53 protein-coding genes and 5 pseudogenes are annotated in these 57,061 nt (G+C 60.3%); 30 read left to right on the top strand and 28 right to left on the bottom strand.

Features of this window, described 5'->3' with window-relative positions; genetic code table 11:
• The 6 genes and pseudogenes from B1C78_RS14330 to B1C78_RS18100 form a co-directional block, all read right to left on the bottom strand.
• Positions 1 to 350, bottom strand: a 350-nt coding sequence (locus B1C78_RS14330) for an MFS transporter (RefSeq protein ID WP_139349955.1), incomplete at its 3' end; no start/stop codon positions are given.
• Positions 351 to 730: 380 nt separating this feature from the next.
• Positions 731 to 1,000 (bottom strand): annotated as a pseudogene (locus tag B1C78_RS17475) (transposase); the annotation flags it as partial.
• Between the two features lie 30 nt (positions 1,001 to 1,030).
• A complete protein-coding gene (locus B1C78_RS14335; protein ID WP_077279857.1) occupies positions 1,031 to 1,729 on the bottom strand; it encodes an RNA polymerase sigma factor in 699 nt (232 codons plus the stop codon).
• Between the two features lie 2 nt (positions 1,730 to 1,731).
• Positions 1,732 to 2,256, bottom strand: a complete 525-nt coding sequence (locus B1C78_RS14340) for a cupredoxin domain-containing protein (protein WP_077279858.1) — start codon at positions 2,254 to 2,256, stop codon at positions 1,732 to 1,734.
• Positions 2,253 to 2,702, bottom strand: a complete 450-nt coding sequence (locus tag B1C78_RS14345; protein WP_139349956.1) for a hypothetical protein — start codon at positions 2,700 to 2,702, stop codon at positions 2,253 to 2,255. Before B1C78_RS14345 ends, B1C78_RS14340 begins: the two co-directional genes overlap by 4 nt.
• Before the next feature lie 1,321 nt (positions 2,703 to 4,023).
• Positions 4,024 to 4,569: a transposase gene (locus tag B1C78_RS18100; protein WP_175628320.1), complete on the bottom strand. Its 546-nt coding sequence runs from the start codon at positions 4,567 to 4,569 to the stop codon at positions 4,024 to 4,026.
• A gap of 76 nt (positions 4,570 to 4,645) precedes the next feature.
• On the opposite strand from B1C78_RS18100, the gene dsrA reads away from it, so the two are divergent.
• The 5 genes from dsrA to B1C78_RS14380 all read left to right on the top strand — a co-directional run bounded on the left by dsrA (position 4,646) and on the right by B1C78_RS14380 (position 10,277).
• Entirely contained in the window at positions 4,646 to 5,878 is a 1,233-nt protein-coding gene (gene dsrA, locus B1C78_RS14360) for a dissimilatory-type sulfite reductase subunit alpha (RefSeq protein WP_077279861.1), read from the top strand.
• A 56-nt stretch (positions 5,879 to 5,934) separates the two neighbouring features.
• A complete protein-coding gene (dsrB, locus tag B1C78_RS14365; RefSeq protein ID WP_077279862.1) occupies positions 5,935 to 7,011 on the top strand; it encodes a dissimilatory-type sulfite reductase subunit beta in 1,077 nt (358 codons plus the stop codon).
• A gap of 102 nt (positions 7,012 to 7,113) precedes the next feature.
• Positions 7,114 to 7,257, top strand: coding sequence for a hypothetical protein (locus tag B1C78_RS14370; RefSeq protein ID WP_245795443.1), 144 nt, complete (start codon positions 7,114 to 7,116; stop codon positions 7,255 to 7,257).
• A 110-nt stretch (positions 7,258 to 7,367) separates the two neighbouring features.
• Positions 7,368 to 9,314 (top strand): NAD(P)-binding protein, encoded by a 1,947-nt coding sequence (locus B1C78_RS14375; protein WP_077279863.1) that lies wholly within the window; start codon positions 7,368 to 7,370, stop codon positions 9,312 to 9,314.
• A 327-nt stretch (positions 9,315 to 9,641) separates the two neighbouring features.
• Positions 9,642 to 10,277, top strand: coding sequence for a CBS domain-containing protein (locus B1C78_RS14380; protein ID WP_077279864.1), 636 nt, complete (start codon positions 9,642 to 9,644; stop codon positions 10,275 to 10,277).
• Between the two features lie 277 nt (positions 10,278 to 10,554).
• Here the strand turns inward: B1C78_RS14380 and fdxA are convergent, their stop codons facing one another.
• The 5 genes from fdxA to B1C78_RS14405 all read right to left on the bottom strand — a co-directional run bounded on the left by fdxA (position 10,555) and on the right by B1C78_RS14405 (position 14,507).
• Positions 10,555 to 10,911 (bottom strand): ferredoxin FdxA, encoded by a 357-nt coding sequence (fdxA, locus tag B1C78_RS14385; RefSeq protein ID WP_077279865.1) that lies wholly within the window; start codon positions 10,909 to 10,911, stop codon positions 10,555 to 10,557.
• A 487-nt stretch (positions 10,912 to 11,398) separates the two neighbouring features.
• Positions 11,399 to 12,418, bottom strand: a complete 1,020-nt coding sequence (locus B1C78_RS14390) for a multicopper oxidase domain-containing protein (RefSeq protein WP_077279866.1) — start codon at positions 12,416 to 12,418, stop codon at positions 11,399 to 11,401.
• Positions 12,419 to 12,468: 50 nt separating this feature from the next.
• Entirely contained in the window at positions 12,469 to 12,795 is a 327-nt protein-coding gene (locus B1C78_RS14395) for a c-type cytochrome (RefSeq protein ID WP_217698043.1), read from the bottom strand.
• A 17-nt stretch (positions 12,796 to 12,812) separates the two neighbouring features.
• Complete coding sequence (locus B1C78_RS14400; protein WP_175628321.1) at positions 12,813 to 13,532, bottom strand: c-type cytochrome; 720 nt, start codon at positions 13,530 to 13,532, stop codon at positions 12,813 to 12,815.
• Positions 13,533 to 13,565: 33 nt separating this feature from the next.
• On the bottom strand, positions 13,566 to 14,507 hold the full coding sequence (locus B1C78_RS14405) for a multicopper oxidase domain-containing protein (RefSeq protein WP_077279869.1): 942 nt from the start codon (positions 14,505 to 14,507) through the stop codon (positions 13,566 to 13,568).
• Positions 14,508 to 14,836: 329 nt separating this feature from the next.
• On the opposite strand from B1C78_RS14405, the gene B1C78_RS14410 reads away from it, so the two are divergent.
• From B1C78_RS14410 to B1C78_RS14420, 4 genes and pseudogenes are all read left to right on the top strand, one after another.
• Positions 14,837 to 15,274 carry an RrF2 family transcriptional regulator gene (locus tag B1C78_RS14410; RefSeq protein ID WP_077279870.1) on the top strand — a complete coding sequence of 146 codons (438 nt, stop codon included), beginning with the start codon at positions 14,837 to 14,839 and terminating at the stop codon, positions 15,272 to 15,274.
• Between the two features lie 98 nt (positions 15,275 to 15,372).
• A pseudogene (locus B1C78_RS18105) lies at positions 15,373 to 15,576 on the top strand (GntR family transcriptional regulator); the annotation flags it as partial.
• 171 nt (positions 15,577 to 15,747) lie between these two features.
• The gene (locus B1C78_RS14415; RefSeq protein WP_245795444.1) at positions 15,748 to 16,746 is read left to right on the top strand and encodes an aminotransferase-like domain-containing protein; all 999 of its coding nucleotides are present in this window, start codon (positions 15,748 to 15,750) and stop codon (positions 16,744 to 16,746) included.
• A 76-nt stretch (positions 16,747 to 16,822) separates the two neighbouring features.
• Positions 16,823 to 17,056: pseudogene (locus tag B1C78_RS14420) on the top strand (integrase core domain-containing protein); the annotation flags it as partial.
• 65 nt (positions 17,057 to 17,121) lie between these two features.
• Here B1C78_RS14420 and B1C78_RS14425 read toward each other — a convergent pair.
• The 5 genes from B1C78_RS14425 to B1C78_RS14445 all read right to left on the bottom strand — a co-directional run bounded on the left by B1C78_RS14425 (position 17,122) and on the right by B1C78_RS14445 (position 20,172).
• A complete protein-coding gene (locus tag B1C78_RS14425; protein WP_077279872.1) occupies positions 17,122 to 17,640 on the bottom strand; it encodes a PaaI family thioesterase in 519 nt (172 codons plus the stop codon).
• Complete coding sequence (locus B1C78_RS14430) at positions 17,637 to 18,182, bottom strand: DinB family protein (RefSeq protein WP_077279873.1); 546 nt, start codon at positions 18,180 to 18,182, stop codon at positions 17,637 to 17,639. Before B1C78_RS14430 ends, B1C78_RS14425 begins: the two co-directional genes overlap by 4 nt.
• A 346-nt stretch (positions 18,183 to 18,528) precedes the next feature.
• On the bottom strand, positions 18,529 to 19,125 hold the full coding sequence (locus B1C78_RS14435) for a LysE family translocator (protein WP_077279874.1): 597 nt from the start codon (positions 19,123 to 19,125) through the stop codon (positions 18,529 to 18,531).
• A gap of 10 nt (positions 19,126 to 19,135) precedes the next feature.
• A complete protein-coding gene (locus B1C78_RS14440; protein WP_077279875.1) occupies positions 19,136 to 19,747 on the bottom strand; it encodes a hypothetical protein in 612 nt (203 codons plus the stop codon).
• A gap of 14 nt (positions 19,748 to 19,761) precedes the next feature.
• Positions 19,762 to 20,172, bottom strand: a complete 411-nt coding sequence (locus tag B1C78_RS14445; protein WP_139349957.1) for a nuclear transport factor 2 family protein — start codon at positions 20,170 to 20,172, stop codon at positions 19,762 to 19,764.
• A gap of 97 nt (positions 20,173 to 20,269) precedes the next feature.
• Here B1C78_RS14445 and B1C78_RS14450 point away from each other — a divergent pair, with 97 nt between their 5' ends.
• Entirely contained in the window at positions 20,270 to 21,673 is a 1,404-nt protein-coding gene (locus tag B1C78_RS14450) for an aminotransferase-like domain-containing protein (RefSeq protein WP_077279877.1), read from the top strand.
• A 278-nt stretch (positions 21,674 to 21,951) separates the two neighbouring features.
• Here the strand turns inward: B1C78_RS14450 and B1C78_RS14455 are convergent, their stop codons facing one another.
• Entirely contained in the window at positions 21,952 to 22,947 is a 996-nt protein-coding gene (locus B1C78_RS14455) for a LysR family transcriptional regulator (RefSeq protein ID WP_175628322.1), read from the bottom strand.
• A 67-nt stretch (positions 22,948 to 23,014) separates the two neighbouring features.
• Between B1C78_RS14455 and B1C78_RS14460 the strand changes: the two genes are divergently transcribed.
• The 9 genes and pseudogenes from B1C78_RS14460 to B1C78_RS17890 all read left to right on the top strand — a co-directional run bounded on the left by B1C78_RS14460 (position 23,015) and on the right by B1C78_RS17890 (position 30,637).
• Positions 23,015 to 24,430: a YbfB/YjiJ family MFS transporter gene (locus B1C78_RS14460; RefSeq protein WP_077279878.1), complete on the top strand. Its 1,416-nt coding sequence runs from the start codon at positions 23,015 to 23,017 to the stop codon at positions 24,428 to 24,430.
• Positions 24,431 to 24,497: 67 nt separating this feature from the next.
• Complete coding sequence (locus tag B1C78_RS14465; protein ID WP_217698044.1) at positions 24,498 to 25,028, top strand: carboxymuconolactone decarboxylase family protein; 531 nt, start codon at positions 24,498 to 24,500, stop codon at positions 25,026 to 25,028.
• Between the two features lie 190 nt (positions 25,029 to 25,218).
• Complete coding sequence (locus B1C78_RS14470) at positions 25,219 to 26,169, top strand: LysR substrate-binding domain-containing protein (RefSeq protein ID WP_077279880.1); 951 nt, start codon at positions 25,219 to 25,221, stop codon at positions 26,167 to 26,169.
• Positions 26,170 to 26,305: 136 nt separating this feature from the next.
• Positions 26,306 to 27,193: a CmcJ/NvfI family oxidoreductase gene (locus B1C78_RS14475; RefSeq protein ID WP_217698045.1), complete on the top strand. Its 888-nt coding sequence runs from the start codon at positions 26,306 to 26,308 to the stop codon at positions 27,191 to 27,193.
• A 19-nt stretch (positions 27,194 to 27,212) separates the two neighbouring features.
• Complete coding sequence (locus tag B1C78_RS14480) at positions 27,213 to 27,854, top strand: 2-hydroxychromene-2-carboxylate isomerase (protein ID WP_217698046.1); 642 nt, start codon at positions 27,213 to 27,215, stop codon at positions 27,852 to 27,854.
• 182 nt (positions 27,855 to 28,036) lie between these two features.
• On the top strand, positions 28,037 to 28,672 hold the full coding sequence (locus tag B1C78_RS14485; RefSeq protein WP_281250612.1) for an FMN-binding negative transcriptional regulator: 636 nt from the start codon (positions 28,037 to 28,039) through the stop codon (positions 28,670 to 28,672).
• 1,011 nt (positions 28,673 to 29,683) lie between these two features.
• Positions 29,684 to 30,076: a LysR family transcriptional regulator gene (locus tag B1C78_RS17880; protein ID WP_245795445.1), complete on the top strand. Its 393-nt coding sequence runs from the start codon at positions 29,684 to 29,686 to the stop codon at positions 30,074 to 30,076.
• A pseudogene (locus B1C78_RS17885) lies at positions 30,036 to 30,365 on the top strand (LysR substrate-binding domain-containing protein); the annotation flags it as partial. The gene B1C78_RS17880 and the pseudogene B1C78_RS17885, both read left to right, overlap by 41 nt.
• An 86-nt stretch (positions 30,366 to 30,451) precedes the next feature.
• Entirely contained in the window at positions 30,452 to 30,637 is a 186-nt protein-coding gene (locus B1C78_RS17890; RefSeq protein WP_245795446.1) for a type 2 periplasmic-binding domain-containing protein, read from the top strand.
• 52 nt (positions 30,638 to 30,689) lie between these two features.
• On the opposite strand, the gene B1C78_RS14500 is transcribed toward B1C78_RS17890, so the two are convergent.
• Both B1C78_RS14500 and B1C78_RS14510 read right to left on the bottom strand, forming a co-directional pair.
• The gene (locus B1C78_RS14500; RefSeq protein WP_077279883.1) at positions 30,690 to 31,109 is read right to left on the bottom strand and encodes a CBS domain-containing protein; all 420 of its coding nucleotides are present in this window, start codon (positions 31,107 to 31,109) and stop codon (positions 30,690 to 30,692) included.
• Positions 31,110 to 32,211: 1,102 nt separating this feature from the next.
• A complete protein-coding gene (locus B1C78_RS14510; RefSeq protein ID WP_077279884.1) occupies positions 32,212 to 33,921 on the bottom strand; it encodes an HAD family hydrolase in 1,710 nt (569 codons plus the stop codon).
• Positions 33,922 to 33,988: 67 nt separating this feature from the next.
• On the opposite strand from B1C78_RS14510, the gene B1C78_RS17665 reads away from it, so the two are divergent.
• Positions 33,989 to 34,150, top strand: coding sequence for a hypothetical protein (locus B1C78_RS17665; RefSeq protein ID WP_175628323.1), 162 nt, complete (start codon positions 33,989 to 33,991; stop codon positions 34,148 to 34,150).
• Positions 34,151 to 34,592: 442 nt separating this feature from the next.
• On the opposite strand, the gene B1C78_RS14515 is transcribed toward B1C78_RS17665, so the two are convergent.
• Positions 34,593 to 35,192, bottom strand: a complete 600-nt coding sequence (locus B1C78_RS14515; RefSeq protein WP_175628324.1) for a S24 family peptidase — start codon at positions 35,190 to 35,192, stop codon at positions 34,593 to 34,595.
• Positions 35,193 to 35,963: 771 nt separating this feature from the next.
• Here B1C78_RS14515 and B1C78_RS14520 point away from each other — a divergent pair.
• Positions 35,964 to 36,146 (top strand): hypothetical protein, encoded by a 183-nt coding sequence (locus B1C78_RS14520; RefSeq protein ID WP_077279886.1) that lies wholly within the window; start codon positions 35,964 to 35,966, stop codon positions 36,144 to 36,146.
• A gap of 80 nt (positions 36,147 to 36,226) precedes the next feature.
• On the opposite strand, the gene B1C78_RS14525 is transcribed toward B1C78_RS14520, so the two are convergent.
• From B1C78_RS14525 to B1C78_RS17480, 4 genes are all read right to left on the bottom strand, one after another.
• Positions 36,227 to 36,808 (bottom strand): tetratricopeptide repeat protein, encoded by a 582-nt coding sequence (locus tag B1C78_RS14525; protein ID WP_077279887.1) that lies wholly within the window; start codon positions 36,806 to 36,808, stop codon positions 36,227 to 36,229.
• The gene (locus B1C78_RS14530; RefSeq protein ID WP_139349959.1) at positions 36,801 to 37,046 is read right to left on the bottom strand and encodes a hypothetical protein; all 246 of its coding nucleotides are present in this window, start codon (positions 37,044 to 37,046) and stop codon (positions 36,801 to 36,803) included. Before B1C78_RS14530 ends, B1C78_RS14525 begins: the two co-directional genes overlap by 8 nt.
• Before the next feature lie 73 nt (positions 37,047 to 37,119).
• Complete coding sequence (locus tag B1C78_RS14535) at positions 37,120 to 39,303, bottom strand: sodium:solute symporter family protein (RefSeq protein WP_077279889.1); 2,184 nt, start codon at positions 39,301 to 39,303, stop codon at positions 37,120 to 37,122.
• Positions 39,304 to 39,552: 249 nt separating this feature from the next.
• Positions 39,553 to 39,840: a hypothetical protein gene (locus B1C78_RS17480; RefSeq protein ID WP_139349960.1), complete on the bottom strand. Its 288-nt coding sequence runs from the start codon at positions 39,838 to 39,840 to the stop codon at positions 39,553 to 39,555.
• A gap of 123 nt (positions 39,841 to 39,963) precedes the next feature.
• On the opposite strand from B1C78_RS17480, the gene B1C78_RS14540 reads away from it, so the two are divergent.
• The 6 genes from B1C78_RS14540 (at position 39,964) to B1C78_RS14565 (ending at position 49,903) form a co-directional block, all read left to right on the top strand.
• Positions 39,964 to 41,928: a putative nucleotidyltransferase substrate binding domain-containing protein gene (locus tag B1C78_RS14540; protein ID WP_245795447.1), complete on the top strand. Its 1,965-nt coding sequence runs from the start codon at positions 39,964 to 39,966 to the stop codon at positions 41,926 to 41,928.
• Positions 41,929 to 41,951: 23 nt separating this feature from the next.
• A complete protein-coding gene (locus B1C78_RS14545) occupies positions 41,952 to 43,427 on the top strand; it encodes a putative nucleotidyltransferase substrate binding domain-containing protein (protein ID WP_175628325.1) in 1,476 nt (491 codons plus the stop codon).
• Positions 43,427 to 45,655, top strand: a complete 2,229-nt coding sequence (locus B1C78_RS14550) for a 3'-5' exonuclease (protein ID WP_245795448.1) — start codon at positions 43,427 to 43,429, stop codon at positions 45,653 to 45,655. The genes B1C78_RS14545 and B1C78_RS14550 overlap by 1 nt, the downstream gene beginning before the upstream one ends.
• Positions 45,656 to 46,146: 491 nt before the next feature.
• Positions 46,147 to 46,677, top strand: a complete 531-nt coding sequence (locus tag B1C78_RS14555; protein ID WP_077279892.1) for a hypothetical protein — start codon at positions 46,147 to 46,149, stop codon at positions 46,675 to 46,677.
• Positions 46,678 to 47,457: 780 nt separating this feature from the next.
• Positions 47,458 to 47,901 carry a GreA/GreB family elongation factor gene (locus B1C78_RS14560; protein ID WP_077279893.1) on the top strand — a complete coding sequence of 148 codons (444 nt, stop codon included), beginning with the start codon at positions 47,458 to 47,460 and terminating at the stop codon, positions 47,899 to 47,901.
• A 676-nt stretch (positions 47,902 to 48,577) separates the two neighbouring features.
• Entirely contained in the window at positions 48,578 to 49,903 is a 1,326-nt protein-coding gene (locus tag B1C78_RS14565) for an MFS transporter (RefSeq protein WP_077279914.1), read from the top strand.
• Positions 49,904 to 50,211: 308 nt separating this feature from the next.
• On the opposite strand, the pseudogene B1C78_RS18110 reads toward B1C78_RS14565, so the two are convergent.
• The 4 genes and pseudogenes from B1C78_RS18110 to B1C78_RS14585 form a co-directional block, all read right to left on the bottom strand.
• Positions 50,212 to 50,562: pseudogene (locus B1C78_RS18110) on the bottom strand (transposase); the annotation flags it as partial.
• Positions 50,563 to 50,646: 84 nt separating this feature from the next.
• Positions 50,647 to 51,282 (bottom strand): trimeric intracellular cation channel family protein, encoded by a 636-nt coding sequence (locus tag B1C78_RS14575; protein ID WP_077279895.1) that lies wholly within the window; start codon positions 51,280 to 51,282, stop codon positions 50,647 to 50,649.
• A gap of 15 nt (positions 51,283 to 51,297) precedes the next feature.
• Positions 51,298 to 52,659: a hypothetical protein gene (locus B1C78_RS14580; protein WP_245795449.1), complete on the bottom strand. Its 1,362-nt coding sequence runs from the start codon at positions 52,657 to 52,659 to the stop codon at positions 51,298 to 51,300.
• An 868-nt stretch (positions 52,660 to 53,527) separates the two neighbouring features.
• Positions 53,528 to 54,232, bottom strand: a complete 705-nt coding sequence (locus tag B1C78_RS14585) for a TfuA-like protein (protein WP_175628327.1) — start codon at positions 54,230 to 54,232, stop codon at positions 53,528 to 53,530.
• A 526-nt stretch (positions 54,233 to 54,758) separates the two neighbouring features.
• Between B1C78_RS14585 and B1C78_RS14590 the strand changes: the two genes are divergently transcribed.
• From B1C78_RS14590 to sugE, 3 genes are all read left to right on the top strand, one after another.
• Positions 54,759 to 55,334 (top strand): hypothetical protein, encoded by a 576-nt coding sequence (locus B1C78_RS14590; RefSeq protein ID WP_175628328.1) that lies wholly within the window; start codon positions 54,759 to 54,761, stop codon positions 55,332 to 55,334.
• Positions 55,335 to 55,705: 371 nt separating this feature from the next.
• A complete protein-coding gene (locus B1C78_RS14595) occupies positions 55,706 to 56,239 on the top strand; it encodes a DsrE family protein (RefSeq protein WP_245795450.1) in 534 nt (177 codons plus the stop codon).
• 232 nt (positions 56,240 to 56,471) lie between these two features.
• On the top strand, positions 56,472 to 56,792 hold the full coding sequence (sugE, locus tag B1C78_RS14600; protein WP_077279898.1) for a quaternary ammonium compound efflux SMR transporter SugE: 321 nt from the start codon (positions 56,472 to 56,474) through the stop codon (positions 56,790 to 56,792).
• Positions 56,793 to 57,061 lie beyond the last annotated feature (269 nt).

The raw sequence follows: 57,061 nt of genomic DNA on the forward strand, positions 1-57,061 counted from the left end.
CCCGCCAGCACCATGCACCCGAGCATCGCCCAGTACCCGGGCACCAGCCCCACCAGCAGGATGCCCAAGCCGTTCAGGGCCAGCCCCAGCACCAGGATCGCACGCCCGCCCACCCGGTCCACCAGCAACCCCATGGGCAGTTGCATCAGCCCGGTCACTACTGCATACACCGACAGCAACAGGCCCAGCGCCGCGTAGCTCAGGCCCAGTTCCCCGTGCAGTAGCGGGAACACCGGCGGCAGCACCAGCATGTAGAAATGGCTGAAGGCATGCGCCGTGGACACCAGGCCCACGGTACGCCGCTCCCCAGCGGGGAAGGGTGCAATGAGGGAAATCACGGCCGAAATCATGCAGCGCTCCCGACAACTCCTTAAACGAACAAAACGGCCGGAACCGACAAGGCCGGCAAGACACCTACCGTACCATCTGACCGCGCCTGGCGGCCTTCGACCGGAGTGCGTACGTGAAACGAGAGGACCGCCGATCCACGCCAGAGACCGAGCCGCTATCCGGGTGTCAGAGGCATCCGTGCCATGGACGATTAAACATGTATATGAACTGTATCATTTTGAGAGACACTGGACAAATCTGCCCATACCTGGGGAATACGAACGAAGTGGACCCGGTTTGCTGCTGAAACAGCTTCGCCTCCAGATAGGGGCTTTGCGAAGCAACCGACGCAGACTCACAAGGAGCAGTTTCTAACCGAGAGGTCGTGCTCGCGGGTCGTGTAGCCCTTGTTCCCATGCGCCTCGAACTCTTCACCGTGCAGCGGTTCATGGGTGCTCGAGACATCCGGCACCTTCGCCGCCGTGCTCACCACTGTGTGCACCAGTCCGTCAGCGGCATCCACACCCACACGGGCCTTGATGCCGAAGTACCACTAGTTGCCCTTCTTGGACGAACTCATCTTAGAGTCGCGCTGGCTCTAGGGGTTCTTCGTGGAGCTCGGCGCAGCAATCAGGGTAGCATCGACCATGGTGCCCTTGCGCAGGATCAGAACGCACTCGCCCATGCAATAGGCACTCCATCAGCAGGTGGTTAGCGAACGAACCACGCGCTCTGCCATGCCGGCGCAGCGCGCGCCGGCAAACGGGAAGATCACATCAAATCCCCCCCGTATTCGGACTTCCAACTGCTTGCGCAGACTTCGACGCGCCCGGAACAGCCGGGTCTTAACCGTAACCGGATTGATATTGAGATCGCGCGAAATCGCCAGGATACTCATCCCTTCGGTTTCTCTCATCAGAAACACAACTCGAAGCGGGGCTGGCAGTTCCGCAACGGCCGCTTCCAGGATCTGTCTGATTTGCTGTCGCCCTGCTTGTTGGTATGGATCATCGACTGCGGCGCTTGGGAATGTCACCACCCGCTCGTTGACTGACTTCTCCTCCACAGTGTCTAGCGGGACATGATCACGCCACCTGCTTCGCTGGCGCATGAGAGCCGTGTTGACGGCGATGCGACTGAGCCATGTGGCAAACCGGGCTTCTCCGCGGAAATCGCTCAGTCGCCTGAATGCGCTCACGTATGTCTCCTGCACCACATCCTCGGCATCCGCATCCGACTGAACGATACCTCGGGCAATTCGGAAGAGACGCGGATTGAAACGTCGAATCAGCTCCCTTATCGCGGCCTCATCCTGTGCACGAGCTGCGCACAACAGGCTCTCCTCATCAAGCTCTGCCGCCCGTTCGGTAGTCAGTTTGGTTACTGGCACGCTTGTCATCGTCAGTTCTCCACTATGACCCGTTTATGATGAAGGATACTTTCAACTGATGGCAAAGCGTTGGTTACGGCTTCCGGCAATTCATCATCACTATCTTCCATGGCCTGCCATTCGAGGTTCTCCACAGGGTCCACAACGATGCGGCCGACCATGCCTGCATGTTCGTGGGGAACGCAGTAATAGTCATAAACACCGGGAACATCGAGCCGCACGTCGAAGTGCTCGCCCGGCATCAGATATCCAGAGTCCCATGGCTCTGCCTGCTCAGGAATACGCGCCGGACGGCCATTCAGCGATGGGTGATAAGTGGTCGCCGTATGACTGTTAACCGGGTCCTTGTTGCTGAAGCGCATGACCGTACCGGTTGGCACCAATAGTCCCTGGGGCGTAAACCAAATGCGTTCCCCCCGGGGCGTACCACGCATCTCAATCACCGCGTGCTCCTCCGCCAGGAGCCAGAGCGGTACTACGAGGGTAGCGATACCGGCCCCGGTCCCTTTCAGCCATTGACGTCTGGTCAGCTTCATTCTGCCAATCGCCCTTTCGCACCTTCATCGTGGAACAGAACCACATGGGCATGCGGTGCTTCGACGCCTGGGTGGCCTGCATTGTAGTAAATATCGACTGAAACCACGTTGCTATTGCCAACAGCCAGATCATCAAACGAGATTCCGCCCTCAAGATCCTTCAGGGGAGTCATGTAGATCGTGGCAGACAGGCGGCCATCGCGGTCGTAACCCAGGAACGGGCCCGCCGGCAGAGTATCCGGGGCCACGAAGATCGTGCCAAGACCGGGGATGAACTCCGGCAAGGGCAGCAGCCTGCTGACCTGCGCATAAGGCGCTGGCGGGGGCATAGTGTCCAGTTTGGCGTTTGCCTCAGGACCGCTTGCCAAGGCAGCGCATGCGCTCAGTACCGCGAGCGCGGTGATGCTCGTGAGTGCGACGACGAATCGGTTTATCTCTATGCTCATAGCTCTCTTCCTCTTCCAATGCATGTATCGGGCAAAAATAAAGCCGGAGACGACACCGACTTGATGAGAGAGATGCATGGAGAGCACATAAGGTTCCCGTCAAAAGACATGGTTCCACCCCAGTTCCAACGAAATCGGAGTTGAGCGTGATTGCTACTGCATAGTCGCTTCAGGCGTATGCACACGGCTCTGGCGCTGGAGAACACTGCGCTCAAGGTCGTAATCGCAAGGTATTTGCTCTGAGGCTGGCGCGCCCAGCGCGAGTGGGTCGTTGGCCTGATCGGAAAGCACGGACTGCGTAAACTCCGCGCCGGCGCGGCAACAGGCATCTCGCGCTCAGTGATCCGCTACAGGCGCTGCTCGGATCGGGATGAGGAGGTGATGTCGCTGCCGCTAGAGTTGTCCGAGAACTACCCGGAGGGGGGATTCTCGGAGCTTTAGAAGCTCATCCCTGGCCTGGGAATGCCCTGGAACCACAAGCCGGTGTGGCGCGTGTACTGTGACCTCAAGCTCGAACCTGCGCCGCAAGGGCATGAAACGGCTGTATAAGCGCGCGCCACAGCCGCTCGCCGTGCCCGAGGCGGCTAACGCCACCTGGTCGGCGGACTTCATGTCCGACGCACTATGGGATAGCCCGCCCTGTCGCACTTTCAACTGGATCGATGACTTCAACCGGGAGGCACCGGCCATCGAGATCGACCTGAAGCTGCCGGCCACCCGTGTGGTGCGCGTGCTGAAGCGCGTCGCGGCTTGCCGAGGCTACCCGAGCAGGCTGCGCTGGACATTGGGCCTGAACTTGTGGCGGCAGCGCTGGCAGACTGGGCCGGAAAGAGTGGCGTTGAACTGGAGTTCATACTACTCAGCCGTCCGATGCAGGACGACTTCATCGGGCAACTCAACGGGGGCTACCGCCGAAATGGGTTGCAGACGATATTCTGGCATCGGCCTGATTCCTGTCATGGGCCGACGGGTGATCCCATACTTCCTTGTGAAGTGGTCTGTAGATAAGGAAAGCATAAGTATCTTTACCGCGCAGTTCACGAATAATCCGTTGCCGCCGAAAGGGCGCCAGCTTTGCTGCACCGCAGAATCCACTCGGGTGTTGTCAGGCCGATCCTGGAGACAACCCCCAGGTTGCTACGTATCAGCAAATTCCGTGGGCCGGCAAGAACGCCGTACCGCCGGTTCCCGGAGAACTCAGCGAAGTACGCGGTTGCACGCAGGCAAGCCGCACCTGACTGCCGTCACTCGGGACCTCAGCCGAATTAGCCCCTCAGTGGAGCCCGGCCCTCGGGTATCTAGACGGCTGACACGCAGTCGCCTATTTCCCCTGGTGGGTGAGGATCTTCGCGATCAGCGATGGGTCTTCCATGCAGGGGATAACCAGGACGGCCACGCCGCATTGCTGACAGGTTCCGATCTCGTTGTCGAAAACACGCTTGGGCCTCCATGCACATGTCATCGAGCCCCGACGCTCGGCATGTGACCGATCTTGTGTCGTGGGACACGCCCTGGACTTGTTGCCCTTGCCCCGCCTGGCAGACACCAGCAACGCACCCTGTTTGATGTTTCGGGCGAAGACACTGTGGACTCTTGTGAGATTCACTCGCGGCCTGGGCGCCAGTGCCATCAGCCGGATGATGAAGGGAGAGGGCTCGAACATGGCGCGATTGGTTCCGTCCCAGTAAGGCGTCATCAGCCGGAAGTGGATGTTGCCGTTGGCGATTCGCCACAGGCGTTTCTCCGAATATCGCGGAGCGGATCCATGAACCGGGCAGCGCCGGTTGACGTGGATCAACTGCGCGGCCGGGGCTATGCATAAGGAGATATATCCGGGCAACCCACCGCGGACTATGGTCACTTTCACCGATGATATCTAAAGAATCGGTGTTAATGATCTTACATATCGCTAAATGCGATATTAAAATCCGAGGAAGTGACCTATGGCCAAGCAGCATGACACGCCCAATCTGGACCAGCTCGAGAGCGGTCCGTGGCCCAGTTTTGTCACCGGACTGAAGCGGCTTGCGGAACGAAGCGACATGATCGGAGACGTGCTCGGGCAGCTCGAGTACTCCTATCAGACACGCAAGGGCTACTGGAAGGGTGGCACCGTCTCGGTTCGAGGCTACGGGGGCGGGATCATTCCCCGGTTCTCCGAAGTCACCGAAAAGTTCCCGGATGCCGCCGAGTTTCACACTCTGCGTGTCATGCCGGCACCCGGCATGCACTACAACACCAACATCCTGAGAAAGCTCTGCGATGTGTGGGACAGGAACGGCTCAGGCCTTCTGGCCCTGCACGGCCAGAGCGGTGACATGATGTTCCAGGGGGCACGCTCGGATCAGGTGCAGCAGGCGTTCGACGAGATCAACGAGCTGGGTTTCGATCTCGGCGGCGCGGGCCCCTCCGTGCGCACCTCCATGTCCTGCGTCGGAGCGGCACGCTGTGAACATTCCTGTTACAGCGAGGCGGTCGCGCATCGAAAGGTGATGAACTCCTTCGTCGATGACCTGCACAGGCCGGCGCTGCCCTACAAGTTCAAGTTCAAGTTCTCCGGGTGCCCCAACGATTGCATGAACTCCATTCAGCGCGCCGATATGGCCGTCATCGGGACCTGGCGGGACGATATCCAGGTCAAGCAGGAGGAGGTCGGCGAGTTTATCAAGGCCAAGGGCCGGCAGTACGTCATCGACAACGTGGTCGCCCGATGCCCGACGAGCTGCATCTCGCTCAGAGACGACGACACGCTGGACATCGACAACCGCAACTGCGTGCGCTGCATGCACTGCATCAACGTGATGACCAAGGCTCTGTCACCGGGCAATGACCGCGGTGTCACCATCCTGGTGGGCGGCAAACGCACACTCAAGATCGGTGACCTGTTTGGCAGTGTCATCGTGCCTTTCAAGAAGCTCGAGACCGAAGAGGACTATGACAGTCTGGTGGAACTGGCCGGGACGATCATCGATTTCTGGGGGGAGAACGGCCTGGAGCATGAACGCTGTGGCGAGATGATCGATCGCATCGGCCTGGCGAACTTCCTCGAGGCGATCGGCCTGGAGGTGGACCCCTCCATGGTCGTGCATCCGCGCACCAGCTCCTATGTGCGTACCGACCGATGGGAGGAAGAGGCGGAGAAATGGCGCATGCGCCATGCCGAGAGTACGGGCTGAACATGCCAGCCTCATCGTGTCACCTCTCAGACTGAATTGATCAGGAGCCCAAAACAATGTCACAGCAGCAGTTACGACAGGCGGTGGAGAGCGGCGTCCCGGACGCATTCCAGTACATGCACCCGTTGATGGCCAGTAACTACGGCCAATGGGACTGGCATGACCGACCGCGTCCGGGTGTGTTGCACCATGTCGCAAAGAACGGAGACCAGATCTGGACCGTGCGGGCGGGCACACAGCGGCAGATGGATACGGACACCATCCGCAAGCTCTGCGCGATCGCGGACGAGTTCGCCGAGGGCCACGTGCGCTTCACCATCCGCAGCAACATCGAGTTCATGGTCAGCTCTGCGGAGAAGGTGGATCCGCTGATCGGGAAACTCAACCAGGAAGGGTTCCCGGTGGGTGGGACGGGCAATTCCATGTCCATGATCGCGCACACCCAGGGCTTCCTGCATTGCGACATACCCGCGACGGATGCATCCGGGGTGGTGAAGTCTCTCATGGATGAACTCTACGACGAATTCGTCAATGAGCGGATGCCCAATCGTGTGCGTATTTCCACGTCCTGTTGCCAGATCAACTGCGGCGGTCAGGCGGATATCGCCATCAACGTACAGCACACCAAGCCGCCGAAGATCAATCATGACCTCGTGGCCAACGTCTGTGAACGGCCCTCCGTGGTGGCGCGCTGTCCCGTGGCGGCCATCCGGCCGGCGCTGGTCAACGGCAAGCCGTCCCTGGAGGTGGACGAGCGCAAGTGCGTGTGCTGCGGCGCCTGCTACCCGCCGTGCCCGCCCATGCAGATCAATGACCCGGAACATTCGAAACTAGCCATCTGGATCGGGGGCAAGAACTCCAACGCGCGCTCCAAGCCGACCTTCCAGAAACTGGTGGCGGCGGGCCTGCCCAACAACCCGCCCCGCTGGCCGGAGGTGGCGGCGCTGGTGAAGAAGATCCTGCGCTGCTACCAGGAGGACGCCAGGGACTGGGAACGGGTGGGTGAGTGGGTCGAGCGGATCGGCTGGGCGCGCTTCTTCGAGCTCACCGATCTGCCGTTTACGCGCTTCCACGTGGAGACCTGGCGCGGCGCGCGTAACAGCCTGAACGCTTCAAGCCATATCCGCTTCTGAGACGTCTTGCAGAAGCGGAGCTTGCGAGACTCCACCTTCGGGGCCCACGCGGCCCCGAGGGTTCGACACCCACAGGCCAATTCAAGCCTGATGGAATTGCGCGTGAAGGGCGCCCTGCCCCGCATGCAGGCCCTCAAGCAGGTGGTGGAGGAGAACGGCGTGACGCACCTGGCGGCCATCTGCGCCAGCTGCAAGAACCAGTTTCCAAGGTACTGCCCTATTACGGATTCCAGAGGGATCAAATGATGAGCGTGCACCAGCTGATGAGCGACGCCATCGTTCTGGGTCAGAAACAGTAAGCGAAAACGACCAAATCGACATCAGGCCTACGGCCGGATTTGACTAGGAGAGTAAGCATGGCAACTTCCAGCGATGACATGAAATTGACGTTCCGGAGATTTCGAGACGGCGATCACGAACAGCGCAGCTGGAGAGAGGCGATCTTCGAGGGCGATCACTCCCACAAGTGCCCTGTCTACGTACACCGGACGCCGCCCTGCCAGGGGTCTTGCCCGTCCGGCGAGGACATCCGCGGCTGGCTGCAGATCGTGCGCGGCATCGAGAAGCCGCCGGCCGAGATGACCATGCAGGAATATGCGTTCCGGCGCCTGACCAGCGCGAACCCCTTCCCCTCGGTCATGGGCCGTGTCTGCCCGGCGCCCTGCGAGTCCGGCTGCAACCGCAACGAGGTGGACGACTTCGTCGGCATCAACTCCGTCGAGCAGTTCATCGGCGACACTGCATATGAGCAAAACTTCAAGTATGAGGAGGCCCCTGCCCTGTCCGGCAAGCGCGTGGCCATCATCGGTGGTGGCCCCGGCGGCATGTCCGCGGCCTATCACCTGCGCCGCCGCGGCCATGCCAGCACCATCTTCGACGACCACGAGGAGCTGGGCGGCATGATGATGTACGGCATCCCGGAGTACCGGGTGCCGCGCGATCGCCTGCGTCACGAGATCAAACGCATCCTGGACCTGGGGGACATCGAGGCGCGCCTCCAGACCCGGGTCGGAACGGACGTGAGCCTGGAGGACGTGGAGAAGGAATTCGACGCCGTGGTCTGGGCCGTGGGCTGCCAGACCGGCCGAAAGCTGCCGGTTCCGGGTGGTGACGCTCCCAACTGCATCACCGGTGTGGACTTCCTGGAAGCCTTCAACACCGGGCGCATAAAGGTCCTGAACACCGACAAGATCATCTGTGTGGGCGGTGGTGACACCTCCATTGACGTGGTCTCGGTCGCCCGGCGTCTCGGCAAGATCGAGGCCGAGAACATCACCGACCACCCGGAGGACATGGTTCACGGCTACGTGGGCCACGACAGCGCCATGTCCGCCATGCGTTCCGGTGCCGACGTGACGCTGACCTCCCTGTACCCCAAGGAGAAGATGACCGCCGCGGAACACGAGGTGCGCGATGCACTGCGCGAGGGTGTGACCATCCTCGACGGCGTGATGCCCGTGGAGGTGGTGCTCAACGACAAGGGCCGCGCCACGGGCCTGAAGATGGCCAAGTGCGAATTTGACGGCAATACCCCGAAGCCGGTACAAGGCAGCGAGTTCGTCGTGGAGGCCAACCTGATCATTTCCGCCATCGGCCAGGGCGGCGACCTGTCGGGTCTCGAGACCCTGGACAACGGCCGAGGCTTCATCGACACCGACAAGTTCTACCAGGTGCCGGGTAAGGAAGGGCATTTCGTCATCGGTGACATCATCCGCCCGCACCTGCTGACCACGGCCATCGGCCACGGCGCCATTGCAGCGGACAGCATCGACCACTTCCTGCGCCAGAAAGAGCCTATCAAGCGCCCGCGCGTGGACGTGCATCACTTCAACCTGCTCTGCAAGCTTCAGGAATTCGGCTTGGAGCCGGCCCCCTACTCCGGTGGAGAGACCTGGGGCACCTCCGAAGGCGAGTTCGCTGTGCACAACTACGAGGACCGCTCGTTCCAGGAGATCATCTCCCACGAGAGGCTCTTCAAGGGGCATTTCCCATTTGTCCCGCGTAACCTGCGCCAGGAGCGCGGGCCGGGTGCCGAGGATGTGGTGGGGCATTTCGAGGAGCGCATGCAGGGCCTGTCCGAGGCGGAGGCCGTCGAGGAGGCCAAGCGCTGCATGAGCTGCGGCATGTGCTTCGAGTGCGACAACTGCGTGATCTACTGCCCGCAGACTGCCGTGTACCGGGTGCCCAAGAAGCAGTCGGCCACGGGCCGCTACGTGGCCACTGACTACGCCAAGTGCATCGGCTGCCATATCTGCGCGGAGGTCTGCCCCACCGGCTACATCGACATGGCGATGGGTGAGTAGACAGACGGCAGGAGATCTTTCGCGCCCGTCTGATCCTTCTCGGCCTCCTGCTGATGGGGTGTTGTATTGATGCTCGCTGTCTACGGCCGGGTGAACCCCCTCAGGTGATGGAGGCCCGGGGGGATAGCCGGTGGGGGTCATAGGCCGGGACCACATGAAGATACCCGGTATCGAGCAGGGTCCGGCAGTTCACTTCGGCATCCGGAATCCCGAGCATAGTTCAGCCCTTAATATCGTGAAACTCGATCTTAAAGGCCAATAAATTTCGCTTTCCTTTGTCTTAGGCGGCTCCTAAGCTCTATTAAGGAACGGTTCTCGGAGCTGGCCATGACCAAGACAGCCCATGGTCTGATTCGTGAAGACTTCGTTAGGGCACTGGCGGAGTCAAACACCCTCGTAGATATCACCATAGACAATCTAATGGCACTACATACCCGGGCCGAGAGGCACGCACGTTTCCGAGTCACCGGCAACCTGCGCGTGGAAGACATGATGACCCAGTCGGTCGTGACCGTCGAGGCCGATTGCTCACTGTCGGAGGCTGCGCATCTGCTGGTGACGCACCGAATCAGCGGGCTGCCGGTGGTGGACAGCGACAAACGCCTGCGGGGCGTGATTACCGAGGCTGATTTCCTGCGCACGCTGGGAGTGCCCAGCCATCACCCCACCCACAGCCTGTGGCAGACGCTCGAGGCGATGTTCGCGCATCACAGCGGACTTCAGGAACCGACCGGCACAGTCGAGGAGGTGATGGTCACCGATGTCATCACGGCAACGCCGGAACACACGCTGCACGATGTGCTCGATCTGATGAAGAAGAACCGGATCAAGCGTCTGGTGGTGTGCGACGACGCTCGGCGCGTCGTGGGCATGATCACGCGCTCCGACCTGGTGCGGGTGTTCTTCGATCGCATCCGGCAGGCCGGCGACGAGGCGCCGCCGGCGACCATAGCTGACGACTAGCTGCGCAACCAATACGAACCACACCTAGGGCGACAATCAGAAATATGTCTTCTCAACGGTCTGGGCATTCATGAGTGACCGCGTGTGCCCTTGGTACGCATGGCGCTGTGGATTGTGTTCGATGAGTTGCTCGGGCAAGTCAAGCAACTTCCGCTCCACCCTGACCAGGTGCCGCGCAACGCTTCACCTCCAGCCACTGGAATCGCATTCCTTCCCCTGCGATTGGGCTCACCATTGTGTCCGTGAGTACGGAGGTCGGAACCTGTGCAGGTGATGATTACTCAGAGTCCTCCAGCCTACCGGCCGGTTCAGGATTGAAGTGGTTTTCATACTTGCTCGGAATACCTGCCCACTCGTCAGCATCAGACGGCGCGTCTTTCACTTGGGAAATCACTGGCCATCTCGGCGCGTACTCTGCGTTGATGCCCAGGAAGTGCTGCTGGTCAGGTGGTAAGTCATCCTCGAAGTAGATAGCGTTGACCGGGCACTCTGGCACACATAAGCTGCAGTCGATGCATTCCTCTGGATCGATCACAAGCATGTTTTCACCTTCGTGGAAACAATCGACTGGACAGACTCCTACGCAATCAGTGTACTTGCACTTGATGCAGTCATCGGTTACGACATAGGTCACGATCGCACCTCATCAGGAATAAGCACGCCAGCCGCACTAGGCTTACCCGCCAAGTTCCGGACCAAGGGAAGAAGCAACCCACACCGTGAACTTGATTATCTATCTGGTTAGTCAGGACAATCCGAGAGCAAACCTGACCGCCTAGACATGCTCAGCGCCCTTCCTTAAATCACCACACCCATTGCTGCCGGCGGACCGGTTACACCACGCCGCCCATCTACGCCGGAAGCCACAGTCGCGATCCACAACTCACTACCCTCATCCAGGGAGAGAAGCTCCTCGATTTCACCAAATGACACCAATGCTCCCGAGAGTGAAGGATGTGCGATCCCCTGATCGTCCGGGTGATCTTCCTGACGCTCGAAAGAAGCATGTTGCCTGAGCCTTAAGTCCACGCAAACACCCGGTAGCCATGGGCCCCAGGCGACATCCCTGTCACATCGGGGTGCGACTCCGGCGTTCTGCCGGCTCCGGAAACCCTTCCGGCTCAATTGAGGTCCCTGCCGCGATGAACCGGGATGTCATGCAATCCGAACGGCTTGCGCATGGATTCGATCATGTAGAAATCCGGTTGATACTCGATGTTCTTCCAGTCATACCATTCGGGCTTCTCGATCTCCTCATATTCGACCACCAACATGGATCCGCCATGTTCCCGACCGTTGTTCGTGGTGTGATGGTCGATGTGGTCATGGGTCATCCAGAGGCCCGGGTTGTTCATATGAACAATCACGTCGTAGCGCTCCCCAGGTTGCATCCCGACCACATCCACTTCATAGGGTTCCGGTAACAGTTTACCGTCCTTGTGGGTGACGATCATGTCGTGTCCGTGCAGGTGAAAGGCGACGGGAATGGTCGCCGCAAACAGTCTCATGCGCAGCACGTCACCTTCACGCACCCGGATGGGCTGTGTCATGGGGAATGACTTGCCGTTGATGGAGAAATAGTTAAGCGCGTCACCGGGACGCGGTCCGTCCCCATAGCTGTCCGCATATTTGGCCGACCATCCGGAGAACATGAGGATCGCTTCGTGCGTCACCTTCTGCTCCAGCGCCGTCGGCTCTTTGGGTTCCACGATCAGGGGACCCCACATGCCTCGTATGCCCACGTGTTCGTTGACATTCACATGGCAGTGATACCAGAGACTACCCACCTTGTCGGCCACGAACCGGTACGTATAGCTCTCGCCGGGCTCAATGGGATGCTGCGTCACGTGCGGCACCCCGTCAGATTGCCAGGTTCCTGTCTGAAAAATGCCATGCCAGTGCACGGTATGGCTCAGACCCGTGAGGTTGTGAACGGTCACCTCCACTTCGTCCCCTTCCTGTACCCGGATCAGGGGGCCTGGAACCTGACCATTGAAGCCCCACACCTGCGCCGTAAAGTTCGGCGCCACGTCGATCTCCACTTCTTCGATCGTCATCTCGAATTGGCGCACTTCTGCCATCACCGTCGGTACGGCGATTAGCAGCAGAATAGTCAGAGTCAAACGAATTGTCATCGGCATTGAACAGTCTCCTACTCTTGATTCGGGCGTATATCGTTCCGATCAAACCGTCACGGCTCCTCACAACACAGTTCGCGAAGGTAACGAACCAGCACGTGGATCTGATCATCATCGAGGTTGTGACTCCAGGCAGGCATCAGCACCGACTGGTTGATGGATGCACCGCCATTTCTGATGACACGGAACAACTCCTCGTCCGAGCGCCCCATCATCTCGGTACGGTCGGTGTGATCCCTCGGGAACACAGACATGTGCGGCGCATTGATGCCCTTTCCTGTCCCCTCGACACCGTGACACTGGACGCAATAGCGTTCATAGAGAAGGCGTCCTTCTTGGGCCATCGCGGAGCCCGCGACAGCTATCAGCATTACGATCATTACAAGGATTCGCATGTTTATTCCTCGGCGATGGTCTTGAGATAGTTCGCCAGCCTGTGGATGGCGGCATCATTCATCTCGAGCACCGGCATCATCGTGCCCGGATTCCACTGGCCCGGAGACCTCACAAAGGACACGATGAACTCGGGCTGGAGGCGGCTCCAGGCGCTATAAAGCTCGGGCCCGGATACGCCGCCTTCCCCCTTCACGTCCTGATGGCAGGCCACACAACCCTTGAAGCGTCGGAAGTCCAGCCGCGCCATTCGCAAAGGCACCGTGGACGGCTCGTAATCTTCCTCCGCGAGCCGATCCGCGTAAGGAGTCAATGTCATCAGGTACCTGGCGACCTCCTCGGCGAGCTTCGCATCGAGCACGGGATGGTTGACGAGACTTGCCTCGTCGATCACATCACCCTCCGGGGTTGCCCGAACATGGGTCGGCGGGTAGTAGCCGGCCGGCCGGATCCGCTCGGGCGCCTGAAGCCACTCGAGCAGCCACTCCTCCCGATACTTGTCGCCTGCGTAGTAGAGCGGTGGGCCGAGCTCCGCTCGAATCGCGGGCGAATGACTCGCGCCATCACCCGGCTTTACTGCGTGACAGGCCAAGCAGTTCTCCTTCACGAACGCTGCCACGTCGGTGCCGGCGCCACCCTTGAAGTAACGGGGCGAGTCATCGGCCCCCGCCGGTGCGCCCAGAACCAGCAGCGCACCGATAAACAGCCATCTGGCAGTCGACATGAGATCACCTCCTATCCATCGGACAGACATGGATCAGCGCGGAATCAGGTTGTCGCCGCGCCCCAGCTCCGGATCGGCATCGGCATGGTTCATCAGCACGGTAATTGCGCCCTTCATGGCATGGCGCATGCGGTGATCGACGATGGCATTGTTCGTCGGCCGATCAGCTGGCGACACGATATCCATCACCATGCCATGCGCCGGCGCCACCTCGACTGTCTGCAAACCATGACGCAGATTCAGAGGATGCCCGTTGTCCCAGACACGATCCCAGATGCCGGCAATCGGATGGAGTGCCGCACCCTCGTTGATCATTGCGTTCACGAAATAAATGCGCACGCGCTCTCCAGGCTCGGCCTCGAGCGTCAGCGCGGCGTTGGGGTCATGTACCGGGTCGTAGTGAAAGGATTTGCCATTGATTAGAATGGCTTGCCAACGTTGGCCCATGGTGATGTCTTCCGGCGATGTCCCCTGCTCGAACAGATCGCCCTGGACCAGGACATACTCTCGATCCGGCGCCGGATATGCGTCCGTATAACCCTCCTTCGGGTCCACGATGATCACCCCGTACATCCCGCGTGCAATGTGCTCCGACATGGAATCGCTCCCGCAGTGATAGAGGAACACGCCGGGATAGTCAGCTGTGAAGGTGAACTGCTTGCTCTCCCCGGGGCGGACATCACTGAATTCATCGAGCACATCGACACGCGCGGCATGGAAATCCATCGAGTGGCTGTTGCCGTTGTCCGGATGGTTGTGCAGCGTGAAATCGACAGTATCCCCCTGTCGGACCCTGACCAGCGGGCCTGGTATGGTGCCATCATAGGTCCACATGCGTTGGGTGCTGCCGGCATTGTCCACGGCAACATCGATCTCCTTGACCGTCATCTCGACTTTCACGGTCTCGGCATAGAGGGGGTAAGCGGTGAATCCGGCTACGGCGAGCAGCGCGGCGGGCAGTGTGCGTCTCAACATGATGCCTCCCGTTTTGGTTGACGTTAGCGAGAGAGCTCCTGGGTTCCGAAGTATCTACCCTTAAAGCGTCTCGTCGGGCGCATCTTTACAAGACGTGCCCTGAACATCAAACACGGTTTAACAACATTTTCACCGTAACAGTCGGGAACGTGGAACCCACAAATGATCACACAACTCACTGATACACGGTCTTTTGTTGTCGTGTCTTATGCAAGTCCATCGTTAGCATGTGGCTATCTTAGAGACTCCTATGGCCCTTTGCAGAATCTTAATATAAGATTCGTCGAGAACGACTCTTTGCTGGTTTGAGAATGATACCGGAGGCCGTGATGCAGCTCTCTCAGTTTACTGACTACTCGCTTCGGGTGCTGATGTACCTGGGCTTTCGAAACGACGATCAGGTCAACATCTCAGAGATATCGAGCGCCTATGACATCTCCAGGAGCTATCTCATGAAGGTGGTCAGCCACTTGGCATCCAAGGGATTCGTGCATACGACCCGTGGCAAGGGCGGAGGAGTCCGTCTGTCTCGCCCACCGTCACTGATCAATCTGGGGGAGGTTATTCGGGAATGTGAAACCAGCTTTCACGTGGTGGAATGCCTGGGGCCTGTGCAGTCGTCCTGTCCACTGCTCCCCGAATGCGTCCTGCGTTCCATCCTGCGCGAGGCGACACATGGGTTCCTCGGCATCCTGGACAAGTACAGCATCCAGGATCTTGTGGCGAGCCCCAGCGTCGGCCGCGGACTGTTGCGCGCCTCCATCTGAGTTCGCCATCGTCCATCGATAGCCAGCGCCCACCCCAACGAACCCTGGACATTGGGGGAGGACGGCCGCAAAAGACATAAGAAAAGAGGGTTTCCACAGTGCAGGACGATCGTTCTTCCCCCAACTACGAAGGCATCGCCAGGCGTATGGCCAATCTGATCCGATCGGGCGTGCTGCAACCGGGCGATCGCCTGCCTTCTCTGAGGCAGGTCAGTCGCCGGAACCGCGTGAGTCTTGCGACGGCAATCCAAGCCTATCGATGGCTTGAGGATGAAGACCTGATCCACTCACGGCCCGGCTCCGGCTTCTTTGTCACGACCAGGTGCGAAGGATCCATGAGGCGGGAGTCGTCCAAGCCAATCCCCCATGAGTCTGACTCCGAACTCTGGCTACCACCCCGTCCGCCCGCGGATCTCCTGCCCGAGCATCGGCTCAGTCGCCTCATCAGCGCCATGGTGAGGCGCCACCCATCCATGATCAGCGAGAATACCGATCCGCGCGGGGACAATCTTCTCCGACGACAGATCGCACGGCGGACCGCAGCTCTCGGCCTTGACTGTCGCGCCGAGGACATCGTGATCACTTCCGGCGGACTCGAGGCGATGACCCTGGCATTGCGCGCCGTGGCCGAAGTGGGTGATGCGATCGCCGTGGAGTCCCCTTGCAGTGCCGCCACGCTCGGAGTGCTCCGAAGTCTTGGGCTGGCGCCCGTGGAAGTGCATGCAACGCCCGAACACGGCATTCTCCTTGACCAGCTCGAGGACATACTGACCACCCGGGAGATCCGTGCCTGTCTGTTTTCGACCAATTGTGCGGATCCGCTGGGCTATGTAATGCCCGAGCCGGACAAGCGCGTTCTCATGCACATTCTTGCGCACCACGGGGTTCCGCTTGTGGAGAATGACGTTCTGGGGGATCTGGCCTATGGAGCACGTCCCAGCCCCGCAGCGGCCTTTGCCGCGAATGACAACGTTCTGGTCTGTTCATCGTTCACCTACACCTTGGGGTCCGGACTGCGGCTCGGCTGGTTGGCGCCGGGGAAATACCGTGCACGCGTACTGGAACTGAAGGCCGCGTCAAGCGTGGCCCCACCCCCGCTCATACAGCGCGCGGTGGCCGAATACCTTCAGGGCAGCGGATTCGAACGGCACCTCCGCGCGCTGCGCCGGGCCCTCGAAGCCCAAACGGACGACCTGGCACAGGCTGTGCGTGCAAGCTTTCCGGGGACCACCCGTCTGTACCGGCCCGCAGGCGGATCGGCCCTGTGGATCGAGTTGCCACCCGGCGCAGATGCCTGTTTGCTGCAGGAACGCTCACCCCGGACCGTTGTTGACTGGGTACCCGGCTGCCGATTCACGACGAGCCCCACGCTTTGCAACTTCATGCGCCTCCCGGCCACCGACGTGCGGGGACATGCGTTGGACGCACGAATCGCGGCACTCGCAACACAGGTGGGAGGGACGACCTTCTGATACCTGGGGTGCCGCTAGATAACCGCGTCCACGCGTTCAGGTGGTCGAACTCTGTCCAGAGGAGTCGAATCCCTCGCAGCCCAGCCCTCAAACGCAAAGGGGCTTCGGACGACTCTGGTGTCACGCTGCGTTTGGTTATGACCAAGAGGAATGGGTGGACGGGCGGTTCCGGGACGAATGCCTGAACGAGCACTGGTTCACCAGCCTCGCCCATGCCCGGAAAGCGGTCGCCGCCTGGCGGCGCGACCACAACGAGGCACGGCCTCATTCATCGCTGGGCTACCAGACGCCAGCGGAGTTTGCCGCCTAACAGCGGTTGAATGTCTCACCGGGAAAACCCCGGCTCGAGATCGTTGATTGAACGGGCTGCACCAACTACGGTCTGGTACGGATTGTGGGGGGCAGGTCAGCGCTGTGTCCCCATCCCTTGGCAGCCGAGTCACGCAGGGGCATGATCGTGCCCGAGGCCAAGGCTACCAACTTGGCGCCATCGCCGACGATTTCGCATTGGTAGTGGGAGATGGTACGTCCTTGCCGGACAGCCCTGGCTGTGGCTGTGAGCATGGATTTCCATACAGGCCGGAAGAAATTGATGCGTAGATCGATACTTGTGAAACTTTCGCCCTCCTCAACAAGGGTCGAATGCGCTGTGCCAATGGCCGCGTCGGCCAGCTCGCTCAGCAACCCGCCATGAACCGTGCCTTGCTGGTTGCCGTGGATCGCTGCGTCCGCGTCCATCTCCAGACAGGCATATCCCTTGTCAATGCTGGCAATCCGGAAGCCTAGCAGTTGCGAAATGGCAGTCGGGTACTTGAGGTCACAGCTGGCATCTGCGGGGAGGGTGCCGTCGATCTGCCGTTGCAAGAATTCAAGCGCAGTAAGTTTTGCGGTCATTGTGCTCCCTTGGCAGTTAAGGGTTGAGCACCGAAATACGCTGTTGCGGCTCCGGGCATATAGATCAGATCCGTGTCGCCGAAGTCGTAGCCGAGTTGCGAGATCAGCGTCGTGATCTGACCGCGGTGGTGGGTCTGGTGATGGAACAGGTGTATAAGGATCAGGCCGAGCGGTAGCGTCACCGACTCCCTCTTAAGAAACGAGGTATAAGTCACCGGTTCGGCGAGGCGTACTGGATCGAGCGTGGCGACGAGGGCCGCGATCGCTGCATCCTTCTCCACGCGTTCACGCGCCAGCGTGGCAAAGTCCGCATACAGTTCCTGGTCAAGGGATTCCAAGGAGAATGGCGTGCCGGTCATGCGACCGAGCCACAGCCGGTCGACCAGCAAAAGGTGGTTGAAGGTGCCGTGGATGGAGCGGAAGAACGCAGCCATGTCGCGCCTGCGTTCGTCGTCACTCATGCTGGCACAGACCGCGTAGAGCTTCTCATTCATCCAGCGATTGTGGTGGGACATCAGGGTTAGCATGTTGATGTCGTACATGGGACGCTCCTTCTCATTGACATCTAGACGATGCTTGCTTGTGCGCCGCGCGGCCTGCTGTTGGGATCTCGAAAGTTCCCTCCGCTCGTCATGGAGGCATCATCATGCCCCACGATGTGGATACCGTGTAGCGCTTACTCATCGGATTGTTTCAGTTCACATCGTACAGAGTGACCACGTAAGAACCGTATGAACTGGCCGAGTAGCTCCTTCATGTATAGAGCACGAAGCTGACGTGCCAGACAGTGGTAGTAATCGATATCGATGCCGCCGTCGTTTCTGCGACGCACGCCGGACAGGTCGCCCATGGACGTTGTCGTATCTGGCGCAGGGTTTTGTTCATGCTTCATAACCAGAACAGGATCACCGTAGCGGCGGCTAGCACTGCCATGGCACGGTTGACCTTCCATAGCACAACGGGATCCTGGATCCAGACGCGCAATGCGCCGCCGCTCCCCGCCCACAGACAGATACATGGCAGGGCGACTGCCGTGAACACCAGTCCGGCTATCAGGACGCGCTCCGCATAGTGTTCCCCCGGCGGCACGAACGCGGCGATGACTGTGGTGGCCATCAGCCAGGCCTTGGGATTGACAAACTGGAACACGGCGGCTTCGTGAAAACGGATCGGTCGCGCCGTCTCCATGGTCTGCCACTCCCGGGTACCCCAGAGTTTCCGGGTGAGCCAGAGCATGTAGATGCTGCCGACCAGCTTCAAAACCACCTGCACGGCAGGCTCCCTGGTGAGCAACACGCCCAGTCCGACGCCGACCAGCCCGATCTGCAACAGTACGCCGAGGAGGATGCCTGCCATGTGCCAGACCGTCCTTCTCAGACCGAACGCCAACCCCGAAGCAAACAACAGAATGTTGTTCGGCCCAGGCGTAATGGTCATGACGAGGGCATACGCCGTCAGCGCGACCAGGATGTCGAGTGACAACATGTGTACCTCCTCATGACCGGATCCGGGCGTCAGAGGTCGTAACCATGGGCCTGCGGTAGGCCATGACGGCGATGAGCGCAAGACAGGCAGCCGCCATCGCGGCGGAGAACAGCACTGTGGTCGTCGTATAGCGCTCGAGCGCGGAGATGATCAAGGCGTTTCGCACCACCAGCATTCCCAGGAACGCGAACGACTCGGAATATGGCTGGAACCAGGCCTTGCGCAGCGTCGGGCCGAAACCGAGCAGTTCGATGATCGTGACCAGCCAAATGGCCCAGAGGGGATCGTTCAACCAATACCACAGAGGCATTGCGGCGAGGGCCGCAGCGAAGAACAGGCGGTCTGTGAGTGTGACAGTCACATCCGCGCGGTTGATATAGGCCAACACAGCGATGAACAGGGTGACCCCGGCGGAAAAGCCGATCACCCAGGTTCCGATGCCACCGCCTGCCTGGTTCGCGGCGAGAAAGGCCACGCTGGTGTTCATGCTCCAGATGACCCAGGAGAAAACATGTGGACGGGTCTGGCCGCCACGAATCGACAGGATGTAGGGAAAGAAGGCGGTGAGGGTGAGCACCACTGCGATTGCGCTCAGCCAGGATCTGTATGCATCCGCATCCATAATCGAACGCCCGTTTACTCCACGTACAGTGCCGGGACGCGCACTGCCAACCCGCCCGCGTTGAAATCGAACACTTCCGCCAACAAATCGCGGTGACCTCGGTACAAAGTGGTGAAACAGCGGATGCTGGCCGGTACATCGACGAACTGGCAATGCAGGTTGGGCACGTGCGACAAGATGGTCCGCCAATAGGCGCTGATCGCTGCAATGCCGGTGAGTTTCCCGGAATGCTCGCCGGCGCACTGTCGAGTGAACGGCGAGGAGGACTCGAAATCATGGTTACAGTGCGCCAGCGAGGCGTCGACCCAATGGGGCGTGAAAGACCTGGAGTCATTGGCGTTCCGTGGCGGCACGGCGGTTTCCTCATGCCTTGGTGGCAAGACCACTTCTCTTGCAATCCATGATAGGTACAGGTAAAAACGCAATACAGATCCAGATTGTTTAAAATGAATCGGTACAGATTGGCGCGTTCGACAACTGTACTGGACCATCAGTATCCATCTGTATCGTCATGAGGCGTTTATGGACCCGCTCTATCGAAAGGTCGCTGCGGAGATTGCCCAGCACATTGAGCGTTCCGTCTACGTACCGGGTGATCGCCTCCCTGGTGTGCGCCGTTTGGCACGTACTCGCGGCGTCAGCACTGCAACAGCGGTTTCGGCGTACCAAACGCTGGCAGATGAGGGCTATATCGAAGCGCGGTCGCGTTCGGGCTTCTATGTGCGTGCCCGAAAGGCTATTCAAACCATCGAACCGACGCTCTCGGCGAAGGCGGCTGCGCCAAAGCTTGTCACGGGTCAGGCGATGGCGATGGCCTTGATCAAGGCCGCCAATGACCCTGCCATTGTGCAACTCGGGGCCGCTGTGCCGGACCCCGCGTTCCTGCCCACGCAAGCGATCGCGCGTGCACTGGCAACGGTCATGCGCACGAAAAGGTCACAAGTATCCAGCTATATGATGCCGCCCGGCGCACTGGAATTGCGTCGCCAGATATCGCGGCGCATGAGCGAATCGGGTGCTATCGTCTCGGTCGACGATATGGTCATCACCACCGGCTGTCAGGAGGCGCTCAGCCTAGCCTTGCGCGCCGTGACACGGCCTGGTGACGTTGTTGCAGTGGAATCGCCAGCTTTCTACGGGCTCTTACACGTGCTGGAATCGTTAGGGCTTGAGGCGCTGGAGGTTCCGGCTCATCCGATTGAGGGGATCTCTCTCGACGCGCTTGGTTTCGCCCTTGAACGCTGGGCTGTAAAGGCCTGCGTACTCGTGCCGAATTACAGCAATCCGCTCGGATACTGCATGTCGGACGATCAAAAGCACGCCCTGATTCGTCTGCTTGAGAAACACAGAATTCCGCTGATTGAGGACGATGTCTACGGCGACTTGGGCTTTTCCAGCCAGCGCCCTTCGACCTGCAAAGGGCTCGCTCCGCATGCCGACATTCTTTACTGCGGCTCGTTTTCAAAATCACTCTCGCCCGGCCTGCGTATAGGGTGGATCGCAGCCGGTCGCCATCATGCGCACGTCGAGTTCCTCAAGTACGTCACCAGCATCGCCAGCTCCACTGCGCCACAGCTTGCGGCGGCCGAGTTGCTTGCCACGGGTCGCTACGAGCGCTATTTACGCGAAGTACGGAGCAAGTATCAAAGCGCCGTGGCGCGCATGAGCGATGCCGTGATGAGGACCTTCCCAGAGGGCACGCGCATCTCGCAGCCCAGGGGCGGGTTCGTGATCTGGGTGGAACTGCCGAAAGGCACGGACAGTATGGCGCTCGCACGTCGCGCGCTAAGGGACGGCGTGAGCATTGCACCGGGCCCATTGTTCTCGGCGAGCGGAAAGTTCGCCAACTTCATTCGACTATCGTGCGCGAAAGTATGGGACGCCCGTCTTGAGCGGGCCTTGTTCGCTGTGGCGAAACTCATCTAACGGCGCCAGCCCCTTATCCGGGCGCGACCTTCGCTTTGAAGCCCAATCAGGTTGACCTACTTCGCATGCCGACAGAGACCGTGTCCCGCATTGAAGACCTTTGATGCCGCTGGCGGTGCGGGCGATACCTATTCGCTACCAGAAATGCGGAATCCCAGTGCTGTCTGAGCAATACTATGGACGGATGCCGTAACATAGCTCCCGTGCGCGATCTCCGGCTCAATCGAGGGACGGTGAGCAAACCTTGGGTGTGGTAGGTGAGCGATTTGTTGAGCCAGTCAATGCCTCCGTGGAGATCGTCCGTTGGGTGCCATCGTTTCAGTCTCCCCTGCATCGGACTCGAAGGGTACGGTAGCAACGGCAGAGTCGTGCTGAAACATAGTACCCGTAACGGTACCAAGATCAGTCGCGTGCTGTTGGAGAAGACTGAGGAAAGCACGAAGTGCGAGAGACTCGCGCTCTGGGCGCCATACGAAGTGCGTGATATTTCGAGAAAGCTCTATGGGGAGTCTATGCCGTTGCACCTCGTCTCGAATGCCTAACGAATCCACCACGGATAGCGGCACGATAGCGACACCGGTGCCGGCAACCACGCAACCGATGATTGAAGGATAGGATGCGAGTTCGACGAAGCGTATCGGTGTAATACCTTCAGCTGATAACCAGCCTTCGACAACCTTCCGATACGAACACCCTTGCGGAAAACAGATCAACGTCGAGCAATCGATGTCCTGTATGCGATTGGTGGGTTTCGATTGACTTCCGCTGATAAGCACGAGCTCCTCTCTGAAGATGGGTGCAGCCGAAAGCCTGGGCGCCCAGAAAGGTTGTGATACAAGGGCACCTTCAATTTCGCAGTTGGATACGGCCTCAATGAGGCCGGCAGTAGTGTCGGTCCGGATCTCCAGCTGCACATCGGTGTGGCGGCTCGTGTAGTCCGAGAGAATCGTGGGTAAGCGGGCGCCGGCAGTGCTCTCCAGGGAGCCGATTCGCAGCGTTCCCATTGGCCGTCGTTCGGAAAGTGAAAGCTCCGCCTCGCCGACCAGCTGGAACAAACGCTCGGCGTAGTTTAGTAAAAGGTTTCCTTCGGGGGTGAGCGACAAACGATTGTCACAACGGTTGAACAGGCGGACACCCAGACGCTCTTCCATCTGTTTAAGACGCGTCGTGATGTTCGAAGGGACACGATGCAACAGCTTCGATGCAGCCGTTACGCCGCCGGCTGTGGCAACGGCCTGAAAGATCTCAAGCTCATCCAGGTTCAGCTTTCTCATTTTCAGAACGCTCCTTCTTGATAATTCAATATCTTTCGATGTCCGCTGGCGCGTAGAGTCTCCGGACATGAACAGCGCAGCGTCTGGAAACGAACTGACTCTGGCCATGGCAGGTGCCGCTTCACTTGCGGTAGCAATGGGCATCGGTCGATTTGCGTTCACGCCGATCCTGCCGATCATGCAGGTCGACTTCGACCTGTCCCTGTCAGACGGGGGCCTCATCGCCTCTGCCAACTACCTAGGTTATCTCATTGGCGCCGTTTCTGCCGCACATCGGCGCATTGAAGCATTCCGTTTGTTCCGGACGGGGCTGGGGGTAGTGGTAGCCACCACCGCATTGATGAGCGTGATCAGTTCATTGCCCTTATGGCTGCTGATCCGGTGCCTGGCAGGGATTGGGAGTGCGTGGGTATTGGTGGGCGCTACCTCTTTGGTCATTCCGCGACTGCGTAAAGCAGGTCGTACCAGCCTGAACGGAATCGCTTTCGCCGGCGTGGGTCTTGGCATCGCCGTGGCGGGGCTGACCTGCCAGGCGTTGTTCTTGTCTGGGAATCATTCTGCCGGGGCGTGGCTTGCCCTAACAGGGCTCGGTCTGTCCTTCGCCGTCTATGCCTGGCGGTGTGTGCCACGCGAGAGTGGCATAGGTGATCCTGTTCTGGTGACGAGGAATGGACGAGCTTCCGCGCCGCATACAGCGACGTCCATGCGAGACCATTCCGGTATAGGTCGCGGGACCGACAACAGGCGCGACATCGATTACCAACCCGGCCGAGCACAGCAGCTCCGCGCTCGATACATGAAGGAGCTATGGGATCGGTTCATTTTGTTCTTGCGCCGCCACTCTGTGCGAGCCGAGCAAAGAGCGGATGTTCGAGAGAGCGCGAAGGTAGCTCCCGATGCGCTGTCAGGCCCTCCGTGGTGGCCCCTGATACTGGCCTATGGTCTGTTTGGCTATGGGTATATCCTACCGGCGACTTTCTTGCCCGTGTACGCGAGAGAGATCGTCCCGGATCCCGCATCCTTCGGATGGATCTGGCCTCTATTCGGGGTGGCGACGGTGTTCTCTACTGTTGCACTTGGGGTGCTGACCAGAGGAGCGCGTCCGCGTACTGCTTGGGCTTTGGCGAACTTGGTCATGGCGTTAGGTCTCGTGTTGCTTGCCATGGGTACCTCGGTTGCCAACGTCGTGATCTGCGCCATTTGTGTGGGAAGTACTTTCATGGTCATCACCATGTTGGGCATGAGAGTAGGTGAGTCCCTGGGAGGCATCCGAGCGCGGACGCTCATGGCGTGGATGACCGCGGCGTTTGCACTGGGTCAGCTCTTGGGGCCCATGGTTTTCAACGGGTTCATATACTCCGGCTTGCCTACCAACTACGCCTTCTTCACGGCTGCGATCGGTTTGGTCGCGGCATCCACCATGATCGCCTGGTCCACTGTGCCGGGCATTACCCTGAGAGGACAGTCTGATGAGGCCAAATAACAGTTCGACTCCACAAGGATTCTCCGGTGCGACCGATTCCCGCCTTCCCCTTCCTGATCCAGCACAGATGAGTACAAAACAGAAGGAGCAAGCCGATGCATTGATCAATGGTCCACGCAAGGGCATAAAGGGGCCGTTTATACCGCTCATGCGTTCTCCAGAGCTTTTGGAGAACCTGGCTAGCACTGGTGAATACCTACGGTTCAAGTCCACATTGCCCGAAGACCTCAAGGAGTTCGCCACACTGATCGTGGCCCGTGAGACATCAAACCAGTTCGAGTGGGCGGTACATTACCCACTGGCGATCGCGGCAGGTGTGGCGCCGGAATCGCTTAAGGAGCTATTTGAAGGTGCGCGGCCCCAGACACTCTCCCCAGACGAAGCAGTGGTGTATGACTTCACCCGGGAGCTATCTGGCCATCATGGGCTGTCGGACGGCACCTACGCCCGTGCGGTTGCTGTCTTGAAAGAACAGGGAGTCGTGGAGATGACCGCGTTGATCGGTTACTTCTATGCCGTTTGTTGGATCATGAACGTGGCCCGCACACCCTCACAGTTGGTAGCGGAAACAGGTCCACTTCATGCATTTCCGATCTGATCGGCCTATCCGGCGAAGGCGCCAGAGCGCGAAAGGTGCCCAGAACATAACGATAGCAACTGCACCGGGAAGCCGGCCAGCCGGCCTCTCTACGACAGTGGGATTCTCGGGACCATGAACGGTCTCTCTTTCGTAAAACTGCCAGAGTGCCGTAAGCTGGTCTGCCCCAAGTGTCCAGGCGCAATCGGCGATGTCCCGTGACCTGCGTAAGATCAACTATCTCGATCTACTCCGTGGCTTCGTGGCTGTCGGACGTCGACGTAGTGTTACAGAAGGAGCAGAGGATCTGGCCTTAACCCAGTCTGCGGTGAGCCGCCAGATTCGTACGCTCGAGGAGCGTCTGAATACAAGACTATTCATTCGAGGTCATCGCTCAATCGCCTTCACACCGGAGGGCGAATCGCTGTTTCTCGCATGTAACGCGGCGTTAGACTTGATCTCGGATGCCGTTGAGCGTCTCCCTGGCATCGGATATCGGCAGGCGGTTACGCTGAGTGCCAGCATCGGAGTGACCGGGCTGTGGCTATTGCCACGTCTGGGAAGGTTCCAAGCACTGCATCCGGAAGTGGAAGTGCGGGTGGCCGCCAGCAACCGCGTAGTACGTGAGATTGGTCGGGAAGGGGTTGATCTGGCTATTCGATACTGTGACAGGGAATCCGCGCCTGCGGGTGCTCGACGGCTATTCGAGGAACGGATTGCGCCGGTGGCACATCCTGGCATTGCGCCTCGGCATGGGCTTTCCCATGAAACTCTTGGATCGGTTTGTTTGCTCGAGTTTGACAGCCCTGAAACTCCTTGGCTGAAGTGGCAACACTGGCTGGACTCAAACGGCCTTGGAGATATCCATCCGTGCTCGATCCTTCGCTTTAATCAGTACGATCAACTCATTTATGCAGCGATGGCCGGTCAGGGCATTGCCCTGGGGCGTACAGCCCTCCTTGGAGAGGTGCTGGGAAAGGGTAGTCTGGTGGCGCTGCTCGATCCACGTCCTCCCGCTGGCGTCTCCTATGCCTACTGGCTCGTGACCGATGGGCGGGAATCGCGCCCTGCTGTGGCAGCGCTTCGTGACTGGCTCATGGCGGAAGCCGAATGTGAACCGGTGAGCGCCGGGGCAGAGCTTTCGCACCGTTCGCATTCCTGACGTGCATGCGAACGGTGCGGAAAACTCGATTGAGAGGCGTTTGGCCTGCGTGCTTTACTCACCTCGCCGGCCTTTAAGAAACCATCACTACCTGCTTGGAGGCCTGCATAGACTGGTATGAGCGAGGAGCGCAGGCATGTGTACAGAGCATGTGAGATCGTTGGCAGGGCCCCTTTCCAACGGGTTGATTCCCGGTCGGCGAGACAGCACATCAGCCGTACTAGGCTTTTTACCGGAAACCGACGAGTCACCGGTTCAATACGCCTATCCACCACCGCCTGGCGTTCCGTGGGAGAACGCCGGCTATGACCACCGATCGGTCGAAATCGTTGATGCCAGAAGACTTCGGGTAAGGCCTTGGGTCGACTCGATGGGGTTTGACCTCTGGGACGCGCCTTCTGCGGTAAGAGACTTTCGAGATCACAAGGTTGTGCGGGAGATTTATTATGCAGAAGCCCGTGAACTGGCCCTGATGGTCACCGGCGGTCGGGAGGCGTACGTATTTGATCACCTGGTTCGCCGGCGTGGCCCCGGCCGTACGCCCTTGAACTTCGGGCGGGGTAGCGCAGATGGATTCGCGCCTGCCAACGGTCGACTCCATAATGACTTCACGGAAGCATCCGGGCGCCAGCGATTGGCCCTGGATCTACCGGACCCAGATGCACGCAGGAATGTACAGAGCTTTTGCATCATCAACATTTGGCGACCTATCAATGGTCCTGTGCTGGATGCGCCGCTTGCGCTGTGTGATGCACGCACCGTATCGACTGGTGATTTGGTCGAAGGCGAGGTTCGCTACCCGAATCGGACCGGCTGGATCTACCTATGCCGCCATAGCCCCTGGCAGCGTTGGTACTATTATTCAGCCATGGACCGAAACGAAGCCCTGGTGTTCAAGCAATATGATTCGGTTCTGAGCGGCGTGTCGCGTTTCACGCCCCATGGCGCCTTCGATCATCCACAGGCACCCCCGGATGCGCCTCCGCGCGAAAGTATCGAAGTACGCTGCCTTGTTACGTTCTGACCGATGAACTTGTAACCCCGTGGACGAGAGAATACAAGCACATTGCGACCCAACGGATACGGTGGAGATCTGGTTCGATTTTGCCAGTAACTACAGTCACATTTCAGTCATGCGTGTGGAGGATCTTGCCCATCGGTGCGGTGTGACAGTGGTATGGCGGCCGTTCCTGCTCGGGCCGATTTTCAAGGAGATGGGCTGGGAGACATCCCCGTTCGTCGTTTACGAGTCCATGGGACGCTATATGTGGAGGGATATGGAACGCCAGTGCGCGAAATATGATGTTCCATGGAAAAAACCCTCAGTGTTTCCACGCAGTTCCACTCTGCCAACGCGCATTGCGCTGCTCGGTTCAGATGAACCATGGATTGGGGAATTTTGTCGAGAGGTAATGCGCATGAACTTCTTGCACGACTTGGAAATTGATGATGCGGTTGCCATGCAGTCGCTTCTGAATAGACTCGGACTTGCCGGTGAACAACTGATCAGGCAAGCGAAGCAGGCTGAAAGCAAAAACGTGCTCCGACAGCAAATTGAGCGCGCCCGAGAACTGGGCATCTTCGGCGCTCCGACATTCTTCAGAGGAAGAGAGATGTTCTGGGGAAACGACAGATTGGACGATGCAATCGCGTTTGTTGCGCAGCGTCGAGCAGTGAGCGAATGACGACAAGTCAGTTGGGGGGCGATCTAGCTCTATCGGTAGATCTCAAGTATTGAACTACCATAATGAAGACATTCGACTTGAACGACTCTGGGTTTACGATCACGCTCGAATCCGAGCGGCGGCCCTGTAGTCATGGTGAAGGGCATTTCCGCGAAAGCAGAGGGTAGAGCGTGTACATTCCTATGCGGTTTGATGAGTCACGACTAGAGGTCATGCACGCTCTGATTCGTGCGTATCCGTTGGCGACTGTAGTGACACATTCTTTGGAAGGGCTAAACGCTAATCACCTTCCGCTATATTTGTCTCAGGCAACCTCATCGTATGGCGTACTGCGGGGTCATATCGCCCGTGCAAATCCGTTGGCGCTGGAGGTTGTGGACGGCATTGAAACGTTGGCAATCTTCCGCGGCCCAGACAGCTACATAACGCCCTCGTGGTACGCAACGAAGAAGGAAACCGGAAAGGTCGTCCCCACCTGGAATTATGCGGTCGTGCATGCTTACGGCGTGTTGCGTGCAGTCGATGATGCGTCGTGGTTGCGGAGACAGCTCGACGACCTTACGGAGCACAATGAATCGTCCTTTCCAGAGCCGTGGGCCGTATCCGACGCGCCGCCCGACTATATCGAAAGAATAATGGCGGCCATAGTGGGCGTAGAAATGGTAATCACAAAGTTGCTTGGTAAATGGAAGGTCAGTCAGAACCAGTCAACCAGAAACCAAATCGGCGTAATTGCGGGTTTGAAGGATACGGGGCTTCCGGAATCGGAAGTAATGGCTTCGATGGTAGAGGCTAGGACAAAGAATCCCAGTCAATAAAGCTGTCAACGCGCACTGACTCAACTAGCTCAGCCTTCAGGTATCATGCAAAACCAGCGACCCGGTGATCCGGCTGCCTACAAGAGTCTTGCCCAGAAGTGGCATCCTGATAGGCACCCACAAGGTATGGGTAGAACGGAAAAGATCACGGGCAGACCAGGGACAGACCACGTTCATTCTAAGGACGATGGTCTTCTCGATGGAAGTTGGGGTCCATCCCTGAGTTCCCGAGTATCCCTGGTTCCGTCGATGGGGCCCGTGGGCTATCCTTGGTTCCGATACGAGTCGACCAGTAAGCCGCATTCTATAGCACCCTATGGGGGCGGCGTCTTGAGGCGGCTAAGCAGAAGCAATTACTCTTAACTCAACCGTCTGTGAAACCGGGGTAGAACCCAGGATGGTCCAGAAGCAGGGGCGCGCACTCAAACAGCGTACCTTGAGGAATCATCCAGCGTACAGATTGCAGGAATGCCGTAGTTGGGACTCTGCTCTCTCTAGTCCTGCGATGACGCTTCCGCTCTGGGTTAGGGGGTGCGTGTAATCTTAGGGGGGTCGCTTGCCGGGAAGCTATCGCGCAGCTGACGGTCCAACTCCTCGTCCAGCTCACGCTTTAGCCGTTCGACCTCATCGTCTCTCTTCTTTCTTTGGACCATCTTTCTTTTTCTTTCGTTAACCATTTCCGCCTCCTGCGTGCACGCCGGAGTACTGACGCCAGTTCCTGAGTCAACGAGCACGCCACCTTCTTCAAATCGCCTGTACATTGAATTCGAGTATAGCTCCTGCGTCCGGCCCTGAGACTGTGGTGCCGCAGAATCGCGCTCCGCGGCCGTCGGCTCTTGAAGGGCCAGGGCCACCGGCGTCTGCGGGGTCCGTGTCCGTGCTAGGGCTTGAACGGAAGTAGCCTTTGCCATGGGGGTGCCTCCAGTCTTTTCCGGCATGGGTACGGGAGCCATCCTGCCCTAGTGGTAGATTTCTCGTAAGGCAGTAGAATCGGAACTTATGGTTGACAGAATGGAAACAAGGAATTCCGCAGGTGCGGTGGATCCGCGGGAGCTTCGCGGCTCCCTGGACGACATCCGGGCCTTCTGCAACGTTGTTGAGTTAGGAAGCATATCGGCTGCCGCCGGCAAACTGGGCGAGACCAAGGGCGCGGTCAGCCGACGCGTAACCCGCCTCGAGGGAAGGCTTTCCACGACCCTGTTAGCGAGGCGCCCGAGGGCGGTGAGCGTCACGGAGGAGGGGCTCGCCTTCCATGCCAAGGCCCGGGAGGCTCTCTCTATTGGGCGACGCCGCGGAGGCGGCCAGCGAGGCTCGCTCACTGCCGCAGGGTCATCTGCGTGTGACCACACCGGCGGATTTGGGTGTGGAGCTCCTGCCACCAATCATCACGGGCTTTCGTCGTAAGTACCCACAGATCACTGTGGAGTTGCTCCTGACCAGTAGAGCTTTGGACCTCACCCCACACCGGATCGACATCGCCCTACGGGCGAGCAGCGAACTGCCAGACATGGACTATCGCGCGATTCCACTGAAGAACTTGGACGTGCGCCTGTACACCACCCCGGCGTATCTCCGTGAGCGTGGTGAGCCCAAAGTGCCCGGAGATTTATCGTCTCATGATCTGGTCGTTGCCCGGGACCTGATGACTACGACCGCCCTGACGCTGACCAGGCGCGGCCGGGTCGAGCGGATCTCGCTCAGGCCTGCCGTCCAGACCAGCGAGCTGGCCAGTGTTTCGCGCATCGTCCTCGCCGACCGGGCATCGGGCCGATACTTGACTTGGTGGCCGCCTCCGCGCTGGCGGACAATCGGCTGCAGGTGGTGCTCCCCCACTGGATGGTGGCTAGAGCCCAGCTTTACGCCATCACCGTCGCGGGCCGCGATGCTCCGGCCCGTGTTCGCGTGTTCAAGGAATTCGTGCGCGAGGAACTGGCACGCCTCCGCGAGACCACGGACAGCGCTTAGGGCATCACAGTCGTTCGACCCCATTATCGTTGCCTCTCTCCCCGCACTTACGTCACGCTGCGGGCGTGTCATCTCCACGGACGATCTCAACCAGTGCATTCAAGGCGTCGCTGGCGGTGAAAATACCAAGGAACTTGCCATCCTCATCATTGACGATCACGCTGCCTACCTTCCTTTCCGACATGGCGTACGCCACGTCTTCGAGAGGCATGGTAGCAACCACAGTCACGGGATCCGCCGCCATTATGTCGGCAGCCCGCACTTGGTGCTTTTCTGCGAAAGGCAAACTCGACACGATGCGTACATTGCGGTCGCTGATCACCCCCACGACGCTATCACCGCGGACGACAGGCAGATGGCGGATGCCGTGTTTCTCCATCAGATTCCGAAGATCGTCGATCGTCATATCTTCGTTCGCGGTGATTGGGTCGGGGGTGGTGAACTCCTCCACCGGTACACTTCTTGACACCATGGTTGGTCTCCTCTGGTCGTCGGCAGGCAGCCGATGTGCCAATCTTCGTGTTTCGATTGATCAGATAACAGCAAAGCGGGGCCAATGGCAATTCATTCTCATTTGCCACGCCGTACCCGAGGACAGCCAGCTCCTCAACCGTAGCACATCAGGCCAGCGCTTGATAAAGCCGCCGTGCCTGACCCAATCCCTTGAGAAACCGCCACCCGAGTTGCTCGGCCGCCTTGCGAAGCGGATTGACGTAAGCAAGCGCCGCGACGTGATGACCGCGACTGTCTCGCCGCACATGGCGAAGATGATGCTAGGGGTTCAAGCCCAGACGTAGAAGAATCGGCGGAAGGTGACCCGGGATGGCGCCGCACTTGATCTTCCGGATCGCCGGCCTCGCGCAGCCGAGCAGCTGCATATAGTCGTCGACAGTGAAGGAGATGTGGTTGGGGTGATCCCCGGCAGACGTGCGGTTCAGGTTCATCAGGTGCGGCCCTTGTGATTCGTGCCTGTCATTTAGGTGGTCCCCGTCCAATCCCGATTACTCGGCAATACGCTACCGGAGGAAGGTGAGATCGGATGCTTCCGGGGTTTGAGCGACGCCTGCACGCACCAGCTAAGATCCACATAGCTCATGCAGATCAACACCGCGGCCTCGTCCAGCAGCGCCTGGCTCTTGAACGGCCCTCCCTTGTACGCCCCGCAGCCGTCTTCCTCGTCGGCCCGGCGGGCCATGCACTCGTTGAGGCCTCGCGTGAACCAGGACAGGTCACATAGCCGCTCACGCCATTGTACGAGCAGGCTCGGGGCTGCTCGGCCTCGGCGGCGGAGACCGTCTCTTCGGCCCGGAGGCGGGTGAGCAGCACGGGCAATGAGAACAGGCGCGCCCAGCGATCCATGAGCTCCTCTTCCGACATACCCGTACCGGTTCACGGCCCACGCGCACCACCAGGCGGGAGAGATTGGACATCATCGCGTAGATGCAAATATCGATCGCAACGACAGCCGCCAGCGCTTCCAGACCCACCAGCACCCAGCCCTTGAAACAAGGGAGGCGTCCATAAAATGCGAATCAGAAGGTTCCCGTGGTCCGACCCCACCAACCCCCTCCGCTTCACTCCGGCAGGGTGTAGCGGGCCTGGACCAATTCGGTGATCATCTGCCGTGTCTGCGCAGGCGGGAGGTCCGTGCGCTGCTCGACGCGGTGCGCCTCCTCGGCCAGAAACTCGTCTCTCACCGCGTAACGAAACCACCGCGAGTAGTCGCCGCGGCGCAGGTGAAACAGCCAGGTCTGCTCGTCGATGCCCTGCGCGATCTGGCAGAAGATGGCGAGATTCTGCACCTTCAGGTTGTGGCGGCCGTCGGGGCCGCGGAAATAGAAGCTGTGCCAACGCAGGTCGCCCTCGGCGTACTTGCGGTGATGACGCACGCGCTCAGCGCGCCCGGGCATGGGCCGCATGGCGAAGGGAGGCTGGGCGTCGTCCACAAACCAAGCGACCACCTGCTCCGGCTCCCGTGTCAGGCCCTCGGGCCATGGGAGCGTTCTGCCCGTGGCCCGGCCGAATCTGGCGAGCGTCTCTTCGGGCGAGGAACCGATGGCGACCACGATGTCGATCGGTGCCAGGATCTCCGGCGCAACATGCTCCGGATGCACCGTCACCAACAGTGTCTCACCGAGTCGGTTCGGCAGCGCGGAGCCGGTATGCCCCCAGGTGTCGGGGAGCATATGGTGGGCCTCGTCGAGCACCAGCCAGTGCGGCCGTCCGGTTCGTGCCCGCATGGCCTGCAGGTTGGGAATGAGCTGCCCGAAGAACTCGGGTCGGTCGCCGAGCGGAATGCCCAGGAGGTTGATGCTCAGATTGACTTTCGGGTCCTCGAGGATCGAGAGGATCTCCGTGAGTGACGGAGCGCGCCACTGGTTGCCCAGCGCCACCACATCGCCCAGTGTCCCGTAATCGCCCTCCGGGTCGACGATGCACACCTGGAAATCCTTCTCGATTAGCCGCTCGATGACGCCGGCGGTGAGCGTGGACTTGCCACTGCCCGATGGCCCGGCAACCAGCATGTTGTGGCCGAAAGGCGGAAGATTGACCACCCTCCCGTCCGCCGCCGTACCGAGCGGGATCAGGTGCTGTTCGAGCCTGTTGTCCAGCCGGCGCAGATCGTTGGCGATCAACTCATCGATCAGTTCGATGACCCCGTTGCCGTTTTCGGCCGTCGTCTCCAGACTTGCGGAAGCCTTCAGGGACGGCACCGCGTTGGCCACCGCCACAGAGCATTCGCACAACTCCAGAAACGAGTGGTCATTCTCGGCGTCGCCGATTCCCACCACTTCGTGACGCGAGAGTCCGAGCTTGCGGAGTGCGCGCTCCAGCCCCTTCGCCTTATTGACGCCGGCCGGCAGAACCATGAGGGCGCCACGGTTGCCGATCACCTGTGCCTCCAGTCCAAGCTCCCAGATGACGTCCTGCACGGTCGCCCGTTGCGCCGCATGGGTTCCCACCACCACCTGCCCGATCTCCAGGGGGTTCACGCCGCGCTCCCGCAGACCCTTGAGCAGGAGCTTCGGCGGCGGGTTGGCATAGCGCGCCTCTTCCCGGGTCGCGGGGTCATAGACGATGGCGCCGTTCTCCGCCACCACCAGATCGAAAAGCCGCGCGCAGGGACAGACCGACAGCAGGTCGTCCACCCGTCGCCCGGTGACGAGGATCGCCCGTCGTCCCGACTTTCTCAGGCGTTCGACGGCGCGAACTGTGTCATCCGACACCCGATCATGCGAGGCGAGTGTTCCGTCGTAGTCTGCCGCCAGTGCAAGGTAACGCATATGCTCAACCGGTCACCGGTTGTCGGTTACATTTGGGAACTGCTCCGGGTACTTGATGATTGCGTCCATGAGATCCACATCGATATCGAGCCTACTTGAGGACAGCCAACCCCTCAACCGCTACGCGGCGGAGGATTACCTGGAGGCTTGGCTGGCCTTGACCGAGCCGGAGGGATGGAACGATGAAGACTTGGAGCGGCTCCGGGCCCTGTTCTCGGACAGAGGATGAGCCCTGAGAGCGCTGCCCCAACGGCCATCCATCGACTGAATACGTGGGTGTGTCCATGATCTCCAGAATGCCTGTTTGGGGGCGAAAACGGCAGATCTAAGGCCAGATCAACCGCGATTTCGAGGCTCATTGTATGGCGATAGCGATTCACTGGTTGTGGCCTTCATAGGCGCTGTCAGAGTAAGCAAAGCTGACAGGACGATGAAGCTGGAAAGGTGTTTCACGACATGATCGCTCCAGTTGATGGTCGTGTTGATGTGCCCTGTCGAGGCACTGCGGAAGTACCCTCATGGGTCTACTTATTGTTGTGTGCATGCAGCCGTTAGGCGGGGTCTGGCAACCGACCCCAGTGATCAAGACACTCGCGCAATCTCGCCATACGCTCATCGAGCACCGCTTCAAGCAATTCCAAAGGAAGAGGCAATAATTCAGCGGGTGATGCTCAGACGCGTCGGACGACCCACACAACACGTCCGACCACGCGCAGCTGCGCGGCCTCCTGGTCCGTGATGTGCTGTTCCACGTACTGAGGGTTGTCACTGCGCACCCACAGTCCTCCCTTCCAGTCGACCTGCAGACGCTTGGCGACCACGTGGTCATCGAGCTGAATGACATAGATCGCATCTTCGGTCACACCACGCTCACGCGTATCCACCAGAAGCAGGTCGCCGTCCGCCACGGTCGGTTCCATGGAATCGCCGCGGGCGCCCACCAGAACCAAACCGTCGGGTTGCAGGCTCTCACGCATGAGCCAGTCACGGTGGAAAGCCAGGAGCTCGATGCCCTCCCCCTGGTCCACGTCGGCCTCATCATTGGCGTCAGGCTGGATCTCATAACGGGGCACCAGCTCGAAGTCTCCGAACGCTGCGGGATGCAGCGAACGCACACACGGAGATGCGCCGGTCCGCACGCTGTCGCGCATGGGAAGCTCGCCCGTGGCCAGCCACCCCACGCGAACGCCGGCGGCCCCGGCAATCATAATCAGCTTCTCCAGCCCGGGCAGCGATCCCTCCAGGTACTTGCGTACCAGGCTGTCGCTCATGCCACACTCTTGCGCGAATCGAAAAACAGGCTGATCGCCGATTGCCATGCGCAATCTTCGGGCAAAGGCTGTTCCGACGCTCTCTTGTTCGGCAACTTCGTCAGAGTGCGAACTCTCGAGTCGCTGCGCCGCTTGTACCTTGCTCATAGAACACCACCCCAAGGCCTGTACGCACCGCGAAAGGTGCAATCGACCAAATGGACAAATCGACTTGCGACCGATGACCGTATCGGCCCGGCCAAGCCGCCCACTCAACACACTCCCACCGTTCCACGTCTGGCAGGCTGTCGAAAAACAGCCTGCTGGTGCGAGGCGTGGATGCCTCGCTCGCGATTCACACACGCAAGTGTGTGAATCGTCTTTGCCGAACTCCTCTATCGCAGGCTCCGACAGGCTCCGATGAACCGCCAAGTGCAAAACTGTTCGCGGCGTCCGTCTCCTTGCGGCTGCGACGGACTGCTCTGAACTGTCGGGATCCGAAAACCAAAAAGCGGGTCGTGCCGTTTAAACACCAACCAGGGTGCGCATACCCTCATCCACATGGCGTAGCGCTCATTCTTTAGTTTCGCCTTAACAATCCGTGTTGCTATCGATTATGGCCTCCCCGCATATTTCTCTCAAGCTGCACGCGCTTTTTCATACACACGCCACGCTCGAGTGGCCTTCGGCGCACGGCTCGGATATGCTTGTAAACAGAGTTTCAACGCACCTGTGGCGCGCAAGCCAAAACTGTCATGCGCGATGCCTACACTAGGGGATAACGTCCGAACCATGTGGATTTATGTCATCGTAACCGGTGCTATTGCGTGGCACGGTCTTACTTACCGCGACAAGAACGGCGACCGCCCGGCGGTCCACCTGCTGTTTGGCTGCATTGCGCTGATGTTCTGTCTGCGTTTTCTGCTGGTGGACATCATGGGCCTGCCCATCCCGGGGGTTCCTATCTCCCACTGATCGCGCACGCACCGGATGCAGTGTGCGGCCGCGGCTGCACCCGGCATCATTGACCCGTGGCCACATCGACGGGCCGCCCATCAACGGCGGCGATAAGGCCTCTGGGCAGCGTCCTCCTCCGGCATGCTCAACTGCCGTTCCTCCTCGGGTAGGGCCAGCTGCGCGCGAAGATAGTCCGCGCGGTCCCGAATCGTCGGTGGGCCCGCTGCATCCATGTGCAGCAGACGGGTGATCCAGCCCGGTCCATCGGCCACTGAAGCGTCCAGGTACAGGGCATACTCGTAGTCCTCAAGCGCTCGCCGGTGCTCGCCCATGCGATCGAAGGCAATCCCCCGGTTTGCATAGGTGCCGGCAAACTCCGGCGCTCGGGCAATAGCGAGGTCGAAGTGCCTCAGGGACTCCTCGGGGCGACCCTGCTGCAGCAGGGTGCGGGCCTTGCCGCGTATGGCCTCCACGCGATCGGGGTCCGCCCTGAGAACCTCACGGTACTCGTCGAGCGCCCGGTCATAGCGACCGTCGGCAAACGCGCGTTCCGCCGCCAGCAACGCCACATCACCCGGCGCCGGATCCGAGCGCAGGGCATCAAAGATGATCCAGCCGATGGAAAGTACCAGGGCGGCGATAGCCACCCGGGTCAGGATTCTATAGCTTGCGTCATCCATAGTCGGGGATACCTACGATGTTCGCACTGAAGAAGAAGGAAAAAACCAGGCAGACAAAGGTCGCGAGCACCCACGCCCTTCGCCGCTGGCCGGCGAGTTCCTCGTCCGACAGCGTCCTTTGCAGTCGGACCTGCAGGCGCCGCACGCTGAAGTTGAAGATCAACTGACGGACAGGTAAGGACAGGAGGATCGCAAACACGACCACATACAAGGCAAAACCCCAGGTTGTCACTGCCACACTCCGTTAGTCACCAACGAAAGAAGGCGACGGGCAGGGAAAACCCGGCCCGCCGCCCTCGTCTTGCCCGGGCTCAGGTTGTTGCCTTCAAGCCATCGCCCAGCTGAACATCACCGCCCTTCTGCGGGGTGGACGCATCCTCATCGTAGAGGATCTCGATCTCCCGCTTCGGAACGGTACTCATCTCCATCTTGTAACACAGGAACCAGAGCATTCCGACGCCGAACAGCCAGCAGACGATCTGGTAAACGTAGATGGACGGGAACCCGAACACCCACCAGGTGGCCGGGTTGTTTGGGTCGCCGAACAGGTAGGTACCGATGATGTTGCCTGGTCCGATCGCGAAGATGTAGTAGATCGCCACGATGCCCCAGGCCACCGGAATCAGGCGGCGCTTGTCCTCGGGCAGACCCGCATGCTCACGCAGCCAACTGTGGAAACCCATGCGATGCTGCGTCTCCCTGGCATCCTGGGTCACCGCCGAGACGGCGATCGCGGTCAGCATGTTGAGCATAATGCCCCACCCGCCGGAATGGATCGTCAGCGGCCAGCGACCCCAGGGCACGTCGATGCCAAGGGCGGCGACCACCGCAAGGCCCAGGTTCTCGGTCATGAGCACGGCGACGATGCCGACGATGAGGCCGGCCACCACACCCTGACGCGTGAGCCAGGGCCAGTAGCACACCGCGATGAGCGGCACCCACATCTGCAGCCCCAGGGCGACCGCCATGCCCCCGAGCAGCACCAGTGCATCGGTCGTGAATGTCGCCACGGTCAATGCCGCCAGCACAAGGAGCGTCACGACACCCCTTCCCACCTGCTTCTGCATGTTGTGGCTGACATTGGGGTTGATGAAACGACGCAGCACGTCACGGGTGTAGATGCCGCTGGTGGTGGACATGTAGGCCGCACCCGTCGACTGGAAGGCGCCCAGTGCGCAGACAGCGAGCAGACCCACGAACCATGGCGCGACCGCCTCCAGCAGGCCCATCAACTGCGGCACCAGACCGGAGTCACCGCCACCTTCGCGGCGCAGGTCCACCCAGCCGGCCACTTCGCGCGGATCCTGCCCGGCGCGAACCGCCGCGAGACCCTGGTCAATGCGCGCGGCGACCTCGTCGCGGCTCAGCTCCGGGTTTTGCGTGGCGATCAGGCCACGCTGGAGCACTACGTCGTCGGGGCTGGCGTACAAGTCCCGGTACTGGCCGAGGGTCTCCTCATACTCCGGGTTGTAGATGTCGCGCACCAGGTCCGTGTTGGCGCCGAGGCCGTGTCCGGCCATGGCCTGCACGGCCAGCAGCACAACGATCACCGCACCGGAGATCAGGCCGGAAGCCCAGGTCTGCTGCGGCGCGAACGGACGCGGATCCTTGTTGGAGAACGCCCACATGGTGAACGAAGGCGAGGCCATGATGCCGGCCATACTCATCATGTAGCTGAGCACCATCACCGAGGTCCAGGCGCCGCCCTGGGCATCCCCCACCCCGCTGACCCACTGGATCACGCCGGGCGTTGCCACATAACCGCTGTGCCCGGCCGGCGTCAGACCCGGGCGACCCGCGCTCTCTCCGCCGGTGACCAGGTCCCACTGACTGGCCGCCGCGATGCTGCGCGCCAGGTCTCCGATGGAGCCCATATAGGAGATGGCAATAAAGCTGATGGCGGTCATGCCGAACAGAAGCAGCACGCACTGCAGGGCGTCCACGTAGGCCACGGCACGAAGTCCGCCAGAGGCCACATAGAACAGCACGATGGCGGAGAGGGCCCACATCCCGAAGGTCACGCCGAGGGCGCCATCGGTGAGCACGTTGAAGAGGAAGCCGGACGCACGCAGCTGAATGCCCAGGTAGGGCACCGCAAAGATGGTGGCCACGATGACCACCAGCCACACCATTGTGTTGCTTTGGAAGTAGCTGTGATACATCTCGCCGGGCGTCACGAAGCCCCACCGCCGGCCGAGCATCCACTGACGCTTCAGGAACAGCATGCCGGAGATGGGGATGCCGATCGCGTACAGTCCGATGTACCCGTACTGCATGCCCGTGTGATACAGAAGGCCCGGATGACCGACGAACGTCCACCCCGACCAGGACGTCGCCGTCGCCGCAAGGATGAACACCCACATGGGAACCGACCGACCGGATATGAAGTAGTCACTGGCGGTCTTGGTGGCCAGGGCACCCTTGATGCCCCAGAAGATACAGTATCCCCAGTACAGGCCTACAAATACGAAGAGCCATATGGCTTTGGCGTCCATCAGGTCTCCTCCTCCGTTCCTTTATGAATGTAAAAGGTATGTTTGTTTTAGTTAGATAAACACGGACAAAAAAATAGACGGGCCCGCTCAACGAAATGAACATCCACAATGGAAGCTGGTGCTTCTCATGAAGCGCTGGCGAGTCCGTCCTGGCGCCTGAGTCTAGTCGAGCCTGTTTTGCCTGCCAACCACTCGAAAGCGCCGGCCAAATTCCACTTTTTTACAAGACAATCAGCATTTTTTGACATCTCACGCAATGCGTTCCCGGGAATACGCGGCGAGACAGGAGATCGGCACGCTTATTTGACGAACTCCGCCCTTTTTGTGGAAGAGGAACACCTCTTTTTGCAGGATTAGGGGAACTTTCTTGTCAAAATCGTGTGGAGAAAATTTTTCTTTTTTTTTAATTCTTTGATCCTCTTTCTGATCACACTTTTTTGCCATAGAAGTCTTACCTTTTTTATCTTTCAAGCTCTTTTTATGCGCTAAAACAAGGACCCTTCCGAAGCACCCATCGTCACAGGGGAAAGTCAGCATCGTTTTGTTTCATTGAGTCGCACTTTTGTCTTGCTGCAAGGGAAACTATTTTCCCCTGTGAAAAGCCAATTTATTTATCGAAGTGTTTTGCGATAGGTCGCGCCTTCCGGGTACGATGCCGACATGCGCGTCATGCGCCCTCAGTCGACGCGTCTGGGGCAGGACCGACGCGCCGGCGCACTGATCACCCGGGCGATCGCGCCCGGACTGGAAGGCGGCATGGACATCGAACGCTTGGCGACTGCGGAGGCTTTCGGCTCGCTGGGCAGCGAAGCGCTGAAGGCACTGGTTGCGCATGGGACCGTGCGTCGCCTGCACGACGGGGACGAGCTCTTTCGTCGCGGCGATGCGGACAGAAATCTGCTCTACATTCTCTCGGAAGGCCGTGTCGCGCTGAGTGACGGCAATGGCGCCATCACTACCTGCGACGCGGTCTCTCTCCTGGGCCTGTCAAGCTACTTCGACGACGAACCCTATTCACTCACGGTAACGGCCATCGGCTCCTGCCAAGTCATCGAGATTCCCTTGGATGCGGTACGCGAACTCGAGGTTCGGCACCCCGCTTTGGCCGACACACTCAGTCATGCGATCGCAGAACGCATCCGGGCCGGATCGACTCGCGCGCAATCTATTGCCACAGGCGTATTGTCTCGGCCCGCGCGCGGCGCGATGACCACTCCGCTCACGTTCCTGCGCACCGATGCGAGCCTGGGCGAGGCCCTGCGACTCATGGAGACGCGGCGCATCGGCAGTCTCGGTGTGCTGGACGAACAGGACCGGCTGATCGGTCTCGCCACGGTGGCCAGCGTGGCGCACGCCTCGGTGATCGAGGGCCTGCCCTCAGACGCGCCTCTGATTCGGGCGGCGGCGTCTGTGCCACACATCACACCGGACACGCCGCTGTGGGAAGCGGAGGAGATCCAAGTCCGGGAGGCGGTGAAGCACTTGGTGGTCATGGAGGGCGAACGGCCGGTTGGGATGCTCTCCCAGACCAACATCCTGGACGCGGTGCGCGCCGGGCACGCAATCGCGCGGCACCGCGTCCATCACGCCGGCGGAATGGACGATCTGCGTGCCCTGGTGGCCGAGGTGCCGCATGTGGCCAGTGATGCCCGCGAGGGCAGCCGGGACGCCAGTCGTGCCGTCTCTCTGCTGAGCGAGTACCACCTGCAGTTGCAGCGCCGTTGCGTCGAACTCGTGCTGGATGAGTTGGCGAACCGCGGCCTGGGCCCACCTCCGCGGCCTTACGCGCTGCTTGTCCTGGGTTCCCTCGCCCGGCAGGAGTCGCTGCTCAACCCGGACCAGGACAACGCCATCATCATCGCCGACGCCCGCCCCGGCGAGGCTGACTCGCGCCCGCTGGACGACGATGAACAACACTGGTTCGAGACGTTTACGGATCTGCTCAACCGGCGCCTCGACGAGATCGGCTACGAGTGGTGCCGGGGCGACATCATGGCGCGCAACCCGTACTACCGCCGCTGCCTGATGGACTGGTGCAGGCAGATCCGACACATGGCGCACTACCCCAACCTGAAGGCGGCACGCTGGAGCAACATCTTCCTCGACTTCGAGCTGCTCTACGGAGACGCCACGCTGGTGGAAGCGCTGTGGCGGGAAATCTTCTCGGTACTCGGCGAACACGACCGGCTGCTGCATTTCATGGCTGGCGACGATGCCGAGGGACAGGCGGCTCTCGGCATGTTCAACCGCCTGGTGACTTCCGACCGCGAGGAGGGCAAAGGCCGGGTGGACGTGAAGCGCAACGGGCTTCGCATCATCGCCAACGGCGCACGCATCTATGCTCTGGCGAGCGGCGTGCGCGAGACCAACACCGTTGCCCGGCTGCGGGGCCTGCGTCGGGAGGGAGTGCTCTCGGCGGACAAGGTGGCCTCGGTGATCGCGGCCCACGAGAGCCTGCTGGACCTGCTGCTCACGCACCAGCTCGCGCAGCACGACGGCGGCCACCCACCCGACAAGTACATCGATCCGCGCAATCTCGACGACATGGCCCTGCAGTCGCTGATCAGCAGCATGCGCGCCATCAAGCGTTTCCAGGATCGCGTGCAGGGCGTGTTCGGACTCTGACCATGACCGGGCAGCGAGTCGACATGGCTCCACTGCAAACCGACGTGGCCCTCTTTGGCGAGCGCGTCGATGACGCCATGGAAGGTCCGCCTCCGCTGGTGGCGGAGACGGTTTCTTGCCGTGACCTTGTCGCCACGCTTGCCCAGGCGGATGCCAGCTGCGCGATCATCATTGACCATCGACGGACACCCCGTGGCATCGTGACTGAACAGGACATCGTCCGCAGGGCCGCCTACGCCGTGGTTGGCGGGGAACCCTGCGTGCGCATCATGACCTCTCCCGTGCACACCGTTACGTGCGGCGACCCGCTCTACCGTGCCGTGGGCCGGATGCTGGAACTGGGTCTGAGACGCACGCCGGTCCTGGACGTGGAGGGCCGCGTATGCGGCCTGCTCGACCTGAGCAGGGCATTGCCGCGGGTCTGCGGGCGCGTCCTGCACCACTTTCGCGGGCTTGGCGGCAGCGGCGACGACGACCCGCAGGCCGCCAGGGCAATTCGGGAGGCGCAGGCACCCCTGATCGAGGAGTTGCTGGCCCGACAGGCTGATGCCCACGAGATTCAGGCATTGCTTACGCGCCTCAACGACGACATCTACATCCGCCTGGCCGACCGACGCATCGCCCTGCTCGAGTCACAGGGCCACGGCCGCGCGCCGGCGGATTTTTGCCTGCTGCTGATGGGTTCCGGCGGTCGCGCGGAGAACTACCTCGCTCCCGATCAGGATCACGGACTGGTCCTGGCCGACTACCCCGATGCGGACCACGACTGGATCGATGGCTGGTTTCAGCGTTTCAGCGAGGGCCTGATTGAGGACCTGGAACTGGCCGGCTTTCCCCGCGATGTGGGCCATGTGATGTGCATCAACCCCCTATGGAGAAAGACCCTGAGCCAATGGCGGACTCAGATCCGGATCTGGGCGCGCACCTTGGCGACCGTGAGCATCCGCCTGGGCGATGTCTTCTACGACTTCCGGCCCGTCTCCGGGAATCTGCAGCTTGGCCTTGAACTGCGCGCAAGCCTGCAGGAACTCGCGGCCGCCACGCCCTCGCTGCTGCGCGCCATGGTCGACGAGCACCGTGATCACGGTGTCGGTCTCGGCCTGTTCGGGCGGTTCGTCACCATGGAGCGCGGCAGCGCGCATCATGGCCACATCAATCTCAAACACACCGCGATCCTGCCCCTGATCACCGCCGTTCGGGTGCTGGCCCTCAAGCACCGCGTCGCCGTGACGGGTACGCTGGCGCGTCTGGAGGCGCTGCGTGATCTCGAGGTCATCGACCTGGCAAGGTTCGACAGCCTGAAACGGGCCCACGGTACCCTTTCGTCTCTGGTACTGCGCCACCAACTCGCCCAGTTGCACGCCGGCGAGACACCGGACTACTACGTTCATCCCGGCGAACTCGACCGCTCACAGGTACGCAGTCTCAGACGCGCGATGAGAAGCGTGCGTCGCCTGCGCGATCAGGTGCGCACGGACATCACCGGGCAGGTGTTCTGATGAGACTGCAGATCACGGGCATGAAATGGAGAAGCAGCGGGCGGAATAACGACGACATGCCCCGTCATCAGTCACGAACGCACGAACGCACAGACACGTCGGGATCCGGGAGTGTGCACCACCCCGGGATCCCGGGCGCGGTGGCCCGTCGCCTGATGTTCTGGGCCCCGGCGATGGTGCTGACGCTGCTCATCGTGGCCGTTCTAGGCACCCTGGCCGCGCTGAGCCTCCAGGCGCTGCCGGAAGGCTCCGACCCGACTTCCCTGGTGGCCGCCTTCGGCATCGGCGCCCTCGTACTGTTGGGCGCTGCAATAGGCATCTGGCTGCTGCTGGACGCCACGATCATGCGTTCCCTCGCGGCACTCGCCCGCGGCACGTCCATTCTGACCCACTCCGACCCGGGCCACGAACTGGAACTGCCCCGCATCCACTTGCTCGGCAAGCTGCCCGAGCGCATACACACCCTGGCTCGGCATCTCCACGAGGCACGCTGCGAGGTGGCCAAGACCCTGACCTGCGGCGCACAGGACATCGAAGGGCAGAAGGACCGCCTGGAGATCGTGCTTCGGGAGATCCGGGAAGGGGTCATCGTCAGCGATGCGCACGGGCGCATCCTGCTCTACAACCCGGCCGCCCGCACGATCCTGCGCAGCGAGTCCCTGGGCCTGGGTCGTTCCATCTACGAGTTGCTCAACCGCTCGGTGATCGATCATTCCCTGGACGTGCTGCACCATCGGCTGGCCCGGGCCGATGATGACGCCGGCCCGGAACAGGGTACCGAGTTTGTCTGCGCCACGATCGACGACGGCATCCTTCTGCGCTGCAAGATGAGTCTGATGTCTTCAACGAGCCCGCTGCGCTCCGCCTTCGTTGTGACCTTGGAGGACATCACGCACAGGATCGAGGATGCCGCACGTCGCGAGCACGCGCTGCGCTCGGCAATCGATGCGCTGCGCTTGCCACTGGCGACGCTCTCCGCGGCCGCCGAGGGCCTCGCCGGACCACCGAAAGGACAGCACCTGCATGCAGAAACCCTGGTTCGAGAAACCCGGGAGTTGGGACGGCGTCTCGAGCATCTGGCCTTTCAAAGCCGACGGGCCCTCTCCACGCCGTGGACCATGGCCGACGTCAGCAGCGCCGACCTGATCGCCAGCGTCCGGCGCCGCCATCCCGACGGGCTGCCGCGCATCAGCGTGGCAGGCTCCCCCTGTTGGCTGCGCGCCGAGGGTCATTCCGTCGCCTTGGTGCTCGAACACCTGCTGCGCCGGTTGTGCGGGAGCCGGGGTGTGGAGACGGTGACGATCGAGGCGCGGCCATGCGACGGCCGGGTCTGCCTCGGGATCGCGTGGCACGGATGGCCGGTACCGGAGGAGACCCTGGAACAGTGGCTGGACGAGGAACTGCCCGAGGCGGGCGGGGAGGCCACAATGCGCGGCATTCTCGAACGTCATCACGGCGCGTTGCACAACCGGCCCGGCGGTCCGGGGCGTGCCGAGATGCAGATTGCCCTGCCGGGTGCGCGCCGGCGGTGGGAGGCCCCGCAGGAGCGGGTGCAGCCCCGGCCCGAGTTCTACGACTTCTCGCTTGCGGACCAGGCCGCCAACCAGGGAGCCCACCTGGACCGTCCCCTGGAGGAACTCTCCTACGTGATCTTCGACACTGAAACCACCGGGCTCGCGCCCGCGCAAGGCGACGAGATCGTCTCCATCGCCGGCGTGCGCCTGCTAAACGGCCGCCTGCTCCAGAGCGAGCGCTTCGATCAACTGGTCAACCCGGGACGGCCCATCCCGAGGGCCTCCACACGGATCCACGGCATACGCGATGACATGGTCTCCGACAAGCCCGCAATCGAGGAGGTCCTGCCCAGGTTCAGGGCATTTGTAGGCGATGCGGTACTGGTGGCTCACAACGCCGCGTTTGACATGAAGTTCATACGTCTCAAGGAGGAACGCTGTGGCGCGCGATTTGATAATCCGGTACTCGACACGCTGCTGCTGTCGGTGTTTCTCCACGACCATACGCCCGCCCACACCCTCGAGGCCACCGCCCGGCGCCTGGGCGCGGTACTGATCGCTCAGCACACGGCGCTGGGCGATGCGCTGGTCACCGCCCAGATCTTCGCTCGGATGCTGCCGCTCCTGCGCGAGCGCGGAATCCATACCCTGCGGGATGCGCTCGAGGCCTCAGAGCGGATCGTCGAGGTACGTCGAAGGCAGGCGCGATTCTAACCCACACACGCTGCGAGTGCGTCCCCGAAGCGCTGGTTTTGCTGCGTCTAATGGGTATAATCGATCTCGTAGCGGGTTTGATTGGATTTTCGTTTGTGATGATCATGCTGAACCCAACCCTCCACCGTCGCCACACGAGACGGTCCTATTCCCTGGGGCGCCACATCGCCCAGCCGTAATCCCGCCGGGGGCGACATCCCCGGCGGAAAATCCCCATTGGCCCCGAGTCCAAAGTCGGCGGACGCAGAACGCCGCAAGGCCGTCGTACCCAGTGCATGTGCCAATTACTGGAGTCCTCGCTCACGCATGCGCTGGACATGATGCCTTTCGAGTGCCTTCCACCGCTCCGCATTCTTTGGCGCACAACGCTTGGTCGATACAGGAACAAACCTGTGGACCCGGCACAGAGCGCAGGCCACGCCACCGCGGTCACGCATTGACCTCGCATTCGGACACTGATTGTCTGCCCAAGAGTTACGGGGGTGCCCACCATGGCATATGTACTGGAGCAAGTCCTGTTGAAACCGAATGACGCGGAATATCCGCCACAACCCGAGCGGGCGATGAATCTGTCCGACCTGCCGAATGCGCGCATCGACGCGATCAGCAGCGGGTTTCGTATACTGGCTGAGAACGAGATCGCCCTCCGGCAGGCCGCCGCGCGACTACATGCCTATTCCGCCTGCCCATTGAAAGCATCCCCACCCTCGATCATCTTCGCCCGGGAACCGGTGGAGTCAGAACCGATCATGCGGGTCGTGGTGCATGCACCGCTCTGGACTCTGCACGGGCTGCGGAAGTGTTTCCAGGAAAGAGGGGCACGCATCATCGCCACCGGTTACAACGAGGAGGACTGGAGCCTCCACATGCTGGCGCCGATCTCCGGGCTGCTCGGGTGCTACGATGAGGTATCGGAACTCCATGGGGACACTGCAACCATCAACATGACGCTGAGCCACTACACGCCAGTGGAGACTACCACTCTCGAACCGCGCGCGAAGGCGGAGGTGATGCACGGATGAGCTCGCGGCTCGGATCCGGGTCACCGACGTCCGACCCGGATGCGCAAAATGACAGCGTTCCCACGCACAGAACGGGACGGAGATACCGGTTCCCAACAAAGCGGCCTTCCACCATGGCGCAATACTTCCAACCACGGCGAATAGGGTGATTATCAGGTGGACGCTCGGTTCCTGTCCTACAGATCTTGCCATACTGGCCCGCGTCAAATGGCCGGGCACACGATTCGACCAGGACCATGGGCGCCCTGTCTTTCTTCGCTCATGGCTCCTCACCGTATTTCGCAACCCGGCAGTTCGCTATGCTTCTCCGGACAGAGGCGTTTCTCGCTAGCCCGCGCATCTCATCGATAAAATGCAGATACGCCGCCTTCAGGGGAACACCATAAGAGCCCCCAACCCACAGGTAGAGGCGTAACACCGCGTTCTATTGGTGGGAAATGCGGACTAGTCGGTCCCTACCCCTTCTTTAGTTTACGGGGGCTCCCGCGAAGACCTGATCACATCGCGAATCCGGAGAGAGCCTCCGGAAAGTGGTGGAGTTTGCTTTCCCCGACCCCCCGGGCTATGGTCTGACTTCGATCAACCGCTTCCGGCGGTATACGTATCCGCACTAACTGATCATTCAGGCCTGTCAGCACCCATGGCAACGTACCTCACCTTCCAGTTCCGTCCCTCCCCGATCTTTCCGGCCTAAGCCGGACGCGGCTTCGCGTCCGGCCGTTCTCCTTGACACCCGAAGCTGTCGTCTGACTCTGAGTTTCAAGTCGGAGGGGAATCCTCATGTCTGAACGATTCACGGAGCTGAAGAACCAGGTGCTTCAGCAGTTTGAACAGTACTACCTGCATACCCACCTCGGCCTCTCGCTCGGCCCCCAGGAACTGGCATCCATACTGGCGAAGCTGGAGAACCTGGACGAAACCGACGCGGCGCCGGCCAACCAGTACCCGGAGAGAGTCCGCATCGGATCCCGAGTGAGACTGCTCGATCTGCAGGACAACAGCGAAGCGGAAATCGAGCTGGTGCTTCCCGTGGACAGCGCGCCACCCAGAGGCCGAATATCCATCTTCTCGCCGCTGGGGGCCTCCATCCTCGGGTTGGAGCCCGCGGAATACGCCGAAGTCCGATTTCTGGGGCGGCCGCTTCGCTACCTCGTGCTCGAGGTTCTCCCTCCCGAAGCGCGCCGGCACAGACACGCGCCCGCGGTACAGTCGGTCGCCCCCTGAAACCCGGCCCGCGAGCCGCACATGGCCGCGCCGGAAGTGATGGGGGCACGCATGGGATTCCCTCAATTGATCAGCGTATCGCGGTGAGCCACGTCGACGATGCATTCGACGTGCATGCTGTCATCCTCTGAACCACTCTATCAGGAGATCATCATGAGTAAGGAGAAACCGAAGAAGAAGGCCCAAAAGAGTCTAAAGGAACGACGCAAGGAAAAGCGTGAGCGTCGGGATGAGCAAGATACCGACTGACTGACCCGGACGATGGAATCACCGGGCGTGACTTGTCCTACGAGGCCCGAACGGGTGCGGCGCATGGACGCACCGCACCACCCCGAACAACGAATGGTGCCACCGCGGTCAGGCAGGCGTCGGCCAGTTCGCGTCCCTGGACTCGCACTGGCACTCATCTCTGCATCGCTGTCGGGTGTAGCGCTCACGACCTGCGCGTCCTCGGGCGTGGCCACGAAGTGCGCCGGCTCCTCGACGGCTACCCCGGTCGCAAACACCAGACACATGGCGGCGAAATGTTGTGAAGCACACATGGTATTCCCCAGAAGGATCCGCACATCTCGTCGAACCGCGCGGGGGTCACTCACGCCTGACCCGCAGTGTCGTTGGCTGGGCCGAAAGCGCAATGGCGGCCCCTGCCGCCGACCAGATTGGATCATGCCACCAGATGCAGGAGACCGTTCGTACCAGCCCCGCCATCGAAATGGCTTACCAGGCGCTCGTCGATGACGAAGACGCCCGCGTCTGCAAGGACATTTCCGACGATGCCTGCCGCGTGGTCCCGGGCAACTTCTTTCTGCAGATCCTCGCCCAGTTCTTTACCAAGCTCGCCGATGCGCTCGCGAACCCGAAGACCGTCCTCGCCTGGCTGCTCACCGCCCTGGGCGCGCCGGGCATCTTTACCGCCCTCCTGGTCCCTATCCGCGAATCCGGCTCCCTGATTCCGCAACTCGTCATCGCGAGTTACGTGCGCCTGCAGCGGATACGCAAATGGACATTCGTGCTTGGTTCCGTGCTCGAAGCCCTGGCCTTGTTCGCGATGGTCGTGATCGCCGCCACACTCACCGGCACGACCGCCGGCGTCGCTCTCATCGCGGCGCTGGTGATGTTCAGCCTCGCACGTGGCCTCTGTTCGGTCGCCTCTAAGGACGTGCTCGGCAAGACGGTACCGAAGACACGCCGCGGCCGCGTGGGTGGCTGGTCGGAATTCGCGGCGGGCATCGTCACCATCGGCGTCGGCATCGTGCTGATGGTCGATCCGGCCGGTACCGACAATACCTTCACTTACCTGCTGCCGTTCGCCGCGGCGGGGGGGCTGTGGCTGCTAGCTGCCGGTACCTATGCACTGATTCGCGAGTACCCGGGGGTCACCGAAGGCGGCGGTAACGCGCTCATCGAAACCGTCCAGCGCCTCGACCGACTGCGGAGAGACGCACCGTTCCGCCACTTCGTGATCGCACGCGCGTTGCTCCTGTCGTCGGCGCTTAGCGCGCCCTTCGTCATCATGCTCGCGCATGAGCAGACCGAAGGCGCGTTGCTCGTACTCGGCCTGTTCGTGCTCGCCGACGGCATCGCGCATGTCGTCGCCGGCCCGTTCTGGGGCCGCTTCGCCGACGTCTCCAGCCGCCGCGTCATGATCGTTGCCGGCGCAGCGGCGTCCGCGAGCGCAGCCGCCCTCGCGGCCGTGGCGACGTTCATTCCGGCATTGGCCGCTGCGGCATGGATCTATCCAGCGTTCTTCTTCCTGCTCTCGGTCGCGCATTCAGGCATCCGCCTCGGGCGCAAGACCTACATCGTCGATCTCGCCGGCGGAAACCGCCGCACCGATTACGTCTCGGTCAGCAACACGGTTATCGGCATCGTGCTGTTGCTCGCCGGCAGCGTCGGCGCGCTCACGGCGGTCATGCCGGTGGCAGGGGTCATCGCGATTCTCGCAGCGATCGGGTTCGTAGGGGCGATCTGGAGTGTGATGTTGCCGGAGGTGACGGGGTGAGCAACGCGAGAGCATGGTGAGAATGATCGCCATCTCGACCAATGGAATAACCCTGACATAACCGGATCCATAACGTTGCTCTCGCCAGTGTTGCGGGATCGAGCGCAGAGTGGAGTTCCCCCGTTTCGTGGACGGTCTACGGTTTGGGGTTCAAACCGTCTGTTCCCGGAGTGGCGACGATGCGGGTTGTACCAGCCCTCGATGAACTCGAAGATGGCCATCCGGGCGGCGGACTGGTTCTCGAAGTGCCGCCGCGTGAGCTGGCGATTCTCCCGTCTCCGGCGCGTGAGCTCCTGGCGCTCGACCGTGCTCAGGCCATCTGTGCGTCGCCCCTCATCGCGCTCCGCCTGGGCCACCCAATTGCGGATCGTCTGTGCCGTGGGCTCGAACTCCCGAGCCAGCTCCTCCGGGTTGCGACCCGCACGGACCAGCTCAATCATCTGCTGCCGGAACTCCGTCGGGTATGCTGTACTTCGTCTCGTCATCGTGGGCACCTCCTTCCCAAAAAAATCAGGTGTCCACGAAACGGAGTCAACTCCACATTGAATGTGGCAGTGATTCAGTTCAACCAGCGCTCCGACAAGACCTTGATTCGAAAGTGTGGCAAGCAAAATGTCAAGGAAAGTGGATGCGGGCTTTTTGAAACACGCCGCCAGCATAAAGTCGAGCAGTTAAGTTTTTTCGCCAATCTCCACCAAGGCCATAACACCTGATGAAACGAGAGAAGGCTCCACTCTTCGGCCTCACTCCATGCGCCAGCGTGGCAGTTGCCAGTTGAAAGCAATGGCCAGCATGCGCATGACAGTTGCGAAAAGTGCAGCAATGATCAATGCCAGCGCGGTGGGCAATGCTGCGGCATGACAGGCCACCAGTACCCAACCACCGGCAAAAGCGCATATCGCATAGAGGCGGTGATCGCTGAACACACTGGGAATTTGATTGCAAACAATATCCCGCAGTACGCCTCCAAAAGTGGCTGTGAACAGTCCCATAATGACCGCAACCAGCGCCGGCATCTCCATGCCAAGCGCAATTTGCGTACCGCCAGCAGAAAAGAATCCCATACCAATAGCGTCTGGCCATTGCATGGCGCGCTGAGTAGGCGCGATGTGTCTGGCGCGCATGAAAAGTACCGCGGCAACGGCTAAAGCAAGGATCAACCACACGAGTTCGACATGCTCCACCCAAAAAAGCGGACGCCGATCGAGCAGCAGATCCCGTAAAGTACCGCCACCGAATGCCGCCAGGCCGGCAACAGCAGTGACGCCGACCAGATCGAGTTGCTGCCTTGCCGCCGCGCTGATGCCTGAAAAGGCGAAGGCGACAACACCCACAACCTCGATAGCGTAGAGAACGTGACCGACATCAGGGAGGTTCATGAAAAAATCCCGCGGTCAGGCAGGCGTCGGCCAGTCCGCGTCCCTGGCCTCGCACTGGGCAATGCCGCGCACGGACAGGGTCACGCTCCACCGCTGCGCCCTTGCCACCGGATCGCCCGGAACGGTGCACACCACGAGCAAGGTATAACTGTGCTGTCTCTCGATCTCATGCACCAGAACCCCGTTCTGGACCTCCTCATCATTCGTCTGCGCAAACAGACGATTCTGCCCACCTTCGATCAATTCGCACAGGGGCTCCAGGTCAAGCCCCAATACCTCCTGGATCTGGTCCTGGCCCAATGCCTTCGACTCCAGAGTCAATCGCGTCCTGTAGAGGACGGCCTGCATCTCCTCACCGGTCTGACCCCTCCCTGCGTTGCGTTTGACGTTGTCCGGGAGACGCGCCGGAGGTGAGTAATCGAACCACACCAGTTGCGCACCCATCTCCTCACCGGTCAGCGGCTTCAGGATACGCGTCCTCGCCAGAGGCCTTCCCTTGCGTACCCACCCCGTAATCCGGTTCACCATCTCGTCATGCAGATAATCCCGAAGCGCATGAACCAGGGCGATCATGAGCAGCAGCGTGATTGTCAGCCTGTGTGCAGCCCTGAATGTGTGGAACAAGAGCACAGTGAACAGGGTCATGATCACCATCGTATAAAGCGCCTTCACTGTCCTGTGCGTGGTACGCCATAACTCGGTGGTTCGGGTCTTCATGACAACCGGGTATTGCAGCAACTTGTGGTACATCGCCATCCGGTTCCAGACTTGGGTCGGCGAACCTCGGAGATCCGCCAGGTATCCCTTCCGCTCCCTGTATTGGCGCTCCGCATCCAGATAGGCTCGCACGCGTTCGCTGTCGAGTTGCCCGACGTCGCTATATTTCGCCTTACTCGCGCACTCCAGGAAGAACTGTTCCGAGTACCAGGAAAAATAGATGTCCATTCGTCTGAAGTATGACAGCTGCGCCGTGCTCTCCGGGGGAGACTGCCGAAGCCTGCGCGCGAGGTTTTCGCTGAGTTTCAGCGCACGCCTCACGATCTCCTCGGGATTCTCGCTGTCCTCGAATCGCTGACGAAGCTGATCCATGGAGGCCTGGTAACGGGACAGCCACGTGCCGCATAGCACTTCGTAATACGGCGACAGCAGAGAAATTGACGAATCCGCCAGACTCGCCTTGTCCTCGGCAGGCAGGCCGAGCAACCGAAAGCCGTGATGCCAGTGCCCCGGCAACGCCCTCGTCCCGCCGAGAGCGCGTTCGAGAGACGCACGATCATGAGGCGTGAACACGTAGAGCGTGATCTCATGCTCGCCCGCCTTCTTCAGGGCTCGCTCAAGCTGGATGCCATACTTTCCCTTGCGTCTCAGCGTGAACACCGCACAACCCCTCGTGACGCCGGAACCCCTCCAGGGGAGCGCGGCGCCTGCCCTTGAAGTGCCCGTCCAGCCTCCCTCTTCCGGGGCTTCGATGCACGCCTTGCCGCTGTGGCGTCCCTCGCTCGCCAGAGAACCCGAAGTATCAGGAACCTCATCCGGCGCCCCATGAACCGGACCTCCACCAGTTCCGCCGGCCGCCTGCCCACAAGCACACTCCCCAGCGGGGACGTCAGCGTGGCAGTTCCAGGTCGATAACCGTCGGCATCCGACTCTACGAGTTCGATTCGTGCCTCGCTGCCGTCGTCCATGGATAGAAGCTCCACGACGTCACCCGTTGCCAACCCCATCATGGCGGGATCCTCCGGTGCCTGCGTCTGAAGACCGGTCAGGATCCGCGAAAGATCGACCAACCCTTCCAGGGAACGAGGATTCACCCAACTCTTGTCGTCACGGTGACTTTCCGGACGTTCAACACAACTTGCCTTCAACATAGCCAAACTCGCACACAACGTGATCGCCCCGACAGGGGCGTCGACATCAACTGATCCTGGATAGCAATCAGGCCGGACGCGTGCACGCGTCCGGCTCACGCCGGGCAGATGCCAGCTTCGGGGAAGAAATGGGAAAGGGAGGTGCCAGACATGTGTGAGAGCCTGCCTGTACTAAGGAGACCTGCGCGGCATGCGCGGCCCGCCGGGTCGATCCGCCAGATCTTATCTTGAACCTGGGTCCAACGCAAACGGCCGGCCTCCGTCGGCCGAAAATCAACGCAAATTCCGTACAGACAGGGGTCTGAGGCGACATCCCTACCGTATCGGGAAATGACGTCACCCGATGTGCCAGGCATCTGCCGCCCCCGGGCCTCTTCTCATCGGTCAGGAAATGGGTATGGAATACGCTCATTCCCAATATTGCTGCATCCAAGGGAAGCCATCGACGTGAGCAAACCACGGGCATCGTCCGCTTTCGCATTGTGGAAATGCGCCGGCAGATCGGCAACCCCATGCTCTCCAATGACCTTCCGGAGAACAGCTTTGAGGCGATCTGTGCATCGTTCCTCGACTGGCATGAGGGAGAGCGCTTCTAACACTCTCGACATACGCTCCTTCTCATTGGCCGGAATAAGACCGGCACGCGCAAGGGTAAACACAACATCAACAATGGGTATGGTCATTGCCTTCATGAGGTCCGGCCCTAATAGAACGGCAACAAGGTCTTCCCTATTGTGAGCAACGTCTCTAATGAACCGGAACACCTGACCCATACCCACCATGCCCTCCCTCTCCAACTCACATGCGAGCAGGGCTCCCGTACTCGCCGCTCCATAAAGTCGAAACCCCCGCTCCATGGCACATCGGACCTCGGCTAAAGAAAGCCGTTGCTCCCTGTCCAGTACTCCGTCTATGACTCCAACCGCACACGGTGCAGTCAATGCATCAAGATCTCCTTTCCTTAAAGGCGGACGGTAGTCTGCATCCAATATACTCCGGGCATCCTCGATGCGGAGACTCGGCCCCAGGAAAACGACCGGCGGTCTGGCGTTCCATCCTCCAGAGGCAGTCATAGAATCCATACGTCCCACACCGTTCGTGAGTTGAAAAGTACTCTGACGCGTCGAGCTTACTGGATATCTCAAGCACCGGGCTGCCATTCGCATCACGCCACCAGTACGCGCCTTGCTTTGTTTTTTTTTGAGCCTATAATCGACTGCTGATTGGATCAACTTGGTCTCATGTGCAACATGATTATGCTTAGTCCAAGCTCCCAGCACTGCCTTCACGACCGGCAGGACCATCATAGGCGTCGCACCATCCAGCCGTAGCGACGCCGGGGACCCCCTTCCCCGGCAGTAACACCCAACCGATCTCAAGACTGCACGGCCGTGCCCACGTAAGACGCGGGTCGCGTAGGGCGCGGGTGTTGATACGTCATACACCTTGTTAGCAGACGTGCACGGACTGCGCCAAACGATGCGCGCCTAGACAGAAACCATGTCGTCCTGTCGCCCGTTCATGAACTCACTCGGTCACCCGGACTGCCTTTGCGGACCTTACAACTGTGGGGGCACAAGAAGCATGCGCTCGCAATGGACTTCTGCTATGACCTACGTCCTCGAACAACACCTACTCTCCACACCCAGTCAAGCGGCGAACCAGATCATACCCATCCGCGTTCTGCTCCATGACACAGCAGGCGCACAAATTAACCAGGTGCAAAGGGGGTTTCGCATACTTGCCGTGGACGAGAAGGCGTTACAACAGGCGGTCCTACTGCTCCGAACCGTATGCCCGATGCCATTGAGCACATCCGAACCGCTCATCATCTGTACCACAAAGCCCGTACCCGCCGAACCAGTAATGACCATCATCATCACCACACCTACTGACTATCTTCAACCCATTCTGGCGCGTCTCCTCTCGCGCGGCGCTGTCCTGACTACGATCGGATACGGATCCGGAGAGCGCCAGCTCTGCCTGAGCGGCCCGCTGTCCGGCGTGTTTGGCTGCCATAGCGAGTTAAATGAGATCTCAGAAGGTCGTGCGTCGATCGACATGAAATTTAGTCATTACAGCCCGCTGTCATCGGCTATGCCTGTGCCGTCTACTTCGAGCCATGAGGACACGTTGAGTATTCCCATCAGTGCCATCAATGGGGCCAACCATGAAGATCGTTGATGTTCTGACGAATTCCCGCCGCAATCCCCCACTGTATGTGCTCAGCACGTATCGGTGCTTGATCGTCTCGAAAGGGAGCCAGCAAATGAATGGCCAGCAACCACGTACCAGGAGGCATACACCAATCACTCATGACACCAGGGCCTCACTGATAACCTGGTGAGGCCCGACTCCTTCGTCTGCATGATGCAAGAGCACTCCCAAGTGAAGGGGTTCGCGCTTGTCGTGGGCAGCGCATGCCGCCACAACATAGCAAGTAATCTAGAGCACCTCAGCAGATGGTGCTCCGCTTCGGAATGGTCAAATGCGGTCTAGCGTCAGCATGTATCTGACTCTTCGCCTCGACTTTCAACCCAATACAAGGGGTATCAATGATGTCTAGTAAATATACACTTATCCTGGGCTCCGCCGTGCTCGCCGCGGCCGTTTCGCTCACACCCGTCTTTGCCAGCGACGACTTCTCGCCCTACGGCACTGCCACTGTAGACATGAAGGAGTACCCTGTAACCAACGCGGTCTTCGATGCTAATTATCAGGATCCAAACGATCTAAACCTGCTCTACGCGTTCGTCAACAACACCCGTGTCCCGCTGAAAGGCCATATGATCGTCGTGACACATGGCCCTGAACTACGGGCTTTTGCGAAGGAGAACTACGTGAAGTACCAGGCGATCGTCGATCGTATGGCGGAATTGGCCGAAGAGGGTGTGGAGTTCCGGATGTGCCGGAATGCGCTTCTTGCGGCCGGGTATGCACCCGACGATTTTCACGGCTTCATCACAGTGGTTCCGGCCGGCTTTCCGGAGTTGGCATACCTGCAGGCGCAAGGATACAAGTACATTAATCCCCTGCCCTACTCACCGCTGGATGTACGATACCTCGACCAGCCACACCTGAGAAAGTAACAAGTAACGGTGCCCGGGGATCCTACGATCTCCGGGCATCGAGCCTTGGGACAGAGAGTTTCTGGCCTACACACGCACAAGTTTCTTGCACGCTCTGGCTGATGAGCGCCATCTCCTATTGTGTTACGAGTGATCATACTGCGTGGTCTGAACCCTTGACCGCAGATGCCCAGGGACGACCCTGGCGCCTTCATCAACTGGCGGGGACGGCCCCTCAATGCAAGGAGCCGACATGAGCTGGTTGATCCTATTGCTTGCTGGTTTGCTCGAAATTGTATGGGCGATTGGGCTCAAATCCACGAACGGATTTACGAGACTAGCGCCTTCTCTTGTCAACCTCGTTGCTACGGCCGGAAGCTTCTACCTACTCAGCGTTGCCATGCGGTCGTTACCGTTGAGCACGGCTTATGTGGTCTGGGTGGGAATAGGTGCGGTAGACGCCGCCATCGCTGGCTTGGTGATTCTCCCGGAGTCTGTGACGACTCTCAAGATCACAAGCCTGCTGCTGATTATAGTTGGAATCATAGGGCTCCAGTTAACAAGTCCTGCCTAACGTCTTGGATTTCAGCCGAGGCCCGCAGCTTGGTGTGGGCTTCGGCTCAACTATTGAGCTCAAATCCACCCCGATTCTTCGGAACGACGGGCCTACACAAGGCTGAGCGGGCCTGACATTGAGCGCTGCGGCGGACGCCTATTCGCGCACCGTCGTAATGATTATGCAATGCCCTTGGAGATCGCGTATCGTTCGCCCTGTACCAACCCAAAATAGGGTCCACTCTTATTTTACGATAAGCCGCTTTCGTAAAATACGAATCGTAAAGA

The sequence above is a fragment of the Thioalkalivibrio denitrificans genome, assembly GCF_002000365.1.
Classification (GTDB): domain Bacteria; phylum Pseudomonadota; class Gammaproteobacteria; order Ectothiorhodospirales; family Ectothiorhodospiraceae; genus Thioalkalivibrio_A; species Thioalkalivibrio_A denitrificans.

Coding starts and splice junctions, on each gene's coding strand:
- B1C78_RS14335 (WP_077279857.1), bottom strand. CDS start 1,729: ATGACAAGCGTGCCAGTAACCAAACTGACTACCGAACGGGCGGCAGAG.
- B1C78_RS14340 (WP_077279858.1), bottom strand. CDS start 2,256: ATGAAGCTGACCAGACGTCAATGGCTGAAAGGGACCGGGGCCGGTATC.
- B1C78_RS14345 (WP_139349956.1), bottom strand. CDS start 2,702: ATGAGCATAGAGATAAACCGATTCGTCGTCGCACTCACGAGCATCACC.
- dsrA (WP_077279861.1), top strand. CDS start 4,646: ATGGCCAAGCAGCATGACACGCCCAATCTGGACCAGCTCGAGAGCGGT.
- dsrB (WP_077279862.1), top strand. CDS start 5,935: ATGTCACAGCAGCAGTTACGACAGGCGGTGGAGAGCGGCGTCCCGGAC.
- B1C78_RS14375 (WP_077279863.1), top strand. CDS start 7,368: ATGGCAACTTCCAGCGATGACATGAAATTGACGTTCCGGAGATTTCGA.
- B1C78_RS14380 (WP_077279864.1), top strand. CDS start 9,642: ATGACCAAGACAGCCCATGGTCTGATTCGTGAAGACTTCGTTAGGGCA.
- B1C78_RS14390 (WP_077279866.1), bottom strand. CDS start 12,418: ATGCCGATGACAATTCGTTTGACTCTGACTATTCTGCTGCTAATCGCC.
- B1C78_RS14395 (WP_217698043.1), bottom strand. CDS start 12,795: ATGATCGTAATGCTGATAGCTGTCGCGGGCTCCGCGATGGCCCAAGAA.
- B1C78_RS14400 (WP_175628321.1), bottom strand. CDS start 13,532: ATGTCGACTGCCAGATGGCTGTTTATCGGTGCGCTGCTGGTTCTGGGC.
- B1C78_RS14405 (WP_077279869.1), bottom strand. CDS start 14,507: ATGTTGAGACGCACACTGCCCGCCGCGCTGCTCGCCGTAGCCGGATTC.
- B1C78_RS14410 (WP_077279870.1), top strand. CDS start 14,837: ATGCAGCTCTCTCAGTTTACTGACTACTCGCTTCGGGTGCTGATGTAC.
- B1C78_RS14415 (WP_245795444.1), top strand. CDS start 15,748: ATGATCAGCGAGAATACCGATCCGCGCGGGGACAATCTTCTCCGACGA.
- B1C78_RS14425 (WP_077279872.1), bottom strand. CDS start 17,640: ATGACCGCAAAACTTACTGCGCTTGAATTCTTGCAACGGCAGATCGAC.
- B1C78_RS14430 (WP_077279873.1), bottom strand. CDS start 18,182: ATGTACGACATCAACATGCTAACCCTGATGTCCCACCACAATCGCTGG.
- B1C78_RS14435 (WP_077279874.1), bottom strand. CDS start 19,125: ATGTTGTCACTCGACATCCTGGTCGCGCTGACGGCGTATGCCCTCGTC.
- B1C78_RS14440 (WP_077279875.1), bottom strand. CDS start 19,747: ATGGATGCGGATGCATACAGATCCTGGCTGAGCGCAATCGCAGTGGTG.
- B1C78_RS14450 (WP_077279877.1), top strand. CDS start 20,270: ATGGACCCGCTCTATCGAAAGGTCGCTGCGGAGATTGCCCAGCACATT.
- B1C78_RS14455 (WP_175628322.1), bottom strand. CDS start 22,947: ATGAGAAAGCTGAACCTGGATGAGCTTGAGATCTTTCAGGCCGTTGCC.
- B1C78_RS14460 (WP_077279878.1), top strand. CDS start 23,015: ATGAACAGCGCAGCGTCTGGAAACGAACTGACTCTGGCCATGGCAGGT.
- B1C78_RS14465 (WP_217698044.1), top strand. CDS start 24,498: ATGAGTACAAAACAGAAGGAGCAAGCCGATGCATTGATCAATGGTCCA.
- B1C78_RS14470 (WP_077279880.1), top strand. CDS start 25,219: ATGTCCCGTGACCTGCGTAAGATCAACTATCTCGATCTACTCCGTGGC.
- B1C78_RS14475 (WP_217698045.1), top strand. CDS start 26,306: ATGTGTACAGAGCATGTGAGATCGTTGGCAGGGCCCCTTTCCAACGGG.
- B1C78_RS14485 (WP_281250612.1), top strand. CDS start 28,037: ATGCGGTTTGATGAGTCACGACTAGAGGTCATGCACGCTCTGATTCGT.
- B1C78_RS17880 (WP_245795445.1), top strand. CDS start 29,684: ATGGAAACAAGGAATTCCGCAGGTGCGGTGGATCCGCGGGAGCTTCGC.
- B1C78_RS14500 (WP_077279883.1), bottom strand. CDS start 31,109: ATGGTGTCAAGAAGTGTACCGGTGGAGGAGTTCACCACCCCCGACCCA.
- B1C78_RS14510 (WP_077279884.1), bottom strand. CDS start 33,921: ATGCGTTACCTTGCACTGGCGGCAGACTACGACGGAACACTCGCCTCG.
- B1C78_RS17665 (WP_175628323.1), top strand. CDS start 33,989: ATGAGATCCACATCGATATCGAGCCTACTTGAGGACAGCCAACCCCTC.
- B1C78_RS14515 (WP_175628324.1), bottom strand. CDS start 35,192: ATGAGCGACAGCCTGGTACGCAAGTACCTGGAGGGATCGCTGCCCGGG.
- B1C78_RS14520 (WP_077279886.1), top strand. CDS start 35,964: ATGTGGATTTATGTCATCGTAACCGGTGCTATTGCGTGGCACGGTCTT.
- B1C78_RS14525 (WP_077279887.1), bottom strand. CDS start 36,808: ATGGATGACGCAAGCTATAGAATCCTGACCCGGGTGGCTATCGCCGCC.
- B1C78_RS14535 (WP_077279889.1), bottom strand. CDS start 39,303: ATGGACGCCAAAGCCATATGGCTCTTCGTATTTGTAGGCCTGTACTGG.
- B1C78_RS17480 (WP_139349960.1), bottom strand. CDS start 39,840: ATGCTGACTTTCCCCTGTGACGATGGGTGCTTCGGAAGGGTCCTTGTT.
- B1C78_RS14540 (WP_245795447.1), top strand. CDS start 39,964: ATGCGCGTCATGCGCCCTCAGTCGACGCGTCTGGGGCAGGACCGACGC.
- B1C78_RS14545 (WP_175628325.1), top strand. CDS start 41,952: ATGGCTCCACTGCAAACCGACGTGGCCCTCTTTGGCGAGCGCGTCGAT.
- B1C78_RS14550 (WP_245795448.1), top strand. CDS start 43,427: ATGAGACTGCAGATCACGGGCATGAAATGGAGAAGCAGCGGGCGGAAT.
- B1C78_RS14555 (WP_077279892.1), top strand. CDS start 46,147: ATGGCATATGTACTGGAGCAAGTCCTGTTGAAACCGAATGACGCGGAA.
- B1C78_RS14560 (WP_077279893.1), top strand. CDS start 47,458: ATGTCTGAACGATTCACGGAGCTGAAGAACCAGGTGCTTCAGCAGTTT.
- B1C78_RS14565 (WP_077279914.1), top strand. CDS start 48,578: ATGCAGGAGACCGTTCGTACCAGCCCCGCCATCGAAATGGCTTACCAG.
- B1C78_RS14575 (WP_077279895.1), bottom strand. CDS start 51,282: ATGAACCTCCCTGATGTCGGTCACGTTCTCTACGCTATCGAGGTTGTG.
- B1C78_RS14585 (WP_175628327.1), bottom strand. CDS start 54,232: ATGGATTCTATGACTGCCTCTGGAGGATGGAACGCCAGACCGCCGGTC.
- B1C78_RS14590 (WP_175628328.1), top strand. CDS start 54,759: ATGACCTACGTCCTCGAACAACACCTACTCTCCACACCCAGTCAAGCG.
- B1C78_RS14595 (WP_245795450.1), top strand. CDS start 55,706: ATGATGTCTAGTAAATATACACTTATCCTGGGCTCCGCCGTGCTCGCC.
- sugE (WP_077279898.1), top strand. CDS start 56,472: ATGAGCTGGTTGATCCTATTGCTTGCTGGTTTGCTCGAAATTGTATGG.